The sequence below is a fragment of the Amycolatopsis sp. lyj-346 genome, assembly GCF_046548975.1.
Classification (GTDB): domain Bacteria; phylum Actinomycetota; class Actinomycetes; order Mycobacteriales; family Pseudonocardiaceae; genus Amycolatopsis.
Genome location: NZ_JAJPWT010000002.1, coordinates 683,333 through 741,003 on the forward strand (window position 1 = coordinate 683,333; position 57,671 = coordinate 741,003).

At 71.5% G+C, this 57,671-nt stretch carries 44 protein-coding genes and 1 pseudogene (2 of these 45 running past the window's edge); 7 read left to right on the forward strand and 38 right to left on the reverse strand.

The window, feature by feature from the left end; translation table 11 throughout:
- From ACLJQE_RS09495 to ACLJQE_RS09555, 13 genes are all read right to left on the reverse strand, one after another.
- Positions 1-1,904, reverse strand: partial view of a beta-galactosidase gene (locus ACLJQE_RS09495; protein ID WP_410638767.1) — the 5' portion only. The gene continues 988 nt to the left of window position 1, outside the view; only the first 1,904 of its 2,892 coding nucleotides appear in the window; its start codon is at positions 1,902-1,904; its stop codon lies beyond the left edge, outside the window.
- Between the two features lie 45 nt (positions 1,905-1,949).
- On the reverse strand, positions 1,950-2,936 hold the full coding sequence (locus tag ACLJQE_RS09500; RefSeq protein WP_410638768.1) for an arabinan endo-1,5-alpha-L-arabinosidase: 987 nt from the start codon (positions 2,934-2,936) through the stop codon (positions 1,950-1,952).
- Between the two features lie 134 nt (positions 2,937-3,070).
- Positions 3,071-4,093 carry a pectinesterase family protein gene (locus ACLJQE_RS09505; protein WP_410638769.1) on the reverse strand — a complete coding sequence of 341 codons (1,023 nt, stop codon included), beginning with the start codon at positions 4,091-4,093 and terminating at the stop codon, positions 3,071-3,073.
- Between the two features lie 65 nt (positions 4,094-4,158).
- Positions 4,159-4,929: a pectate lyase gene (locus tag ACLJQE_RS09510; RefSeq protein WP_410639168.1), complete on the reverse strand. Its 771-nt coding sequence runs from the start codon at positions 4,927-4,929 to the stop codon at positions 4,159-4,161.
- 236 nt (positions 4,930-5,165) lie between these two features.
- Positions 5,166-6,413 (reverse strand): polysaccharide lyase family 1 protein, encoded by a 1,248-nt coding sequence (locus tag ACLJQE_RS09515; RefSeq protein WP_410638770.1) that lies wholly within the window; start codon positions 6,411-6,413, stop codon positions 5,166-5,168.
- A 160-nt stretch (positions 6,414-6,573) separates the two neighbouring features.
- Entirely contained in the window at positions 6,574-7,506 is a 933-nt protein-coding gene (locus tag ACLJQE_RS09520; RefSeq protein ID WP_410638771.1) for a PmoA family protein, read from the reverse strand.
- Positions 7,503-8,735 carry a Gfo/Idh/MocA family protein gene (locus ACLJQE_RS09525; RefSeq protein ID WP_410638772.1) on the reverse strand — a complete coding sequence of 411 codons (1,233 nt, stop codon included), beginning with the start codon at positions 8,733-8,735 and terminating at the stop codon, positions 7,503-7,505. The genes ACLJQE_RS09520 and ACLJQE_RS09525 overlap by 4 nt, the downstream gene beginning before the upstream one ends.
- A 12-nt stretch (positions 8,736-8,747) precedes the next feature.
- Positions 8,748-9,872 carry a Gfo/Idh/MocA family protein gene (locus ACLJQE_RS09530; protein ID WP_410638773.1) on the reverse strand — a complete coding sequence of 375 codons (1,125 nt, stop codon included), beginning with the start codon at positions 9,870-9,872 and terminating at the stop codon, positions 8,748-8,750.
- Complete coding sequence (locus ACLJQE_RS09535; protein WP_410638774.1) at positions 9,869-10,441, reverse strand: hypothetical protein; 573 nt, start codon at positions 10,439-10,441, stop codon at positions 9,869-9,871. The genes ACLJQE_RS09530 and ACLJQE_RS09535 overlap by 4 nt, the downstream gene beginning before the upstream one ends.
- A gap of 4 nt (positions 10,442-10,445) precedes the next feature.
- Positions 10,446-11,291: a carbohydrate ABC transporter permease gene (locus ACLJQE_RS09540; protein WP_364575323.1), complete on the reverse strand. Its 846-nt coding sequence runs from the start codon at positions 11,289-11,291 to the stop codon at positions 10,446-10,448.
- Entirely contained in the window at positions 11,288-12,274 is a 987-nt protein-coding gene (locus tag ACLJQE_RS09545; RefSeq protein ID WP_410638775.1) for a carbohydrate ABC transporter permease, read from the reverse strand. The genes ACLJQE_RS09540 and ACLJQE_RS09545 overlap by 4 nt, the downstream gene beginning before the upstream one ends.
- Positions 12,275-12,277: 3 nt before the next feature.
- A complete protein-coding gene (locus ACLJQE_RS09550) occupies positions 12,278-13,558 on the reverse strand; it encodes an extracellular solute-binding protein (RefSeq protein WP_410638776.1) in 1,281 nt (426 codons plus the stop codon).
- A 226-nt stretch (positions 13,559-13,784) separates the two neighbouring features.
- Positions 13,785-14,990 carry a Gfo/Idh/MocA family protein gene (locus tag ACLJQE_RS09555; protein WP_410638777.1) on the reverse strand — a complete coding sequence of 402 codons (1,206 nt, stop codon included), beginning with the start codon at positions 14,988-14,990 and terminating at the stop codon, positions 13,785-13,787.
- A gap of 298 nt (positions 14,991-15,288) precedes the next feature.
- On the opposite strand from ACLJQE_RS09555, the gene ACLJQE_RS09560 reads away from it, so the two are divergent.
- Complete coding sequence (locus ACLJQE_RS09560; RefSeq protein WP_410638778.1) at positions 15,289-16,272, forward strand: LacI family DNA-binding transcriptional regulator; 984 nt, start codon at positions 15,289-15,291, stop codon at positions 16,270-16,272.
- Here ACLJQE_RS09560 and ACLJQE_RS09565 read toward each other — a convergent pair.
- Entirely contained in the window at positions 16,269-17,513 is a 1,245-nt protein-coding gene (locus ACLJQE_RS09565; protein WP_410638779.1) for an FAD-binding protein, read from the reverse strand. The genes ACLJQE_RS09560 and ACLJQE_RS09565 overlap by 4 nt on opposite strands.
- 247 nt (positions 17,514-17,760) lie before the next feature.
- On the opposite strand from ACLJQE_RS09565, the gene ACLJQE_RS09570 reads away from it, so the two are divergent.
- Positions 17,761-18,270, forward strand: a complete 510-nt coding sequence (locus tag ACLJQE_RS09570) for a hypothetical protein (protein ID WP_410638780.1) — start codon at positions 17,761-17,763, stop codon at positions 18,268-18,270.
- A gap of 47 nt (positions 18,271-18,317) precedes the next feature.
- Here ACLJQE_RS09570 and ACLJQE_RS09575 read toward each other — a convergent pair whose 3' ends face one another.
- The gene (locus tag ACLJQE_RS09575; protein WP_410638781.1) at positions 18,318-21,098 is read right to left on the reverse strand and encodes a BTAD domain-containing putative transcriptional regulator; all 2,781 of its coding nucleotides are present in this window, start codon (positions 21,096-21,098) and stop codon (positions 18,318-18,320) included.
- Positions 21,099-21,301: 203 nt separating this feature from the next.
- The gene (gene argG / locus ACLJQE_RS09580) at positions 21,302-22,747 is read right to left on the reverse strand and encodes an argininosuccinate synthase (protein WP_410638782.1); all 1,446 of its coding nucleotides are present in this window, start codon (positions 22,745-22,747) and stop codon (positions 21,302-21,304) included.
- 91 nt (positions 22,748-22,838) lie between these two features.
- On the opposite strand from argG, the gene ACLJQE_RS09585 reads away from it, so the two are divergent.
- Positions 22,839-23,717, forward strand: a complete 879-nt coding sequence (locus ACLJQE_RS09585; RefSeq protein ID WP_410638783.1) for an aminoglycoside phosphotransferase family protein — start codon at positions 22,839-22,841, stop codon at positions 23,715-23,717.
- A gap of 10 nt (positions 23,718-23,727) precedes the next feature.
- Here ACLJQE_RS09585 and ACLJQE_RS09590 read toward each other — a convergent pair whose 3' ends face one another.
- The 5 genes from ACLJQE_RS09590 to ACLJQE_RS09610 form a co-directional block, all read right to left on the reverse strand.
- Positions 23,728-24,120 (reverse strand): peptidoglycan-binding domain-containing protein, encoded by a 393-nt coding sequence (locus ACLJQE_RS09590; RefSeq protein WP_410638784.1) that lies wholly within the window; start codon positions 24,118-24,120, stop codon positions 23,728-23,730.
- Positions 24,121-24,216: 96 nt separating this feature from the next.
- Complete coding sequence (locus ACLJQE_RS09595; RefSeq protein ID WP_410638785.1) at positions 24,217-25,176, reverse strand: ArsR/SmtB family transcription factor; 960 nt, start codon at positions 25,174-25,176, stop codon at positions 24,217-24,219.
- A gap of 142 nt (positions 25,177-25,318) precedes the next feature.
- A complete protein-coding gene (gene glpD, locus ACLJQE_RS09600; RefSeq protein ID WP_410638786.1) occupies positions 25,319-27,007 on the reverse strand; it encodes a glycerol-3-phosphate dehydrogenase in 1,689 nt (562 codons plus the stop codon).
- Between the two features lie 20 nt (positions 27,008-27,027).
- The gene (glpK, locus tag ACLJQE_RS09605; RefSeq protein ID WP_410638787.1) at positions 27,028-28,542 is read right to left on the reverse strand and encodes a glycerol kinase GlpK; all 1,515 of its coding nucleotides are present in this window, start codon (positions 28,540-28,542) and stop codon (positions 27,028-27,030) included.
- Between the two features lie 15 nt (positions 28,543-28,557).
- Positions 28,558-29,379, reverse strand: coding sequence for an MIP/aquaporin family protein (locus tag ACLJQE_RS09610; protein ID WP_410638788.1), 822 nt, complete (start codon positions 29,377-29,379; stop codon positions 28,558-28,560).
- A gap of 153 nt (positions 29,380-29,532) precedes the next feature.
- Between ACLJQE_RS09610 and ACLJQE_RS09615 the strand changes: the two genes are divergently transcribed.
- The 3 genes from ACLJQE_RS09615 (at position 29,533) to ACLJQE_RS09625 (ending at position 33,819) form a co-directional block, all read left to right on the forward strand.
- The gene (locus tag ACLJQE_RS09615) at positions 29,533-30,285 is read left to right on the forward strand and encodes an IclR family transcriptional regulator (RefSeq protein ID WP_410638789.1); all 753 of its coding nucleotides are present in this window, start codon (positions 29,533-29,535) and stop codon (positions 30,283-30,285) included.
- A gap of 10 nt (positions 30,286-30,295) precedes the next feature.
- Positions 30,296-32,248: a glycerol kinase GlpK gene (gene glpK / locus ACLJQE_RS09620; protein ID WP_410638790.1), complete on the forward strand. Its 1,953-nt coding sequence runs from the start codon at positions 30,296-30,298 to the stop codon at positions 32,246-32,248.
- Positions 32,249-32,409: 161 nt separating this feature from the next.
- Entirely contained in the window at positions 32,410-33,819 is a 1,410-nt protein-coding gene (locus tag ACLJQE_RS09625) for a flavin monoamine oxidase family protein (RefSeq protein ID WP_410638791.1), read from the forward strand.
- A 60-nt stretch (positions 33,820-33,879) separates the two neighbouring features.
- Here the strand turns inward: ACLJQE_RS09625 and ACLJQE_RS09630 are convergent, their stop codons facing one another.
- A complete protein-coding gene (locus ACLJQE_RS09630; protein ID WP_410638792.1) occupies positions 33,880-34,713 on the reverse strand; it encodes a substrate-binding domain-containing protein in 834 nt (277 codons plus the stop codon).
- A 123-nt stretch (positions 34,714-34,836) separates the two neighbouring features.
- On the opposite strand from ACLJQE_RS09630, the pseudogene ACLJQE_RS09635 reads away from it, so the two are divergent.
- Positions 34,837-35,608 (forward strand): annotated as a pseudogene (locus ACLJQE_RS09635) (DUF1996 domain-containing protein); the annotation flags it as partial.
- A gap of 4 nt (positions 35,609-35,612) precedes the next feature.
- Here ACLJQE_RS09635 and ACLJQE_RS09640 read toward each other — a convergent pair.
- The 16 genes from ACLJQE_RS09640 to ACLJQE_RS09715 all read right to left on the reverse strand — a co-directional run.
- Entirely contained in the window at positions 35,613-37,658 is a 2,046-nt protein-coding gene (locus tag ACLJQE_RS09640; protein ID WP_410638793.1) for a glycoside hydrolase family 2 protein, read from the reverse strand.
- A 142-nt stretch (positions 37,659-37,800) separates the two neighbouring features.
- Entirely contained in the window at positions 37,801-39,021 is a 1,221-nt protein-coding gene (gene mmsB, locus ACLJQE_RS09645; protein WP_410638794.1) for a multiple monosaccharide ABC transporter permease, read from the reverse strand.
- Positions 39,018-40,538, reverse strand: a complete 1,521-nt coding sequence (gene mmsA, locus ACLJQE_RS09650) for a multiple monosaccharide ABC transporter ATP-binding protein (RefSeq protein ID WP_410638795.1) — start codon at positions 40,536-40,538, stop codon at positions 39,018-39,020. Before mmsA ends, mmsB begins: the two co-directional genes overlap by 4 nt.
- A complete protein-coding gene (chvE, locus tag ACLJQE_RS09655; RefSeq protein ID WP_410638796.1) occupies positions 40,535-41,638 on the reverse strand; it encodes a multiple monosaccharide ABC transporter substrate-binding protein in 1,104 nt (367 codons plus the stop codon). The genes mmsA and chvE overlap by 4 nt, the downstream gene beginning before the upstream one ends.
- A 52-nt stretch (positions 41,639-41,690) precedes the next feature.
- Positions 41,691-43,199: an L-arabinose isomerase gene (gene araA / locus ACLJQE_RS09660; RefSeq protein ID WP_410638797.1), complete on the reverse strand. Its 1,509-nt coding sequence runs from the start codon at positions 43,197-43,199 to the stop codon at positions 41,691-41,693.
- Between the two features lie 17 nt (positions 43,200-43,216).
- Positions 43,217-43,894 (reverse strand): L-ribulose-5-phosphate 4-epimerase, encoded by a 678-nt coding sequence (locus ACLJQE_RS09665; protein ID WP_086850157.1) that lies wholly within the window; start codon positions 43,892-43,894, stop codon positions 43,217-43,219.
- Positions 43,894-45,543 carry a ribulokinase gene (araB, locus tag ACLJQE_RS09670; RefSeq protein ID WP_410638798.1) on the reverse strand — a complete coding sequence of 550 codons (1,650 nt, stop codon included), beginning with the start codon at positions 45,541-45,543 and terminating at the stop codon, positions 43,894-43,896. The genes ACLJQE_RS09665 and araB overlap by 1 nt, the downstream gene beginning before the upstream one ends.
- A gap of 70 nt (positions 45,544-45,613) precedes the next feature.
- Positions 45,614-49,432, reverse strand: coding sequence for a LamG-like jellyroll fold domain-containing protein (locus ACLJQE_RS09675; RefSeq protein WP_410638799.1), 3,819 nt, complete (start codon positions 49,430-49,432; stop codon positions 45,614-45,616).
- A gap of 57 nt (positions 49,433-49,489) precedes the next feature.
- A complete protein-coding gene (gene yjfF, locus ACLJQE_RS09680; RefSeq protein ID WP_410638800.1) occupies positions 49,490-50,473 on the reverse strand; it encodes a galactofuranose ABC transporter, permease protein YjfF in 984 nt (327 codons plus the stop codon).
- Positions 50,470-51,516, reverse strand: a complete 1,047-nt coding sequence (locus ACLJQE_RS09685; protein WP_410638801.1) for an ABC transporter permease — start codon at positions 51,514-51,516, stop codon at positions 50,470-50,472. The genes yjfF and ACLJQE_RS09685 overlap by 4 nt, the downstream gene beginning before the upstream one ends.
- Positions 51,513-53,015, reverse strand: a complete 1,503-nt coding sequence (locus ACLJQE_RS09690; RefSeq protein WP_410639169.1) for a sugar ABC transporter ATP-binding protein — start codon at positions 53,013-53,015, stop codon at positions 51,513-51,515. The genes ACLJQE_RS09685 and ACLJQE_RS09690 overlap by 4 nt, the downstream gene beginning before the upstream one ends.
- Positions 53,016-53,119: 104 nt before the next feature.
- Positions 53,120-54,100: an ABC transporter substrate-binding protein gene (locus ACLJQE_RS09695; RefSeq protein WP_410638802.1), complete on the reverse strand. Its 981-nt coding sequence runs from the start codon at positions 54,098-54,100 to the stop codon at positions 53,120-53,122.
- 130 nt (positions 54,101-54,230) lie between these two features.
- On the reverse strand, positions 54,231-55,274 hold the full coding sequence (locus ACLJQE_RS09700; protein WP_410638803.1) for a LacI family DNA-binding transcriptional regulator: 1,044 nt from the start codon (positions 55,272-55,274) through the stop codon (positions 54,231-54,233).
- A 293-nt stretch (positions 55,275-55,567) separates the two neighbouring features.
- The gene (locus ACLJQE_RS09705) at positions 55,568-56,521 is read right to left on the reverse strand and encodes an endonuclease/exonuclease/phosphatase family protein (protein WP_410638804.1); all 954 of its coding nucleotides are present in this window, start codon (positions 56,519-56,521) and stop codon (positions 55,568-55,570) included.
- Positions 56,518-57,441: a D-alanyl-D-alanine carboxypeptidase family protein gene (locus tag ACLJQE_RS09710; RefSeq protein WP_410638805.1), complete on the reverse strand. Its 924-nt coding sequence runs from the start codon at positions 57,439-57,441 to the stop codon at positions 56,518-56,520. Before ACLJQE_RS09710 ends, ACLJQE_RS09705 begins: the two co-directional genes overlap by 4 nt.
- Positions 57,442-57,602: 161 nt before the next feature.
- Positions 57,603-57,671: the final stretch of a hypothetical protein gene (locus ACLJQE_RS09715; RefSeq protein WP_410638806.1), read on the reverse strand. The gene runs 186 nt beyond the window's last position; the window shows 69 of its 255 coding nt (coding positions 187-255); the start codon falls outside the window, past its right edge — the gene reads right to left on this strand; its stop codon occupies positions 57,603-57,605.

The window sequence follows — 57,671 nt, forward strand, 5'->3', positions numbered from 1 at the left end:
GGGTCGGCGGGTCCGGGCAGCGGCCGGAGGGCGAGCAGGCTGCCCGACGCCGTGGGCCGCACCGGCACCGGAGTCCCGTTCCACCACAGCAGCGGACCGCGGGCGCCCCACACCTCGAGGTCCCTCGGCGCCTTCGTGTCGCCGGTCAGCGCGAGCCCGGCCTTGGCCGTGCGCACCAGATCCGGCCCGCGCACGAGCAGGCCACCGACCGGCCAGAACGTGTCCGCGGTGGGGTCGTCGGCGAGCAGCAGCGTGACGGGCGGGCGGCCACCGCCGCTGATCCGGACCCGCGCGAGCCCGTCGTGGCGGTAGGCCAGGCGCAGGTCGTTGCCGGACCAGGTGGTCGTGACGGTCCCTTCGAGGACGTCCACGCGCGGCTGCGTCGCGTACCGCAGCACCGTCTCGCCGTCCTCGCCCGGCCGCCCGTGCAGCAGCACGGTCCCGGCGGCCTCGGCCATCAGCTCCGACGTCGAGTAGACGAGGTGCTGGCCCGCGACGTCGAAGTTCGCGACCAGGTACTTGGCGTCCTGGCCGTTCAGCCGGAGCGGCACGGTGTACTCACCGTCCGGTGTGGACAGCGGGAAGGTGAAGGTGTCGTCCGTCGTCGCGTTCGACGGCGAGTGCACCGGGAGGTAGAAGTGCACGCCGGTGTCCGGGTTGACGTTGTGGTAGACCTTCACCGCCGCCGAAGACGGCGTCACGGGGGCCCCGCGATCCATTTTGGCCAGGTCGGGGACGGTGGCCAGGAAGGACCCGAGCTGCTTCATCGTCAGCGCCTTCGGCCGCAGCTGACGTCCTTCGTCGATCGCGGCGCCGTAGTCGTAGGAGCTGTAGACCACCGGCGCCGGGAGCCCGCCCCACGACGTGCCGCCGAAGGTCATGTAGAAGTTCTGGATGGTCAGGCCGTTCGCCAGGTTGGTGCCGTAGAAGACGCGCTCGTAGCCCGGGCCCTGGCGCACCGCGGTGCACGGGTAGGTGCCGTTGCTGCCCCAGTAGTCGAACCAGCCGCCGCCGAACTCGGCGACGAACCCCGGCGTGTTCGGCGACGCGCTGGCGCCGCCCTTCGCCCCGCCCGGTCCGTAGGTCCCCCAGTCCGGCGCCACGTTCGGGTTGCCCGGTGTCGCGTCGGTCCGGCAGGTGCCGCCGGGGTAGCCGTCGAAGGCGTAGAGGTCGACCTTGCCCGGGACGGTGCCGGGCACGCCGGAGTCCGGTGGCACCCAGATGCCGTTGCGGCCCTTGTCGTTGTGGAAGATCGGAACGGTGATCCCGTCGGCCCGCGCCTTGTCGTAGAGGTGCGCGATGTAGTTGCGCTGCGCGGTGCCGGTGGCGGCCAGCTCGTTTTCGATCTGGTAGAGGATCACCGGGCCGCGGCCGTCGGTGTACTGGTGGCGGGCGATGATCCGGTCGATCTGCGTCAGCCACTCGTCGGCCGCGGCGAGGTAGTCCGGCGCGTCGCTGCGCGCCCGGCCGGCCTGGGTGGTCAGCCACGCCGGGAACCCGCCGCCGGTGACCTCGGCGTTGATGTACGGGCCGGGCCGGGCGATGACGTGGAGCCCGGCTTCGGCGGCGAGGTCGAGCACGCGGTCCATGTCCCGCACGCCGGTGAAGTCGTACACCCCGGGCGCGGGCGAATGGTAGTTCCAGTCGAAGTAGATCGAGACCGCCGTGTAGCCGGTGGCCTTCATCTTCTGCAGCACGTCCCGCCACAGGTCCGGGCTCGGCAGCCGGAACGGGTGGAACTCGCCGGACCAGACGACCTCGCGGCGGCCGTCCAGCATGAGCGAGTACTTGTCGAACGTGACCTGGTGTTTCACCGGCGCCGGACCGGCGGCGGCGAAGGCGGGCGCGGCACACAGCCCCGCCGTGACGAGCAGGGCGGCGAACAGAGAAAGGAACCGGCGCATGGATCGTCTTTCCGATCGGCGGGGTATGGGTTGTCTTGTCCGGCGTCAGTACACGTACGGCCAGCCTGCGCTGTCGTAGCCGACGAGGTTGATGCCGAGCTTGCCCGTCAGCGGGGTCGCGTCCGAGTAGTAGTAGTGGTAGACGAGCACGTCGGCGTCCGAGTCGTGGAGCACGGCCACGTGGCCGGGGCCGTGGACCGCGCCGTGGCTCGCCAGGATCTGCGTGCCGCCGCCGGCGGTCATCCGGACACCGTTGCGGTCGGTGTACGGGCCGGTGATCGACGTCGAACGGCCGACCATCACGCGGTAGTTGCTCTTGGTGCCCTGGCAGCAGAGGTCCCACGAGACGAAGAGGTAGTAGTAGCCGCCGCGCTGGATGATGAAGGGCGCTTCCGCGGCCGACGTGCTGCCCGTGCGCTGGGCGATGCTCCGCAGCGCGGTGTCGGTCGTGCTGCGCTTGCCGGTGGCCGGGTCGAGCCGGATCATCTTGATCCCGGTCCACCACGAGCCGAAGCTCAGCCACCAGCGGCCGGCGGAGTCGACGAACAGGTTCGGGTCGATCGCGTTGTAGTCGTTGCTCGTGCTCGTCTGCACGACGATGCCGTGGTTCGTCCAGCTGCCCGGCAGGCCGGTCGTGCTGGTGGCGAGGAAGATCGCCGAGTTGCGGGAGCCCAGCGACGAAGCGGAGTAGTACAGGTAGTACTTGCCGTTGTGGAACGAGATGTCCGGCGCCCACAGGTATTCCGGCTTGGCGGGGTCGGTGAAGGGCGCCGTCCACGGCGCGCCGTTCGGCCAGACCGAGCCGATCTTCGTGAAGTGGACGCGGTCGGTCGACCGGCGGATCTGCAGGTACTGGTCGGTCGAGTAGAGCAGGTAGCTGCCGTCCGCCGCGCGGATCATCGCCGGGTCGTGCACCGCCCCGATGTCGCCGGTCACGTAACCGGGCTCGGGGTAGGTCGCGGCTTGGGCGGCGGGCGCGCTCAGCAGGGCGGCGGCGACGGCGATGAGGGCCGGGAGACGGCGCAGGCGCATGGGGGTCCTCGGTTCGGCGCTGATCCTGGACGTTGTTAACGCTAACAACGTATGCCGGGCAAATGGTCGACGGTCGCGCGCGGGGCGTCAAGGGGCCGGACGGAGGTTCTTCCCCGGCCGGCCCCTTGACGTGGTCAGCGGACGGGGTTCCACCCGTCGCCGCCCGCGAGGTACTTCTGCGCGGTGTAGTTCGCGGCCTGCGCGGCAGGCAGCTGTGGCCGGTTGGTGCCGGTCCCCGCGCCCGGGCCGGTGTTGCGGTACTCGAAGAACCGCGCGTCCTTCCACGAGAAGCCCGACATGTCGGTCCACGGCGCCGGCTTGATCGCCGCCGGCAGGGACGTCTCGCGGATCAGGACCTGGGCGATGGCGTCGACGTCCCCGCCCGGGTGCCACGGACGGCCCAGGTGGAAGCTCGCGTTGGCGGCCGAGCTGAGCACGCGGCTGCCGACGATGAGGAAGCCGTACGGGTTCGACCGCCGGGTGCTGGCCGCGGTCAGGTAGCCGTTGTTGCTGCTCGAGCCGCGGTCGAGCAGCGTGATCGTCGCCCGGTCGAACACGGCCGTCGCGCGGCCGAAGAGGAAGTCGACGTCGCCGCTGATCGCGCAGTTGCGGTAGTACTGGCGCCCGGTCGCGCCGACGGCCGCGGTGTCGGCGTACAGGGTGTCCTGGTGCCCGAGGAAGGTGACGTTGTCGAACACCATCCGGTCACCGGTGGTCTTGACCGCGACCGCCTGGGTGGCGGTGATCTCCGGGTGCGCCTTGCGGTCGAAGGAGTTGCGGAAGGTCAGCGCGGTGGCGGTGAAGCCGTTCGCGGCGATCGTCGCGGTGGCGCTGCCCGTGGTGCCGTACGTCGAGCCGTCGGGTTTCTTCGTCCCGCTGGCGTTGTCGTAGTCGACGACGACATCGGCGGCCTTCCCGGTGGTCCCGCGCATGGTGAGCCCGGTCTTGCTCGCCGGCACCGAAATGACTTCCCGGTAGGTCCCGGGTTTGATCGAGATCGTGCCACCCGCCGAGACCGCGTTGATCCCGGCCTGCACGGTGGTGTAGTTGCCGGATCCGTCCTTGGCCACGACGACGTTCGCCGCCACCGCACCGGCGGGCGGGGCGGCGAACGACGCCCCGGCGAGCACCGACGCGACGAGCAGGGTCTTGAGCATGACGCCTCCACGGTGGAACGCGCCGGGGGCATCGGACGGCGGCCGCCGCCCCCGGCGCGGGTCGGTTACTTGTAGGTGATGTTGGCCGCGGTGTAGAGGCAGTTCGTCGAGTCCGGGCCACTGCCGATCAGCGTCGGCTCGCCGCTGGTCACGCCCTTGTACTTCTGGCAGGGCACGAGCTTGCGGCTGGAGTCGCCGACGATGGTGATCCGCGTCAGCTTGGCCGTGTCGCCGTAGTTGGTGTTGATGCCGACCAGCGACTTGCCGGGCACGGTGGCCGTGACGTTGTCCACGACGACGTTGCGCTTGTGCTGCGTCTTGCAGTTGCCGCAGGAGCGGTACAGCTTGCCGAAGTCGTTGACCTGGAAGTTGCGGATGTACATCGTGCCGGGGCCGTTGTGCTGGAACACCTTGTCCGAGGCCTTGCGCGCGCCGCCACCGTCGATGGTCATCGTCTGGGAGGCGGAGGTGCCCTTGAAGGTCGCGGCGTCCTCGCCGACGTCCTCCCACCAGACGTTGAGCAGCGTGCAGGTGCCGAGGCAGTGCACGCCGTCGGCGGCGGGGCTGCCCAGGACGACGTTCTTCAGCGTGGTGCCGTTGGCCAGCTGGAAGAGCGGGCCCTGGCCCTCGTCCTGGCCGCCGCTGCCGAGGTCGCCGGTGCCGTAGAACCGCTTGAGCCCGCCGTCGTAGGTGCCGCTGGTGACCTTGATCGTCGTCGGCACCGGCACGCTGGTGCCCGGGTTCGGCCACGCGGCGGCCGACGCGGTGGCACCGGTGCCGACCGCCGCCGAGACGACGAGCGCGGCGACCGCCGCCACCCGGATGATCCGGGCCATGGTTGGGGGAATCATTCGTCACTCCCTGGTCTTGTGCTTCAATCGGCGCTGATGGAAAACGTCCGACCGGGTTGTGAAAGCGCTTTCTCGCCACCGAGTTTCGGGTTACGGGCCGCAGTGTGTCAATGTCGTTCGCCGCACCGCCACGCATGTCGCCCGGATGGTCGCCGACGGCGGTGTGTTTTCAGAAAACACTGCCAGAAAACACCGCCAGAAACGCGAAACTGTCGAAGGTCTCAGCGGCCGGGCCCGGCACCGGCCAGTACCAGCGCCGGAACGGCCCACGTGGGGTCGAGGCGCTCGACGAGGCCCGGCGTCCAGCCGACGTCCGCCCCGAGGTCCGGGTCGTTGGCCGCGTTGTACTCGGCCAGCAGGTCGACCGCGCGCGGCCACTGGTTGCCCACGGCCACCAGCGTCCCGGTCGCGTGCAGCACGGTTCCCTTCCAGTAGTGCACCAGCCGGCCCAACGGCAGTGCGGCCGGGATCCGGAAGAAGTTGTTCTCCGCGTAGATCCGGGACTCCACACCGACGCCGAGGGAATACGTGTAGGCGGCCGGGTCCTTGACCAGGTAGAGGTTGTCGTACAGGTGCACTTGGCCGTACCGCACCCGCGGCGCCCGCTGGCCGATTTCGGAGAACAGGTTGTGGTGCAGGGTGACCCGCAGCTTGCCGACGTCGTGGGTGGGCTTGTCGGTGTTGCCGATCAGCATGGTCTTGTCGTGGTCGTGCAGCCGGTTGTACGACACCGTGACCAGGTCCGAACCGTTCACGATGTCGAACAGCCCGTCGTGGACCTCGTACTTCCTGCCGAAGTACGAAGGCTGCTGGTCGTTCCCGCCGTCGCTGAACTCGTTGTGGTCCACCCAGACGTGCGTCGCGCCGACCAGGTCGAGGTTGTCGTACTCGGAGTTCCAGTTCCCGTCGGCGGTGTCGAGGGGATCCCACTGCGGGAAGCAGTCGTGGGCGTCGGAGAAGTGCAGGTTCCGCAGGATCACGTTGTCCCCGGTGACCCGCAGGGTCAGCCCGTGCAGTGTGGCGCGGCCACCGAGCCCGACGATCGTCGTGTTCGGGCCGACGTCGAGCACGACCTGCTTCGCCTGGTTGGCCTGCGACCGCTCACGGGCTTCCTCCAGCGGCCCCGACGGCCGCACTCTCCCCCACGTCGCCGGATCGTACGCCGCCAGGTAGGCCGGCAGGCTGTACGCGGGGTCGGCGAAACTTTCGCAGCTCACCGGCCGGTCCGCGGCATCCACGTTGCCCTCGACGGTGCCGCGGACGTAGACGATCTTCGGCGCACCCGGGTTCGCCGCGAGCGCGGCCGCCAGCTCGGACCGCTTGGTCACCGTGCGGATGTCGCCGGGGGCGGCCGCCGCGCCGCCGGTGGTCCCGGTGGTCGCCGCGGCCCAGCCGTCGTGCGCGCCGAGCACGACGCGGCCGGGATCGCGGCCGTGCGCCTGGGCCGGTGCCGCGGTGAGTGTTACCAATCCGGCCAAAAGCAGGCCGACCCCCGCGCGGCAGGTAACCGTTGCGACGAAAGCTTTCGGCCGTGACTGTGGCCGGGTTGGTAACGATCGGCACAGTAGTCCGAGCAGGGCGAAACATCCCGCGAAAGCCTTCCAGCGCATGTCGGCTCCTCTAGTCGGTTTACGGTCTCCTGAGCACCCGCTCCGCGTGCCGGGCGAGCCCGGCGGCGTCCGGGGCGCCGTCGATGACGACGACGTAGTGGGTCAGGGTCAGCTCCTCGCCCGGTTCCAGCAGCCACGGCCGGTGGTAGGTCGCGGCGAAGCTGACGACGGGGAACGGCTCGGCGCGGACGTACCAGGCCGTCGGGTGGGCCGCGTTCTCCGGGCTGTCGGCGAACAGCAGCGTCGAGGTCCGCAGGCTTTCGTCGTGCCGACCGGTGAAGGCGAGCCAGGGCGCCCGGTGCCCCATCGCGTCGGCCGCGGCCTTCCCGTCCGAGGTCCGGACCGTGCCGCCGACGAAGGACCGCGGCCCGCGCCAGAACAGCCCGCCGTAGCCCGCGGTGTCCCGCCCTTCGGTGACCGGGCTCCCCCAGCGCAGCTCGTGGCCGCTGGTGTTGCGCAGCCGGCTGGACCAGGTGAGCGTCCAGTGCCCGCCCTCGGGTGAGACGTCGCCGAAGTGCAGCGTGCGGTGTTCGGTGAGCCAGCGGCGGCCGGCCGCGGTGCGCCAGGCCAGCTCGTGCCGCAGTTCGCAGTGCCCGCCGGCGTCGTCGATGCGCTCCCAGCGGACGTGGCCGATGGTGCCGTTGTTGTCGAGCGGGGTGTAGCCGCGGCCGCGCACGTAGGTGCGGCCGCCCCAGAAGTTCTCGCCCGAGAGGTGGGCCATGGTGAACTGCAGGCCGTTGTGCCAGGTGTGGTCGTGCGGCCGGACCGCGGTCACGATCTCCCCCGCGGTGGTGCGCAGCGGGTGCAGGTACGGCTTCGGCGAGTCCCCGGCCGGTGTCGGCGGCTCGACGACGTACTCGGCCAGCACGACGTCGCCGAGGCGCACGCACACCCGGCCGTCGGCCTCTTCGGTCGCCACCGGCGTGCTGTCCCCCACCGCGGCCCGGCTCACGCCGGTTCCCCGATCTCTTCCAGCAGCTCTTCGACCGGCACGGGCCTGCCGGTTTCCAGCGACCGGTTCGCGGCCAGCCCGGTGAGCAGCGCCTGCAGGCCGGCGTCGTGGTCGGCCGCGCAGCCGAGCGCGTCCGGTTCGGCGTCGCCGAGCAGTTCGGCGAGCATCCGCTCGTCCCCGCCGCCGTGCCCGTCGCCGAGGAGCCCGTCGAACACGGCTTCCGGCGGTTCCCAGTGCCGTTGCACGGTCAGCCGGGCCCGCGCCCGCTTCGGCACCGGCTCGGCGCCGGACGCGTACTCGTTCTCCCGGACGTCCAGCTCCAGCCGGCCTTCGCTGCCGGAGAACGCGACGCGGTAGCCCTCCCGCGGCGAATACGCGTGCAGGTGGTAGTTCAGCACCGCCCCGCCGTGGTGGCGCACGAGCACCGACAGGTCGTCTTCGATGGTGACGCCGGGCGCGAACACGTCCTGGTTCCGGACGTACCCGTCTTCCCGCTCGGCGTCGCGGTAGAGCGCGCGCAGCTGGGGTGAGGCTTCGAGGTCCAGCGCGAACCGGTCGACGGCGCTGCGGTGCCGGTGACCGTTCTCGTCGCCGTAGAAGAACAGCCGCCCCAGCGCGAACACCGTCTCGGGGCCGCTGCCGAGCCACCAGTTGACCAGGTCGAAGTGGTGGCCGGACTTGTGCACGAGCAACCCGCCGGAGTTCGCCTTGTCCCGGTGCCAGCGGCGGAAGTAGTCGGCGCCGTGCGCGGTGTCGAGCAGCCAGCTGAACTCGACCGAGCCGATCTCCCCGATCGCGCCGCCGGCCAGCAGTTCCCGCACCCGGCGGTGCACCGGGTTGTACCGGTAGTTGAAGGCGACCCGCACCGAGCGGCCCGTCTCGCGCCGGGCCGCCAGGATCCGCCGCGCGCCCTCGACGTCGGTGGTCATCGGCTTTTCCGTGACGACGTCGCAGCCGGCCTCCAGCGCGGCGACGACGTAGCCGGCGTGCGTGTGGTCCGGGGTGCACACGACGACGACGTCGATGCGTTCCTTCGCCAGCATGGCGGTGAAGTCCGCCGGCCGGTAGCACGGGATTTCCGTGCCGAGCCAGTCGTTGTGGACCCGCATGCGGGTTTCGTTGTGGTCGCAGAAGGCCGCGAGCTCCGACCGCGGCGACGCGGCCAGTGCCCGGGCGAACAGCTGGGCCCGGGAGCCCAGGCCGACGATCGCGTGGCGACGCACCGCCATCACCTCTCTCGTTCAGGCGCGTGACGCGGCGCCGGTCCAGGGCAGGGCGAGTTCGGAGAAGAGCGCGAGCCGCTCGGCCGCGGTGTCGACGTCGCGATCGACACCCGGCACGACGAAGTGCCGGTCGGGCCCGGTGCCCACGGCCTGGACCCATTCGGCGGGCAGGGGCAGCGGTTCCGGCGCGTCGCGGACCGCCTCCACCAGCGCGGTGAACGCGCGGGTGGCGGCCAGCGGAGCCAGCAGCGGCTCGCCGTCGCGCAGGTGCGCGACGAGGTTGGCCAGCAGGTCCCGGGGCGGCCCGACCGGCGTTTTCGCGTCGCCCACGAGCACGACGTCGGTCTTGTAGTGCCAGCGGATCCGGCCTTCCGTGCCGTGGACCAGCACGTACGGGTCGTGGTCGGCCTCGGCGTCGAGCGTGGCCGCGACGACGACGTCCGGTGCCCCGGCGAAGCTGAGCCGCGCGCAGGCGGTGTCGTCGGACTCGATGTCCCGGGCCCGGTACAGCTCGACGGCCGTCCGCTCCGGCAGGACGTCGGCGGTGCCGTTGACCAGCAGGGCGGTCGCGACGGCGTGGGCGAACGGGTTGGTCAGCGCCCCGTCCACCACCGGCTGCCCGCCGACGCGGCGGCGGCCCGCCCACTCGGCGCGCGCGAAGTACCGGTCCCGCCGGATCCACGCCCCGGCGGCGGCGATCCCGGTGACCGCGCCGATCCGGCCGGCCTCGATCGCGGCCCGCACCACCGGGACCGCGGCGGACCCGAAGCTCTGGAAGCCGGTCTGGCAGGCGCGGCCGCGGGCCAGCTCCGCCAGTTCGCCGAAGGCCGCGAGGTCGAGCACCGGCGGCTTCTCGACGAGCAGGTGGCAGCCGGCGGTGAGCGCGAGTTTCGCCAGCGGCAGGTGCGTGTGCGGCGGGGTTGCCACCACGGCGATGTCCGGGGTCGTGCGGGCGAGCAGTTCGGCCGCGTCCCGGGTGATCACCGCGCCTTCGGGGAGCAGGGCACGGGCTTCTTCGGAGGGTTCACGGATGTCGCAGGCGCCGACCAGAACCAGCTCGCCCCGGTCGTGCAGCGCGCGGGCCCGGCGCAGGTGCTGGCCCGCGTAGCCGGCCGTGCCGAAGACGACCACCTTCGGCGTCATCGGCGGCCACCGGTCGCGACCGCGGCCAGTGCGAGGGGCCCGGCCACCACGAGCGCCAGGATCGGCAGCATCCACACGAGCAGCACGGCCAGCCCGAGCGCGGCGGCCAGCAGCAGGCCCTTCGTGGGTGCGGCGGCGGTTTCCCGCGCCGCGGTCACGATCGCCCGGCCCCAGGCCAGGCCGCCCGTGGCCACCACCTCGCAGGTCCGCACGGCGACCACCGCACCCGCCACCGCCAGTCCCCACAACACCGCCCGCAGCGCGCCGGACCCCGGCATCGAGGCCACCACCTCCAGGTCCACCGCGACCAGCACCACCGCCGCGAGACACCCCAGCCCGAACGGCACGCCGCCGCGGGCCGCCTCGCGGAAGTCGGCCCAGAAAGTGGTCCACAGTGGACGTCCGAGGTCGTTCCGGGCCCGGTCGAGGACCCGGCAGCCCGCCACGAGCGCCGGTGCCGCGGTCACCACCGGCACCGACGCGAGCGCGACGAGCAGCCCGGCCAGCAGGCAGTCCGAGAACTCCTCCAGCCCGGCGCGCCAGGTCGTCCGCACGGTTGCGCTGCGCATCAATTCACCCCTTCAGACCGCTGGTGCTGACGCCCTCGACCAGCAGGCGCTGGAAGGCGAGGAAGAACAGCACGATCGGGACCAGCGCGAGCGCGGACATCGCGAACATCGCGCCGAAGTTCGATTCACTGCTGGTGTCGACGAACAGCCTCAGCCCGAGCGGCACGGTGAACTTCTCCGTGTCGTTCAGGTACACCATCTGCGTGAAGAAGTCGTTCCACGTCCAGATGAACGTGAAGATCGACGTCGTGACCAGTGCCGGTTTCGACAGCGGGAGCACGACGTGCCAGAACGTGCGGTAGACCGAACAGCCGTCGATGATCGCCGCCTCGTCCAGCTCGCGCGGGATGCCCCGCATGAACTGGACGATGAGGAACACGAAGAACGCTTCGGTGGCCAGCAGCTTCGGCAGGATCAGCGGGACGAACGTGTTGACCAGGCCGGCCTGCTGGAAGATCACGTACTGCGGGATGAGCGTGACGTGGTAGGGCAGCATCAGCGTCGTGATCATGAACGCGAACAGCGCGCCGCGGAACCGGAACTTCAGCCGGGCGAAGGCGAACGCGGCCAGCGAGCACGACAGCACGTTCGCCGCCACCGACAGGCCGGCCACCAGGAAGGAGTTGAGGAAGAAGCGGCCGAACCCGACGCCCGCCGCGCCCTCCCAGCCCTTCGTGTAGCCGTCGAAGACGAACCGGGTGGGCAGCAGCGCCAGCCGCGAAAGGATCTCGTCCGGCGGCTTGACCGACGCGAACGCCAGCCACACCAGCGGGTACAGCACCACGGCGACGATGACCAGGCACAGCACGTGCCAGCCGAACGACCGCGCCGTGCGCGGCAGCACGGTCATTTCTTGCCCCCTGCGTTTTCCGCGTCGTCGTAGAACACCCACAGCTTCGCCGTCCGGAAGACGATGGCCGTCACGATCGCGATGACCACCAGCAGCACCCACGCCATCGCGGACGCGTAGCCCATCCGGAAGTCCTGGAAGCCGACCTCGAACAGGTAGAGCGTGTAGAACAGGTCCGCGTCGGCCGGGCCGCCGCGGCCGCCGCCGATGACGAACGCCGGCGTGAACGCCTGGAAGGCGTGGATCGCCTCCATCACCAGGTTGAAGAAGATCACCGGCGACAGCATGGGCAGCGTGATGTGCCGGAACCGGCGGAACGCACCCGCGCCGTCGATCGCCGCCGCCTCGTGCAGCTCCGCCGGGATCTGCTTGAGCCCGGCCAGGAAGATCACCATCGGCGCGCCGAACTGCCAGACGCCCAGCAGCACGATCGAGGCGAGGCTGAACTGCGGGTCGTCGACCCAGCTCGGCGTGTGCCAGCCGAAGAACGCCAGGATCTCGTTCACCGGGCCGCCGCCCATGAACAGCGCCCGCCACACCAGCGCCGCCGCGACGCTCGCGCCGAGCAGCGAAGGCGCGTAGAACGCCGCCCGGTAGAAGCCGTTGGCCCCGCGGCGGGTGTTGAGCAGCATCGCCACCAGCAGCGACACCCCCAGCTTCAGGGGCACCGAGACCAGCACGTAGATCAGCGTGACCTTCACCGACTGCAGGTAGCGGTCGTCGCCGGTGAACATGTGCTCGAAGTTGCCGAAGCCGACCCACTTCGGCGAGGTGAACATGTCGTAGTCGGTGAACGACAGGTACAGCGAGACCACCATCGGGCCGACGGTCAGCGCCACCGCACCGAGCAGCCACGGGGTGAGGAAGGCGAACGCCTCCGGCTGGCTCTTGCGGCGGCGCCCGGCCGGGGAGTCCCGGCGTCGGACACGCGTGTCCGACGCCGGGGGCGCGACCGGCGGGTCCGGCGTGCGCAGAGTCGTCATCGGCTACGACAGTCCCTTCTGGGCTTCGGTCATGAACCGGTTGACCGCGTCGTCGATGCTCATCCGGCCGAACGCGATTTCTTCGTACGTGCGCTGGAGGAGCTTCTGGATCGCGCCGGCACCCTTCGGCGGCACCGGTGGCGCGGCCCCGAGCTTCGGTTCGAGCGCGGCCTCGTAGTCGTAGAGGGTCTTGTCGTTGCCCTTCGCGCCGGCCGCCAGCTGCTCGCGGACCTTGAGGTTCGGGGCCAGGCCGCGGTCCGTGCCGACGATCTTGCCGACCTCGGGGTCGTTGACCAGGAAGTCGACGAGCTTCGCCGCCGCCTCCTGCTGCTGGCTGCGCGCGGACACGGCCAGGAACATCGACGGCCGCCGGTACTGCCCGGTGTCGCCGTTCGGGCCGCTCGGGTACGGCGCCACGTTCAGCGGCTTGCCGTTCGCCTTCTGGTACGCGGGCAGCAGGTTGTCGTAGGCGAACTCCGAGCTGGTCAGCTTCTTGCCCAGCGGGGACTGCTCGGGCGAGGTGTTGTAGGAGGCCGTGACGTCGGCGGGTGAAGCAGCCTTGGTGTCACGGAACTTGCTCGCCAGCTGCCAGTAGCGGCGCAGGTCGTCGGCGGCGAAGCCCAGCTTGCCCTCGGGCGTGTAGAACTGCTTGCCCTGCTGGCGCAGCCAGATCTCCAGCGACGTGTCGAGGATGCCGAAGTCGGTCACGCCGCGCGTCGAGCCGCCTGCCGCGCTGACCTTCTGGGCCGCCTCGGCGTACTGGTCCCAGGTCAGGCCCTTCGCCGGGTCGGCGCCGGCCGCCGTGAACACCGCGGGGTCGTAGATCATCGCCGGCGTGTTCTGCGCCCACGGCACGGCGAAGCGCTTGCCCTGGTAGACGCCGGTGGCCGCCAGCTCCGGGTTGATGTCGGCGAGCGAGATCGCCTTGCCCGGGCCGGAGTTCAGGTCGGCCAGGACGTTGCGGCCGCCGTATTCGGCCAGGTAGCGGCTGTCGACGTTGAGCACGTCCGGCGGCTTGCCCCCGGCCGTCTGCGTCGCCAGCTTCTCCCAGTAGGCCGCGTACGCCGAGAACGACGTCTGCACCTTGATGGCCGGGTTCTTCTGCTGGAAGAGCTCGACGGCCTTCTTCGTCAGGTTCGCCCGCCCTTCGCTACCCCACCAGACGAAATTGATGGTCACGTCGCCGTCGTTCCCGGAGTCCGAGCCGCAGGCGGCCACCCCGGTCAGCAGCAACGGGACCACCACGGCCAGCGCGGCCAGCCCGCGTCCCTTGGTTCTACGCACAGTTGTCCGCCCCATTGAACTCTCCGTCCTCAGCCGGTCAGCACTTTTCTGAAAACGCTGTCAGCGCGCTCACGGTAGGCAGTGGGACACACCGGTGTCAACGGCCAGTTCGGAACAATAGCCCTTGTGCAGCAACGCTTTCAGCATTCAGAGGGCAGCGCGAGAAAGCGCTTACCGGAACCGGGTCGATGACCGGGCCGTCAGCGCGGTGAGCACCGGCGAGTCGCTAGCCGGTGCGTTCGGCGGCCGCCGCGCCCGGGCTGCCGCCCGGCCGCCGGGCGGCACTCGCCCAGGGAACGCCGATCTCGGAGAACAGCGCCAGCCGGTCCGCGGCGACGGCGACCTCTTCGCCGATCCCGCGCACGACCGGGTGCCGGCTCGCCCCTTCGCCGACCGTGCGGATCCAGCCCGCCGGGATGCGCGACGGCGACGGCGCGTCCCGCACCGCTTCGACCACCGAGGCGAACGCCCGGGTCCCGGACAACGGCGCGAGCAGCGGCACGCCGTCCGGGTCGAGGTGGTGGGCGATCAGGTTGCGCAGCAGGTCGGCCGGTTCGCCGAGGTGGAACCGCTCGTCGTCGATCTCGAGGCGGTGGCTCTTGTACCAGAACTTCGCGCGCCCGCGCTCGCCGTGCACCACGACGTAAGGCTCGTGATCTTGCTCGGCGCACAGCGAAGCGGCGACGACGATCTCGGGCCCGGCACCGAACCGGATCCGCAGGCACGCGGTGTCGTCGGCCTCGATGTCGCGGGTGCCGTAGAGCTCGAGGGCGATCTCCGCCGGGTCGCGCCCGGCGACCCCGCCGACCAGCAGCGCGGTGGCCACCGCGTGGGAGAACGGGTTGGTCAGCGCGCCGTCGACGACGGCCTCGCCGTCGAGCCAGCGGCGGCCGGCCCACGGGTTGCGGCGGTAGTAGGCGTCGGTGCGGATCCACGCTCCGGCCGCACCGACACCGACCACGGTGCCGAGCTTGCCGGCCGCGATCGCCGCCCGGAGCACGGGCAGGACCGGGGAGCCGAAGCTCTGGAACCCGGTCTGGCAGGCCGCGCCGGTCTCCGCGGCCAGCCGCGACAGCGTGGTGAAGCCGTCGAGGTCGAGCACCGGCGGGGTTTCCAGCAGCAGGTCGCTGCCCGCGCGCAGCACCGCGGCGCCGGTTTGGACGTGCGCGTGCGGCGGGGTCGCGACCACGGTGATGTCGGGGCGGCAGCGGCGGAGCAGGTCTTCGACGCCGGCGTGCGCGGTGCCGCCGGGCGGCAGCAGCGCACTGGCCGCGGCCGACGGGGGCCGGATGTCGGCCATGCCTGCGAACCGGACCAGGCCTTCGTCGTGGAGGATCCGCGCGCGGTGCAGGTAGCTGAACGCGTAGCCGGACGTGCCGACGACCGCCAGCCTCGGCGGGTCCGCCACGGTGCGGCTCCGGCTCCCCGACATGGATCTCCGATCGGCGGGACCCGGTGGGCGGCCCGCGCGGAACTGACGAATGGGTCAGGCGTTGGGAGAAACTTCCGGTCGCCACCGTAGGGCGTGCGCGACAAACGTGTCAACGATCAGGACACGCCCGTCGAAATCTTCGAACCACGGATACTCCGAATGGCCGCGTGGGTTTCGAGAGAGCGCTTACTGGAATGACCGCCTCCGACTGCAAGCGGCGATCACTCGTTTGCAGGATTTGTTGACAACGCTCTCAGGCGTTTCCATGATGTTGCTCGGAGCCTGCCGAGGAGTTGCCGTGACCGTGACGATTCACGACGTCGCCCGCCGGGCCAACGTGTCGATTTCGACCGTGTCGCGGGCCTTCACGTCCCCGGACCTGGTCCGGCAGCAGACCCGCACCCGGGTGCTGGCCGCGGCGCACGAGCTGGGTTACCACGCGGCCGGCGCACCGCAGCCGGGGCCCGCGGTCCGCACCGGGCACATCGGGATCGTCGTCTCCGACCTGGGCAACCCGTTCTTCACCGGCGTGCTCAACGGGGTACAGGCCCGCGCGCGGCAGGACGACATCGCGGTGCTGTTCGCCAACAGCGACGAGGACCCGGCGACCGAGCAGAACCTCGTCCGCCGGATGGCCAAGCAGGTCGACGGCGTCGTGCTGTGCAGCCCGAGCATGACCGACGACCAGCTGCGCGCGCTCGCCGGGCAGACGACCCTGGTGCTGCTCAACCGGGAGGTGCCCGGCATCCCGTCGATCGTGATGGACGCCGCGGACGGAATGCGCCAGGCGATCGAGCACCTGGCCGCGCTGGGACACCGCCGGTGCGCCTACCTGGGCGGGCCACGGGCGTCGTGGGCGAACCGGGCCCGCCGGCTGGGCCTGGCGGAGACGGCGCAGAAGCACGGCACGGACGTCGTCGAGTTCGGCCCGTTCCCGCCGGTGTTCGAAGGCGGCCTGCAGGGCGCGGACCTGGCGCTGGCGGCCGACGTGACGGCGATCGTCGCCTACAACGACCTGGTCGCCTTCGGCGCGCTGGCGCGGCTGAACGCCCGCGGGGTCCCGGTGCCGGACGAGATCAGCCTCGTGGGCTTCGACGACCTGGTCTTCGCGGCGATCTCCGCACCCCCGCTGACGACGATCGCGATGCCGACGGAGGCGGCGGGCCGCGCGGCGGTGACGATCCTGCTGGGCCTGCTCGACGGCGAGGCCGACGAGCACACGACGCAGGTGCTGGACACCCACCTCATCGTCCGCGCCACCACGGCCCCGCCGTCGGGCTAGCCGCCGAAGACGTTGCGGTTCAGGAAGGGGTTGCGGAACTTGCCCTGCGGGTCGAGGGTTTCGGCCAGCGCCCGGAATTCGGCCAGCCGCGGGTAGCCGTCCGGGACGCCGTGGAAGAGCTTGCCCCAGTGCGGGCGCGCGCCGAACGGTGCCAGGCGCTCCTCGAGCACCGGGAGAACCGCCTCGACCTCGGGCTGCCGCGGCTGCCACGTGAAGTGCAGGGCCACCCGGTCGCCGCCGTGGCCGGGGCTCAGCCACAGGTCGTCGCCCGCGATCGCGCGGATTTCCGAGACCAGCAGCAGCGGGGCGACGAGGTCGCCGAGCTCGCGGACCGCCCGCACCGCGGCGGTGGCGGCGCGGTAGGGCACGAAGTACTCCGACTGCAGCTCGTCCCCGACGCTCGGGGTGAACGCCAGCGCGAAGTGCGGGAGCCGCTCGTGCCACGGGCCCGGCGCCCCCTGCTGCGGCGTGCAGTTGTCCGCGGGGATCCCGGCGGCGTGCGCCGGGTGGCGCGGCCCGTCCGCGGGAACCGCGCCGAAGAGACCGGCGCGCTCGGTGAAGTCGTCGACGCGGCTCTTGACCCACACCAGGTCGATCGCGTCGTTCGCCCAGTTCGTGAACATGCTGACGCTGTAGCCGGCGTCTTCGATTTCGTCGAAGTGCCGGTACGCGGCTTCCCAGGGCAGGGTGTCGAAGACGTCCTGGCGGACGTCGAACGCGGGGACCACGTCGAGGGTCAGCCGGGTGACGACACCGAACGCGCCGAGCCCGACGACCAGGCCGGGGAACTCGGCGTCGGCGCGGGTGAAGGTCCGCAGGCTTCCGTCGGCGGTGACCAGCTCGATCCCGGAGACGGCCGCGGCGAGCCCCGGCTGCCGCCGCCCGGAGCCGTGGGTGCCGGTCGCCACGCTGCCGGCCACCGTGATGTGCGGCAGCGACGCGAGGTTCGGCAGCGCGAAGCCGGCGTCGTGCAGCTGCCGCGCGAAGTCGCCGTAGCGGGCCGACCCGCCGACGGTCACCGTGCCGTCGCCGATCTCGACCCCGGCGTCGAGGGCACGCAGGTCGAGCAGGAGCCCGCCCGGGGAGTCGGCGATGTCGTTGAAGCAGTGCCGGCTCCCGAGGGCTTTGACGTGCGTCGCGGCCGCGACGGCCGCCCGCACCTCGTCGACCGTCCGCGGGGTCGTCACCGCGTCCGCGCCGTAGGTGTGGTTCCCGGCCCAGTTCGACTCGCCCACCCGCATGTCCTTCCGCCGTACAAAATCCCGCTCCCGACCCTACGTCAGCCGGGGCGGCGCTCGGCGGGCCGTGCCGGGCAGCAGGTGCCCAGCCGCCGCGTCGACGGCGCTGGTCACGCGCGTCCGGCACGACCGTCCCGGTTTTGTCATTCGCCCGCGCGAGAGCGGCGGTGTAGTGGCGGTGTAGCGGCGGCGCGCAGGGTTCTCCCGTCGACGCCGGGACGCCTGCCCCGGCCTACTGAGGGAGACACCCATGCGAATGATCTGCCAGGCGGCCGCGCTCTCGGCGGCCCTGCTCTTCGGCGGCGCGAGCGTCGCTTCGGCCGCCACCGCCGCGCCGTCGGAGGTGTACTCGGAGGTCACGGCCGCCGACATCGCCCAACCGGGCGCGGTGATCACCGACTCGGCCGCCGACCTGGCCGCGGCGCGGACGGCGAACCAGGCGATCGCCTGGTTCGCCAACCGCAACGGCAGCACCGCCTACCAGGGCTACTGCGAGCGGGCGGTGCGCCTGGCGTGGGACCGCGTGACGCACCACGCGAGCGCGATCGAGCACTGGCGCTCTTCGGACGGCGCCCGCCACACGACGGGCACCCCGCCGCGCGGCGCGTTCGTGTTCTGGAACATCTCGGCGTACGGCCACGTCGGCCTCGCCGACGGCAGCGGCGGAGTCTGGGCGACCAGCGTGAACGGCGCGATCGGCCACGCCCGGCAGGGCTACTTCGCCAACTACCTGGGCTGGAAGCCGGGCAACAGCAACTGAGCCGTGCGGGGTGCGGGGGCGGCGGCACTCCGGCCGCCGCCCCGGGCTCAGGGGTGGGTCGCGGCCGACGGGGTCCTGCGGCGCTGGACCTGCTCCAGCAACGCCAGCCCCGTCGTCTCCCCCTGGTGGTTGCCCGTCTCGCGGAACACCCGCAGCGCCCGGTCGCACACCCCGCGCGCCTGGACCGGCTCGCCCGCCGCCAGCAACGTCTGCCCGATGCCCAGCAACGCGTACGCGCTGCACCTTTCGTCGTCGAGTTCCTCCAGGATGCTCAACGCCAGCCTCAAGCACGTCAACGACTCCGGGAGCCGTCCGGTGTCGCGGTGCACCGTGCCCAGCTCCGTCAGGACCTTCGCCTCCCGGTGCGGGTCGCCGATCTCGCGCGCCAGCTCGCGGGCCCGGCGCAGCCACGTTTCCGCCTCGGCGAACGAGCCCAGCACTGCGGCCGTCGAGCCGATCGAGTTGCGCATCTGGGCGACGCCGCTGCGGTCGTCCGCCCGTTCCAGGCCCGAGAGCGCACGGCGGTAGAAGCCCAGCGCTTCCCGGGGGCGGTCGCGGACGCGGGCCACCGTGCCCAGGCCCGCCACCGCCAGTGCCTCGCCTCGGACGTCGCCCAGTTCGGCGAACAGCTCCGCCGACCGCCGCATGTCGCGCTCGGCCGCCGCGTATTCGTCGTGGTAGAGGCGGACCTGGCCGAGGCCGCGGCTCAGCACCGCCGCGCCCCGGAGGTTGCCCGCCGCCTCGACCGCCGCCAGGGCCGTCAGGTGACTGCGTCGCCAGTCGTCGTACGCGCCGCGCAGGTCGTAGAACGGGACCGCGGCCGCGGTCAGCTGCCAGGCCAGTTCGGCCAGGCCCGCCTCCGCCGCCAGCTGGACCGCCGCCGCCAGCAGCTTGCGTTCCGCCGTGAACCAGCCCAGCGGGTCGGCGACCAGCCGGTCCGGGACGGGACCCGCGGCCACCGGCGGCCCGGTCATCGCGCCGAACGCCGGCGGCAGGCCCGCCGCCGCGGTCTTCGCCAGTGCCAAGAGCGTCGCCAGCACCCGGGCGAGCGTCTCGCGCCGGGCCGGAAGGGGTTCCGCCGCAACGAGTTCCGTCGCATAGCACCGCAGCAGGTCGTGCAGGCGGTAGCGCGGGTGCCCGCCGGAATCCCGTCCTGCGAGGGAAACCAGGTTGGCGTCGACGAGCACGTCGAGGACGTCGTGCGTGCCCGCGCGGTCCAGCAGCGCGTCGACCACCCAGCTCGGGAAGTCCTGCGCGCCCAGCACCGCCGCCCGGCCGAACGCCGTCCGCGCGGCCGTCGGCAGCTGACGCAGGCTCAGCTCGAAGCTCGGCCGGACACCCAGATCGCCGACGCGCAGCTCGCTCAGCCGGCTCGACTCGTCGGCCAGCCGGTCGTGCAGCGTGCGCAGGCTCCACGCCTGCCGCCCGGCCAGCCGCGCGCCGGCGATGCGGATCGCCAGCGGCAGGTACCCGCAGCACCGCACGATCGCCGCCGCTTCGGCCGGTTCGCCGACCACCCGGTCCGGTCCCGCCAGCTCGGACAGCAGCTGCGCGGCTTCCCGCTCGCCGAACACGGGCAGCTCGACGTGCTTGGCGCCCGCCAGCTCGGGCAGCCGGCCACGGGTCGTCACCAGCACGGCGCACCCGGCGTCCGCGGGCAGCAGCGGGCGGACCTGCGCGGCGGTCGCCGCGTCGTCGAGCACCAGCAGCACCCGGCGCCCGGCCAGGCGCGAGCGGAACAGCGCGGCCCGCTGGCCCGGCCCGGCGGGGACGGTGTTGCCGGTGACGCCCAGCGCGTGCAGGAAGTCGGCGAGCACCTGGGCCGGGTCCCGCGGTGCGCCCGTGCCGGCGAGGTCGACGTAGAGCTGGCCGTCCGGGAACCGGCTCGCGAGGCCGTGCGCGACGTGCATGGCCAGCGCCGTCTTGCCGGTGCCGGGCGCGCCGGTCAGCACCACCGGCGCCGGTCCCGCGCCGAGGGCCGCGGAGAGTTCGCGGACGTACTCCTCGCGGCCGGTGAAGTCGGGCAGGTCGGCCGGGAGCTGCCGCAGCGGTGACGGCACGGCCACCGCGGCCGGCCCGGGCAGCGGTTCGCCGGTCAGGATCGCCGCCTGCAGGGCCCGCAGCTCCGGCCCCGGTTCGACGCCGAGTTCGGTGACGAGCCGTTCGCGAGCGGTCCCGTACGCCTGCAGCGCCTCGGCCCGGCGGCCCGCGCCGGCGAGCGCGAGCAGGTACTGCTGCCAGAGCCGTTCCCGGTACGGGTGTTCGGCCAGCAGCACGGTGAGCTCGGCGATCGCGGGGTCGTGCCGGCCCCGCCGGACCTGCAGCGCCAGCCGCTCCTCGACCGCGGCCAGCCGGTTCTCGACGAGCCGGCCGAGCTCGGCGTCCCAGGCCGGTGCGGTCGGCAGGTCCTCCAGCGGATCACCGCGCCAGAGCGCTTCAGCCTCGGCCAGCAGCGTCAGCGCCGTTTCGGGCGAGCCGTCCTTGGCCGCGCGGGCCGCGTCGCCGACGAGCCGGGCGAACCGGTGGGCGTCGACGTCGCCGGGGTCGACGACCAGCGAATACCCCGGGTCGTGGGTGCGCAGAGCGGCGCCGTCCGGCAGCAGCCGGCGCAGCCGCCACACGTAGGTCTGCAGGTTGGCGGTGGCCGACGTCGGCGGTTCGTGCGGCCACAGGGTGTCGATCAGCTGGCCGGGCGAGACCGTGCGGTTCGCGTTGAGCAGCAGGTGCGCGAGCAGGGCCCGCTGTTTCGCCCCGCCGAGCGGCAGCGCCCGCCCGCCGACCGTCACGGTCAGCGGTCCGAGCAGGTGAAACCGCACTTCAGGCCCCATCGCGCGCTCCCGTTCCCGCGGCCGCCCCCAGACGGCACCCCGCAGCCGGACTGTAACCGGACGCCCGTGCGGTCCGTGGGGAATTCGCGCACATTCGAGACACCATGACGGCGAACGTCACTCGTTTGCCGGGACGCCGTGCTCGCGCCCCGAACGCACCGAAGGCCACCACGGCGAGCGTGGTGGCCTTCGGGTACCGCCGATCAGTCCGTGCCGAACTCCATCGCGGCGTTGTCGAGCAGCTCGACGTCGTCGGTCTTGCCGCGCGAGGCGATCACCTCGGCGCCGCCCTCGGGCATCGCGCCGATCAGGCCGGTCGACGCGGCCTGGGCGGCGCCGATCAGCTTCGGGTTCGAGCCGCCGACCATGCCGAGGCTCGCGTACTGCTCCAGCTTCGCCCGCGAGTCGGCGATGTCGAGGTTGCGCATGGTCAGCTGGCCGATCCGGTCGACCGGGCCGAACGCCGAGTCCTCGGTCCGCTCCATCGACAGCTTGTCCGGGTGGTAGCTGAACGCCGGGCCGGTCGTGTCGAGGATCGAGTAGTCCTCGCCGCGCCGCAGCCGCAGCGTCACCTCGCCGGTGACCGCGGTGCCGACCCAGCGCTGCAGCGACTCGCGCAGCATCATCGCCTGCGGGTCCAGCCAGCGGCCCTCGTACATCAGGCGGCCGAGCTGCCGCCCGTGGTTGTGGTAGCTGGCGAGGGTGTCCTCGTTGTGGATGGCGTTGACCAGCCGCTCGTAGGCGGCGTGCAGCAGCGCCATGCCGGGCGCCTCGTAGATGCCGCGGCTCTTGGCCTCGATGATCCGGTTCTCGATCTGGTCGGACATGCCGAGGCCGTGCCGGCCGCCGACGGCGTTGGCCTCGAGGACCAGGTCGACGGCGGTGGCGAACTCCTTGCCGTTGATCGTCACCGGCCGGCCGTGCTCGAAGCCGATCGTGACGTCTTCGGCCGGGATCTCGACCTCGGGGTCCCAGAACGCCACGCCCATGATCGGCTTGACGATCTCGATGCCGGTGTCCAGGTGCTCCAGCGACTTGGCCTCGTGCGTGGCGCCCCAGATGTTGGCGTCGGTCGAGTAGGCCTTCTCGGTGCTGTCGCGGTAGGGCAGGTCGTGCGCGAGCAGCCACTCGGACATCTCCTTGCGGCCACCGAGCTCGGTGACGAAGTCCGCGTCGAGCCACGGCTTGTAGACGCGCAAGGAGGGGTTGGCCAGCAGGCCGTAGCGGTAGAACCGCTCGATGTCGTTGCCCTTGTAGGTGGAGCCGTCGCCCCAGATCTGGACGTCGTCCTCGAGCATGGCGCGCACCAGCAGCGTGCCGGTGACCGCGCGGCCGAGCGGGGTGGTGTTGAAGTAGCTGCGGCCGCCGGAGCGGATGTGGAACGCACCGCACGTCAGGGCCGCGAGCCCCTCTTCGACCAGCGCTTCCTTGCAGTCGACGAGCCGGGCGATCTCGGCGCCGTACTGGCCGGCCCGCCCGGGCACCGAGTCGATGTCGGGCTCGTCGTACTGGCCGATGTCGGCGGTGTAGGTGCAGGGGACCGCGCCTTTGTCGCGCATCCACGCGACCGCTACGGAAGTGTCGAGGCCACCGGAGAAGGCGATACCGACACGCTCGCCGACGGGCAGGGAAGTGAGCACCTTGGACATGCGAATGATTATGCACGGCGATGCATCGTCGTGCAATCCGGGGTGCTCCGGCTCACGGAAACCCCGTTGACGTGCGTGGTTCGGTGATCCCATGGGCCGGATGCACGCCGACGAGCACGCCATCGACACCGCGCTCGTGGAGCGGCTGGTGCGCGGGCAGTTCCCCGAGTGGGCGGACCTGCCGGTCACTCCCCTGGCTTCGGGCGGGACGGTCAACGCCGTGTACCGCCTCGGGGACGACCGGACCGTCCGGCTGCCCCTCACCGGGGGCGGCGCCTCCGACATCGCGAAGGAACACCGGATCCTGGGCGCCCTCGGCGACCTGCCGGCGGCGGTCCCGGCCGTCGTCGCGATCGGGGAACCCGCCGCGGGGTACCCGTGGCCGTGGGCGGTGCACAGCTGGCTCGACGGCGAACCGGCGCTCGAAGGCCGGGACGCACCGGCCCGCGAGCTGGCGGAGTTCGTCCTCGCGCTCCGGGCGAACACCGCCGACGGTCCCCCGGCCTACCGCGGGAAGCCGCTGTCCCCCGTCGACGGAGCGGCCCGCCGCGCGATCGAGGAGCTGAGCCGCACCGGCGAGCCGTTCGACGCGGCGGCCGCCCTCGCGGTCTGGACCGAAGCACTCGACGCTCCACAATGGACCGGGCCACCGTGCTGGGTGCATTCCGACCTGATGCCGAGCAACCTCCTGCTTCGGCACGGCCGCCTGAACGGCGTCCTCGACTGGGCGACGGCGGGCCTCGGCGACCCGGCGTGCGACCTGATCCCCGCGTGGAACCTGCTGACCGCGCGGACCCGGCCCGCCTTCCGCGACGCCGTCGGCGCCGACGACGCGACCTGGGCCCGCGGCCGCGGCTGGGCGCTGGCGATGGCGGTGATCCAGCTGCCGTACTACCGGCACACGAACCCGGTCATCTCGGCCAACGCCCGGTACGTGCTCACGGAGCTGGGCTGCCGCCCGGCCCCGTGAGCGCACCGGGTCAGCAGATGTACGCCGAGTGGGCGGCCCACCACTCGAGGTGCGGCGCGGTCCTCGGGCCCACCCTGCCGTCGACCGCCAGCCCCGCTCCCAGTGCGTTGGCACACTGCTGGAACTTGATGACCTTCCGTTCGGTGATCGAGCCGAACTGGCCGTCCTCGGCGATCGGCCCGAAGGTCGAAGGGGCGATCGCCCAGTTGAGCAGGCACTGCACCTCACGCACGTACTCCCCGGTCGAACCACGCCCGACGTCCCGGTTGGGGACGTCGACGCAGTCACGGATCAGGACTCCCGTGCCCGAGTCGGGCTTGGGGGCCGCCGTCGCCGGACCGCTGCCGAGCGCCGCGCCGAGGAGAATTGCTACCGAAACCACGATCGTGGGAATGATCCGCATTGTTTTCCACTCCGTTTCGCCGGCCGATTGCCGAAATCACGGAATCAGCTTGACCCGGCGGCAGGCGGCCGGGCCAGCCTTTGCGGCTGGGTGAAATCAGTGTCCCGGCCGCGCACGGTTCCCCGAAAGCAGTGCCGAGCCGAGCGGGGTCAGCGTGTGCCAGACCGCGGTCCCCCGCCGGTTCGTCGTGATCAGCCCCGCCTCACGGAGGACCTGGGTGTGCCGGCTGGCCGAACCGGGCGAGGTCATCACCCGATGGGCCAGCATCGTCGTGGTCGCGCCGTCGTCGATCGAGGTCAGCACGGTGGCCCTGGTGACGCCGAGCAGGCCCGCGAGCGACGGGTCGGCGAGCGTCTGATCGACGGGGTAGGCCACCGTCGGCGGCAGGCCGGGATCGGCCAGCGCGACCGGACGCCGACGGCAGAAGTACGAAGGCACCAAGAGCAGCCCCCGGCCGTCGAGGTGCAGGTCGCGGTCGACCGGGTACGGCATTTCGAGCACGGGTGGCCGCCACGCCATCATCGGGGCCAGTCCGCGCAGCAGGCCCGCCACTCCGCCGCGGGCCAGATCCCGCTGCCGCCGGGTGCGCTCGGCGGTCATCCTCGCCTCGATCAGGTCGGCGTGCGGCTCGATGGCCGCGGCGTGGTAGGCCCGCAGGGCGGCCACGACGCGAGCCCTGGCCTCGCCCTCGGTCAGGCGCCGCGTCCAGGACGGCACCGGAGACCAGCCGGCCAGCCGGGCCAGTTCGTGTTCGACGCGCCGCCGAGGGGTGCTCAGGATCGCTTCGGCACCGGCATCCAGTCCCCGGAGTCCCTCGTGCGGGGTCAGGAAGTCCGGAAAGTAGGGCCCCTGCGGGCAAAGCGCCGCGAGCACCTCCATGCCCGCCCGCATCCCGCGCGAGGTGGCCCGCACCCGGTGCAGCCAGGGCGTCAGGCCTGGCGACCGGTCGTGCCCGGCCAGCCGGTAGCGGCTGAACACCATTTCCCAGAACGGGTTGGCGGCCGCGGCGATCCGCGTCCGCGAAAGATCCTCCGAAGTGAAATGAATTCTCAGCATTTGTCCCCTCCCCCGCTCATCTGACCACGGAGTGGCCGGACACCGGCAGGGCCGGGCGAGGGAAGAAACCCACCCTACGCCGAAAAAGGCACCCTTACGGCCTTCCCGGCCATGGGGGTGCCTTTCCGGCACCGGGGCGGATTCAGCTCGGCAGCAGCGCCGGGGCCGCGAGGCGGGTGGCGTTCGCCGCCGCGTCGTCCGGGGCTTCCTGAGCCGAGCGCTCCGCCTCCACGCGGGCCAGGTAGTTCGCCACCTCGCGGTCCGTGCGGTGCGCGTCCCAGCCGAGCAGCGGGGCCATCAGGCCGGCGACCACCGGGGCCGCCGCCACGCCGCGGTCGCGCTCCTCGATCGAGATGCGCGTCCGCCGCGTGAGGACGTCCTCCAGGTGCAGCGCACCCTCGTGGGAGACCGCGTAGACGGCCTCCACGCGGAGGTACTCCGAGGTCTCCGTGATCGGTTCCCCCAGCGAAGGCTGCTCCTCGATCAGGTCGAGGAGGTTCCAGATCCGCGTGCCGTACCGCTGCAGCAGGTGCTCGACGCGGGTCAGCGGCAGCCCGGACTTCGCGGCCACGCCGGCGCGGTCCTCCCACAGCTCGTGGTAGCCCTCGGCGCCGGCGATCGGGAGCCGGTCGGTCCACGACGGCGGGGCCGGGCGGCCGAGCTCCTCGACCGCGACGTCGACCGCGTCCGCGGCCATCACCCGGTACGTCGTGTACTTGCCGCCGGCCACGATGACCAGGCCCGGCACCGGGTGCGCCACGGCGTGCTCCCGCGACAGCTTCGTCGTCGCGGCCGCCTTCGCCGCCAGCAGCGGGCGGAGACCGGCGTACACGCCCTCGATGTCGTCGTGCGTCACGGGGGTGCGCAGGACGGCGTTGAGGTGCTCCAGCACGTAGTCGACGTCGGCGCGGCTCGCTGCCGGGTGCTCGCGGTCGAGGTCCCACTCGGTGTCGGTGGTGCCGACGATCCAGTGCCGTCCCCACGGGATGACGAACAGCACGCTCTTCTCGGTGCGCAGGATCAGCCCGGTGTCGAGGTCGATCTTCTCCCGCGGCACCACGAGGTGGATGCCCTTCGACGCGCGGACGGTGAACGGCGCGGGGATGCCGGCCGCCGCCGCCATGTCGTCGCTCCACACGCCGGTGGCCGCGACGACCGTGCGGGCGCGGACCTCGAACTCGACCCCGCTCTCGCGGTCCACGACCTTCGCCCCGACGACGCGTTCGCCGTCCCGAAGCAGCGAAGTGACGCGAGTCCGCGTCAGGACCGAAGCGCCCTGCTCGGCGGCGGTCCGCGCGATCGTCATCGTGTGGCGGGCGTCGTCGACCTGGGCGTCGTAGTACTGGATCGCCCCGATCAGCGCGTCGTCCGCGAGCGCCGGGGCCACCTTGAAGGCGCCCCGCTTGGACAGGTGCCGGTGCCGCGGCAGCGCGCGGGCGCCGCCGAGGGTGTCGTACAGCGTGACGCCGGCGCCGATGTAGCCGCGCTCCCACACGCGGTGCTGCAGCGGGACCAGGAACTTGACCGGCCGCACCAGGTGCGGGGCCAGCTTCTGCAGCAGCAGCCCGCGCTCCTTGAGCGCTTCGCGCACCAGCTTGAAGTCCAGCTGCTCCAGGTAGCGCAGGCCGCCGTGGATCAGCTTGGACGACCGGCTGGACGTGCCGGCGGCGAAGTCGCGGGCTTCGACCAGCGCGGTCGACAGCCCGCGGGACGCGGCGTCGAGCGCTATCCCGGCGCCGGTCACGCCCCCGCCGACGACGAGCACGTCGACCTCTTCGTCGACCAGCTTCCGCAGCGTCTCCGCCCGGTACTGCGGGGAAAGCGGGGTCACGGTGTTCCTCCTCCTGCTGCTCACTGCACGTCCACCCAGTCGAGCGTGCGGCCGACGGCCTTCTGCCAGCCCGCGTAGCCTTCCGCGCGCTGCTCGTCGCTCCACGACGGCGTCCAGCGCTTGTCCTCGTTCCAGTTCTGCTCGAGCTCGTCGGTCGACTTCCAGAACCCGACCGCCAGCCCGGCCGCGTAGGCGGCGCCGAGCGCGGTGGTCTCGGCGACGACCGGCTTCGAGACCGGCACGCCGAGGATGTCCGCCTGCAGCTGCATGCACAGCTCGTTGGCGGTGACGCCACCGTCCACACGCAACACGTCGAGCGGCACGCCGGAGTCGTTCTGCATGGCCTCGACGACATCGCGGGTCTGGTAGCAGATCGCCTCCAGGGTGGCCCTGGCGATGTGGGCGTTGGTCGTGGCGCGGGTGAGCCCGACGATCGCGCCGCGCGCGTCCGAACGCCAGTACGGCGCGAACAGCCCGGAGAACGCCGGGACGAAGTAGACGCCGCCGTTGTCCTCGACCTGGCGAGCCAGGCTCTCGCTCTGGGCCGCGCCGCTGATGATGCCCAGCTGGTCGCGCAGCCACTGCACGGCCGAACCCGTGACGGCGATCGAGCCTTCCAGCGCGTAGACCGGCTTTTCGTCGCCGAACTGGTAGCACAGGGTCGTCAGCAGGCCGTGCTTCGACCGGACGAGCTCCTGGCCGGTGTTGAGCAGCAGGAAGTTGCCGGTGCCGTAGGTGTTCTTGGCCTCGCCGGGCCGGAAGCAGACCTGCCCGACGGTGGCGGCCTGCTGGTCGCCGAGGACGCCGGTGATGACGACCTCGCCGCCGAGCGGGCCGTCCGCGCGGGTGGTGCCGAAGCCCGGGTTGGACGACGGCCGGATCGCCGGGAGCATCTGCCGCGGGACGTCGAAGAACGACAGCAGCTCGTCGTCCCAGTCGAGCGTTTCAAGGTCCATCAGCATGGTGCGCGAAGCGTTGGTCGGGTCGGTGACGTGCACGCCGCCGTCCGGGCCGCCGGTGAGGTTCCAGATGAGCCACGAGTCGGTGGTGCCGAAGAGGGCGTCGCCCTTCTCGGCGTCCTCGCGCACGCCCGGGACGTTCTCCAGGATCCACTGCAGCTTGCCGCCGGAGAAGTAGGTGGCGGGCGGCAGGCCGGCCTTGCGGCGGATGACCTCGCCCTTGCCCTCGCGCTCGAGCGCGGAGGCGATCCGGTCGGTGCGGGTGTCCTGCCAGACGATCGCGTGGCCGTACGGGCGGCCGGTGCGGCGGTTCCACACGACGGTGGTCTCGCGCTGGTTGGTGATGCCGAGCGCGGCCAGGTCGGCCACGGTCAGGTTCGCCTTGTTGAGCGCGGTGGCGATGACCGAGCGGGTGCGCTCCCAGATTTCGGTGGCGTCGTGCTCGACCCAGCCCGGCCTGGGCAGGATCTGCTCGTGCTCGAGCTGGTGGCGGGCGATCTCGTTGCCGCCGTGGTCGAAGATCATGAAGCGGGTGCTGGTCGTGCCCTGGTCCACGGCACCGACGAAGTCCGGCATGGTCGTGCTCCTCAATCAGTTGGCGGGCTCGAGGTCCTTGGCGGGCATGGCGTCCAGCGGGTCCCCGGTGGGGAGGAAGCGCTCGATCAGGAACTTGTAGATCGCGCCGCCGACAAGGGCACCGATGACCGGCGCCACGATCGGGATCCACCAGTAGGGGAAGCCGTACTGGTCGGACCACGCCGTGTCGTAGCCGGTCAGCCAGGAGGCCAGGCGCGGGCCGAAGTCGCGGGCGGGGTTGATCGCGTAGCCGGCGTTCGTGCCCCAGGCCATGCCGATGGCGACGACGAGGAAGCCGACCACGACCGGGGCCAGGTTCGCGCCCGGCGAGGTGTTGCGGAGGTCGGTGATGGCGAAGAGAACGATCAGCAGGATCGCGGTGCCGATGATCTGGTCGCGGAAGGCACCCCAGTCACCCACCGGAAGCGTGCCGTTACCCGGAAGGGTGGAGAACACGCCCTGGGTCTTGATGGTGAGGCCGGGGTCCTTGGCGTTGAGCACCTCGGTGTAGTTCCAGCGCACGAGCAGCGCGGCGACGAAGGCGCCGGCGGTCTGCGCCAGTGCGTAGGGGGCGACCTTGCGCCACTCGAAGCCCTTGAACACCGCGAGGGCGATGGTCACGGCCGGGTTCAGGTGCGCGCCGCTGATCCGCGAAGCGACGTAAACACCCAGCGTGACGCCGAGGCCCCAGGCCCAGGCGATGCTGTCGTGGTCCCCGATGCCCGCGGCGACGACCTGCGCCACCACCCCGCACCCGAACAGGATGAGGATCATCGTTCCCACGAACTCGGCGGCCATTTCGCCGCCGAGCCCGCGGGCCTTGAGGTTTCGCACCATTGCTTTCCTCCACAAAGGACCTTGTCCCCCCACTGATGGAGTGAAGTTAAGTTCGCGTGTCAGGCGGGTCAACGGACGGCGGTCGGCATTGTCGAACGCCCGATGTGGATGTTCGACATTGTCGAATCGGGGCCGGTCGGTTAGGGTCGCGCCGTGCCCGGTCCGATCCAGTCCATCGAGCGCGCCGCCGCGATCCTGCGGTTGCTGGCGCGTGGTTCGGGGCGCCTCGGAGTCGGCGAGATCGCCGAATCACTGGAGCTGGCGAAGGGCACCGCGCACGGGATCCTGCGCACGCTGCAGGGCGTCGGGTTCGTCGAGCAGGACCGCGACACGGGCAAGTACCAGCTCGGCGCGGCGCTGCTGCACCTGGGCACGAGCTACCTCGACGTCAACGAGCTGCGGTCCCGGGCGATCAACTGGGCCGACGCACTGGCCGCGCGCAGCGGCGAGGCGGTCCGGATCGGCGCGCCCCTGGAGGGCCGGGTGCTGGTCGTGCACCACGTGTTCCGGCCGGACGACAGCCTGCAGACCCTCGACGTCGGGACGCTGCTGCCGCTGCACGCGACCGCGCTGGGCAAGGTCCTGCTGGCCTACGACACGACGTTGAAGGCCACGCCGGAGCCGTACACGCGCCGCACGCTGGTCACCCAGACGGCGATCAAGCGTGCGTGTGCGAAGGTGCGCGAGGCGGGCTGGGCGGAGGAGAACGGCGAGATGGTCTCCGGCGAGGCGGGCATCGCGGCCCCGATCCGCGGCCACGGCGGCATCGTGGTCGGCGCGATCGGCGTGTCGGGGGCGGTCGAGCGCCTCTGCGAGCACGACGGCAGCCCCAACCCCCGGCTGCTCGGTCACGTCCGCGACGCGGCCCGCGCGGTGTCCCGCGACCTCGGCGCGTCCCGATGGTGAAGGGAGGACCATGGTCCAGCGGTACGTGATGTCCATCGACCAGGGCACCACCTCCACCCGGTGCATCCTGTTCGACGCCCGCGGCCGGCTCGTCTCCGTCGTGCAGCGGGAGCACCAGCAGCACTTCCCGCGGCCCGGCTGGGTCGAACACGACGCGACCGAGATCTGGCGGAACGTCGCCCGGATCGTGCCGCAGGCACTGGCCGACGCCGGGGCGGGCGCCGAACAGGTCGTCGGGCTCGGGATCGCCAACCAGCGGGAGACCACCGTCCTCTGGGACCGGCGCACCGGCAACCCGGTCGGGCGGGCGATCGTCTGGCAGGACACCCGCACCGACGCCATGCTCGAACAGCTCGCCCGCGAACCCGGCGCCGACCGCGTGCGGCAGCTGTGCGGGCTGCCGCTGGCGACCTACTTCTCCGCGCCCCGCATCCGCTGGCTGCTCGAACGCACGCCCGGGCTGCGCGAGCGGGCCGAGCGCGGCGACGTCCTCTTCGGGACCATCGAGAGCTGGCTGATCTGGAACCTCACCGGCGGCGCCGAGGGCGGCGTGCACGTCACCGACGTCACCAACGCCTCCCGCACCATGCTGATGAACCTGCGCACCCTGAACTGGGACGACGAGCTCCTGGAGTTCTTCGACGTCCCGCGGGCGATGCTGCCGCAGATCCGGTCCTCGACGGAGGTCTACGGCACCACCAGCCGCGTCGTGCCCGGCATCCGGATCGCGGCGGCGCTGGGCGATCAGCAGGCCGCCCTGTTCGGCCAGACCTGCTTCGCGCCCGGCGAGGCCAAGTGCACCTACGGCACGGGCAGCTTCCTGCTGCTCAACACCGGCCCGACGCCGGTGCTGTCCACCCACGGGATGCTCACCACGGTCGGCTTCAAGATCGGCGACGAGCCCGCGGTGTACGCGCTCGAAGGGTCGATCGCCGTCACCGGGTCGCTGGTGCAGTGGTTCCGCGACGGCCTGGAGCTGATCGGCAGCGCACCCGAGATCGAGACCCTCGCCCGGACGGTCGACGACAACGGCGGCTGCTACATCGTGCCCGCCTTCTCCGGCCTGTTCGCGCCGCACTGGCACAGCGAGGCCCGCGGCGTGATCGCCGGGCTGACGTCGTACATCACGAAGGGCCACCTGGCGCGGGCGGTGCTGGAGGCGACCGGCTGGCAGACCCGCGAGGTCGTCGACGCCATGAACGCCGACTCCGGGCTGGCGCTGTCGACGTTGAAGGTCGACGGCGGGATGACCGCGGACAACCTGCTGATGCAGTTCGTCGCCGACGTCCTCGACGTGCCGGTGGTGCGCCCGATGGTGGCGGAGACGGTGTCGCTCGGCGCGGCCTACGCGGCGGGGCTGTCGGTGGGGTACTGGCCGGACCTGGAGGGACTGCGGCGCAACTGGCACCGCGCCGGCCAGTGGCTGCCGGCGATGGACCCGGCCCGCCGCGACTCCGAATACGCGCACTGGCGCCAGGCGGTGGAGCTGACGTTCGGCTGGATGCGCCCGGCCCCGGCCGCCGCGGCGCCGGGGTCGGACCTGGTCGAGGTGCTGCTGGCCGACCACCGCCGGTTCGAGCAGCTGCTGCGCGACCTGCGCAACAGCGAAGGCGACCGGCCCGCGCTGGTGGCGGAGCTGTCGGCGCTGCTGGTCGCCCACGCGACGGCGACCGAGCGGATCGTCCACCCGGCCGCGCCGGGTCAACCGTTCGCCGAAGACCTGCTCGCGGTCCTGGAGGGCGGCGAATTCGAACCGGCCTTGCTGCGCTTGGAGAACGCCGTGGACACGCACGTCCGCGGCGAGGAACGCGGGCTGCTCAACGAACTGCGCCGCACGATGTCCACTTCGGACCGCACGGGGCTCGGCCGGGCGTTCGTCGCGGAGCGCCGCCGCCAGCTCGACCTCGGCTGCGGCGGGGTGGACCACATCCGCGGGCTCGGCGATCGCTTGAAGCTGCCGTAGCGCAGTCGCCTGGCCGGTCGCCGGCGGTTGACAGCGTGACGGTGGACCGGAAATGATCCGCGGACAAGTGAATCCGCAGTCAGTCGGCGCCGTGGTGGTAGGTGGGTGCGCCGGCGTGTTCGCGCACGTCGCGAACGCGCCCGACCCACCCAGGAGGTTTCGTGTCCCCCCACCACCCCGAAGTCGATGTCGTCGTGGTCGGCGCCGGTATGGCCGGTCTCGTGTGCGCACATCGGCTGCGCAGCCGGGGCGTCGGCGTCCTCGTCCTCGAAGCCGGTCCTCGACCCGGCGGCCGGACAGCCGGTGCCGAGGTCGACGGCGAGCCCGTCGACCTCGGCGGCCAGTTCATCGGGCCGGGCCAGGACCGGGTGTACGCGCTCGCCGCGGAACTCGGCATCGCCACCTTTCCGACGTACACGGCGGGCTCGAACGTGCTCGAGACCGGGACCGGCCGGTTGCGGCGGTTCCGCGGCATGGCGCCGAGGCTCGGCCCGGTGACGCTGCTCGACGTCGCGCAGGCGCGGTTTCGCCTGGACCGGCTGGCCGGCACCATCGACACCGGAACACCGTGGCGCAGCCCGGATGCGGCCGCGCTCGACGGGCAGACCCTGCAGTCGTGGATCGACCGCACGGTGCGCACCCGGGGCGGGCGCCGGTTCCTCGCTCTCGCCGTCCGGGCCATCTGGGCCTGTGAACCGGGTGAGCTGTCGCTGCTGCACGCCCTGTTCTACGTCAAATCAGCGGGCAGCCTGTCGGCGCTCACCGATTTCGAAGGCGGCGCGCAACAGGACCGGCTGGTGTGCGGTGCCCATGGCCTCGCCCGCCGGCTCGCCGCCGGCCTGGGCGCCGGCCTGCTCCTGGACACCCCGGTCCGGCGGATCGAGCAGGACGACCGCGGCGCCACCGTGATCACCGAAGCCGGAACCGCCTGGCGGACCGGACAGGTGGTGGTCGCGGTTCCTCCGCCGCTCGCGAGCCGGATCGCCTACCACCCGCCGATGCCCGCCGTCCGCGACAACCTCCTGCAGCGCCTCCCCATGGGCAGCGTGCTGAAGTACATCGCCACGTACCCGGAACCGTTCTGGCGGACGGCCGGTCTCAGCGGCGCGGCCCTCAGTTTGCGCGGCCCCATCACGATGACCGTCGACAGCAGCCCGCAGTCCGGACGGCGCGGCGTCCTGATCGCCTTCGTCGGCGGCCGAGCCGCCCGAGACCTCGCCACCTGCTCCGAGGCCGGCCGCCGGGCCCTCCTGCTCGATGCGCTGAGCCGCCTGTTCGGTCCACCGGCCGCCCGGCCCACGGCCTTCGTCGAGCAGAACTGGAACGACGAGCCGTTCACCCGTGGCGCCTACGCGGCCGTGTTCCCGCCGGGCACCTGGACCGGGCCGGGCTCCGCACTCCGCGCCGCCGTCGGCCGGATCCATTGGGCGGGAACGGAAACTTCACCCCGCTGGTACGGCTACATCGAAGGCGCCGTGCGCTCGGGCGAACTCGCGGCGGACACGGTCATCCGGGCGCTGCGGCCCCGTCCCCCGGCGCCGGCCGGCGAGGCGGCTCGACCGCCTTCGTGACCCTGGCGGTTCCCCTTCGGAGCGGGTTGCCCGTGGCTTCCGGAGCGTTCGGCCTTCGGGTCAAACGCCCCGGAGGCAGCGGCTGCTCTCCCGCACCACCAGCTCCGCCTCGACCGTTCCCCACGGCGGCACCGCCACGCCGTCGATGCGGGCCGCCAGAGTGGCCAGCGTCCGGTGGCCCGCCGCCACGTGGTCCTGGCGGACCGTGGTCAGCGGTGGGGCGAAGTACGCCGCCTCGGGCACGTCGTCGAAGCCGACCACGTGGGCGTCGCGCGGGACGCGCATGCCCGCCTCCGCGAACGCCGCCAGCAGCCCCAGCGCCATGTGGTCGTTCGCCGAAAACACCGCGCCCACGCCGGATTCGACCGCCAGGGACTGGCCGGCGCGGAAGCCCGACCGGGCGGACCAGTCGCCGCGGACCACCGGGGGCACTTCCGCTCCGTGGCGTTCGAGGGTCTCGCGCCAGCCGCGCTCGCGGGCGCGGGCCACCGGTCCGTCCTCCGGGCCGCCGAGGTGCCAGACCGTCGGGTGCCCGAGTGCGAGGAGGTGTTCCGTGGCCTGGCGCGCGCCCGCGTACTGGTCGGTCGACGCCGCGGGGACCAGCGGGATGCCGGCGACCGGGGCCAGTTCGGCCAGCAGGTGCCCGTCGAGCACCACGATCCCGGCGACGCCCTGCAGCTGCAGGCCGGCCACCGCGGCCGGCACCGCCGCGCCGCCGGTGCCCGGCACGCTGAAGACGCTCAGCGCGTATTCCTGTTCGCGGGCGGCCGTGCGGAGGCCGTGCAACACCGGCCCGGACGCCGACGACCCGGTCGCGATCACCCCGAGCGTGCCCCGCCGCCGGAGGGGCCGCGCGCGGAGCGGGCCGTCGGGACCTGCGTCGTCCACGGGCATGGGTCGATGTTAGCGATCACACCGATAGACGTGAGCTTTGTTCACTTTCCATAAATAACGAAACGGCAACGGCCTGAACCGGTTCCCGCCGGCGGCCGTTCCCCCCAACCGCCGGCCGCTCCGCACTTCAACCCGGACAACTTCATCGCCCAGCCCGGCATCAAGAACGGTGCCCAGCACCTGCACGGCTACGTCGGCAACCTCTCCACCAACGCCGACTCGAACAACAAGAGCCTCGCGAAGGCCGGTACCACCTGCAAGAACGGCGACAAGTCCGCCTACTTCTGGCCCGTCGTCCGCATCGACACCGGCGAGGCGGAAAACAACCCGCCCGCCACGCAGCCCGACCGGGCAGGCAGCGCCAAGGACAAGGCGAGCACCCAGATCGAGTGCCCCGACGTCGCGAGCAAGCTGCCCGACGTCCCCGACCAGGCGATGGCCGAGGTCGACCGCAACCTCGACCTGCTGGACAAGCAGATCGACGAAGCCGGCAAGCGGATCGCCAACGGCGACCTCAAGACCCCGCAGGACATCCAGAACGCCGTGGTCGGCCCGCTCAAGGACAAGCGCGCGGCCACCATCGACCGGATCGCCATCACGATCGGCCAACGGCCCGGCCAACGCCCGGCCGAGCTGGACCTGCACCGGCTTCGAGGACCGGCTCACCGACCACTACCCGATCTACCCGCCGAACAGCAAGGTCGAGCGCATCCACGCCTTCCCGAACTGCTGGGACGGCAAGAACATCGACAGCGCCAACCACCGCACGCACATCGTGTTCGCCGACCAGCGGGGCAAGTGCCCGCAGGGCTTCAAGAACGTGCCGCAGCTGGGCCAGCGCCTGATGAACCAGGTCGTCAACTGCATCAACACCGGCAAGCGCTGCAACCAGTGACCCGTTACGGCTGCCGGACCCAGGTCACCGTGTCGGTGTGCAGCCGACCGCCCTGGACCGACGTCGCCCGCACGACGTTGGGTCCCGGTTGCAGGGCGACGCCGGGCCAGACGGCGAGGTGACCGCCCGGGACCCGGGTGCCGAGCGGGACGCCGTTGACCGACAGGCTGACCGGCGCGGTGCCGGCGTAGACCTTGACGTCGGTCGTGGCGGTCGTCCGGACCGAGTCGCGGGCGGACGTGATGTGCAGGACCGGCCGCGCCGACCAGTTCGCCTGGTACCAGTAGAAGGCGTCCTTCCGGGTCACCCGGTCGTCGGTGACGAGCCCCTTGTCGTTGATCCCCGGCCGGTCGCCCTCGTTGCGGCCGTCCGACGCGAAGTCGAACATCACCCAGACGAAGCTGCCCCACAGGTACGGCCGGGACTCGATCGCCCGCCACGACGCCTCGGCGACCTCCGCCTGGTACTCCTCGGGGTGCCAGTGCCCGCCCGGCACCGGCGGCACGGGGTGCTGCTCGTGCTGCCGGACGCTCGCGCCCGCACCGTACTCCGAGACCGAGAACCGGCGGCCCGGATCGGCCCGGTGCAGCTCGTCGGCCCACTTCCCCAGGCTCCCGGCGTCGGGGAGGTACCAGCCGTAGTAGCGGTTGTAGCCGGTGAGGTCCGCGTGCCCGGCCAGTGCGTCGGTGTCGGACAGGCAGCAGTGCGCGTAGCTCGTGAGCCGGTCCGGGTCGTCGGCGCGGAAGACGGCCTGGACCGCGGCGAGCACGGCGTTGGCGGCCGGGCTGGAGACGTACTCCTCGTTGCCGAGGCCCCACAGCGCCACCGACGGGTGGTGCTGGTTCTGCCGGACCAGCTCGTGTGCCTGTGCTTCGGCGTTCGCCGTGAAGGCCGGGGAATCGGTGACGAAGCCGACCAGCGGCACTTCCGTCCACACCACCAGGCCCAGCCGGTCGGCGAGTTCGTATTCGCGGGGCGAATGCTGGTAGTGGGCCATCCGGACGGCGTTCGCACCCAGCTCGGCGATCAGCGCGTAGTCGGCGTCGATGTCGGCGCCGGAGACCGCCGCACCCCGGTCCGGACGGCTGGGCAGCTGGGTGTTCACCCCGTGCAGCGGGTACGGGACGCCGTTGAGGAAGAACCCGCGGTCCGGATCGACGGCGAAGGTCCGCAGTCCCAGCGGGACGGTCACCGCGTCGCCGCCCACCTCCGCGGTGACCGAATACCGGTAGGGATCCCGTACGCCGTTCCACCGGTGCGGGGCACGGATGCGCACCGCGGTCGGTACCGGCACGGTGCGGCCGGCCCCCACGGTGACCGTGGTCCCCGACATCGCCACGACCCGGCCCGCAGCGTCCCGGACCACGGTCCGGACGGGGATCCGCCGCGTCACCGCCGCGTCGTTGGTGACCCGGGTGGTCACCGCCAGGTCCGCCGCCGCCGCGGTGAGCTCCTTCTGGCGCACGGTGACACCGGGGCCGCCGTAGTCGAGCGCGTCGACGTGCACCGGGTCGGTGACGACCAGCCGGACGTCGCGGTAGAGGCCACCGAACAGGGTGAAGTCGCCGTCGAGCGGCGCGACGTCCGCGTTCTTCCGGTTGTCGACCGCCACGGCGACGGGCACCGTCCGCCCGGCGGGCGCGAGACCGGTGATGTCGAACCGGAAGCCGGAGTAGCCGCCTTCGTGCCGGCCGGCGCGGTGGCCGCCGACGTAGACGTCGGTGACCAGGTTCGCGCCGTCGAACTGCAGGAACACCCGCCGGTCCCCGGCCGGGACGGCCAGCCGGGTCCGGTACCAGCCGACGTCGCGCCGGTAGTTGCCACCGCCGTCGGCTCCGTCGGCCGCGTTCCACGTGTGGGGCAGCGAAACCGGCGTCCAGGCCGAATCGTCGAAATCGGGGGCCGCGGCGCCGGGAACGTCACCGAGGTGGAACCGCCAGCCGGTGGCCAGCACGGTTTCGGTGCGGGCGCGACCGGGTGCCGCCACCGCGGCCGGGACGCAGATGCCGCACAGCAGCAGGGTGACCAGAGCGAAGACGAGCCGGCGCATGCCCTGGACTGTCACAGCCCGCGCGGGCACGGTCAATGCGGTTCGAGGACTTCGAAAACGCCATCCGACGAAGGTCGTCACCCACACGAAGAGGGGGCCTCCCCCGCGTCCGGGAAAGGCCCCCTCGGAAAACTCCCGGCGCTCAGGAAGCCGCGCGGCGCTTCGTCCAGATGTCGTAGGCCACCGCGGCCAGCAGCACGACGCCCTTGACCAGCATCACCCGCTCGCTCGGGGCGCCGATCAGGGACATGCCGTTGTTGATCACCGCCATGATCAGGCCGCCGGTGATCGCGCCGACCACCTTGCCGACGCCGCCCTGGACGGCCGCGCCGCCGATGAACGCCGCCGCGATCGCGTCGAGCTCGAAGTTGATGCCGGCCGTCGGGCCCGCCTGGTTGAGCCGGCCGGCGAAGATGATGCCCGCCAGCGCGGCCAGCACGCCCATGTTGACGAAGATCCAGAACGTCACCTGCTTGACCTTGACCCCGGACAGGGTCGCGGCCTGCAGGTTGCCGCCCACGGCGTAGATGTGCCGTCCGAACACCGACTTCCCGGCCACCAGCGAGTAGCCGAGCACCAGCGCCGCGAGCAGGATGAGCACCCACGGCAGGTTCTTGAACCGGGCCAGCTGCACGACCAGTGCCAGCACCAGCACCGCGATCCCCGCCAGCTTCAGCACGAACATCGGGAAGGGGTCCACGTCCTGGCCGTAGCCCAGCCGTCCCACGCGCTTGCGCCACTGCGTGAACACGATCCCGGCCACCGCGGCGACCCCGGCGAGCAGCGACACCACGTCGGCGCCGCCGAGCGGGCCGAGGCCGATGTTGCCCAGGTAGCCGTCGGTGAAGCCGTTCGACAGCGTGCGGATGGTGTCCGGGAACGGGCCGATGCCCTGGTTGCCCAGCACCGTCAGGGTCAGCGCCCGGAACGCCAGCATGCCGGCGAGCGTCACGATGAACGCCGGGATGCCGAAGTAGGCGACCCAGTAGCCCTGCCACGCGCCGATCGCCGCGCCCACGACGAGGGTGATCAGCACCGCCCAGAACCACGGAACGTGCGAGTCCACCATCAGCACCGCCGACACGGCGCCGGTCATCGCGACGACCGACCCGGCGGACAGGTCGATGTGCCCGGAGATGATCACCAGGATCATCCCGATCGCGAGGATCAGCACGTACGAGTTCTGCACGATGATGTTGGAGATGTTCTGCGGTTCCAGCAGCGCACCGCCGGTGAGCACCTCGAACAGCACCACGATCAGCGCGAACGCGACGTAGATGCCGCTCTGGCGCGGGTTGATCGAGATCCTCCGCTTGGAGCGCTCAACCGGGGGCCCGGCGGGCCGCGCTTCGGTCGTGGTCATTCCCGTTCCTTAGTCATGTACTGCATCAGCAGTTCTTGAGTGGCTTCTTCCCGCCGGGCCTCGCCGGTGATCCGGCCCGCCGACAGCGCGTAGATCCGGTCGCAGAGCCCGAGCAGCTCCGGCAGCTCGGAGGAGATGACCAGGACGGCCTTCCCCTGAGCGGCCAGCTCGTTGATGATCGTGTAGATCTCGAACTTCGCGCCCACGTCGATACCGCGGGTCGGCTCGTCCAGGATCAGCACGTCCGGATCGGTGAAGATCCACTTGGCCAGCACGACCTTCTGCTGGTTGCCGCCGGAGAGCTTCCCGGTCACGCTCTGCACGCTCGGCGCCTTGATCCGCAGGTCGCGGCGGTAGCGGTTGGCGGTGTCGTGCTCGGCGTGCTCGTTGACCCAGCCACGCTTGGCCAGCTTGCCCAGCCCGGCCGCGGACACGTTGCGCTGGATGTCCTCGATCAGGTTGAGCCCGTAGCGCTTCCGGTCCTCGGTGGCGTAGGCGAGGCCGTGGCGGACCGCCTCCTGCACCGACCGGATCTCGATCTCCTTGCCGTGCTTGAAGATCCGCCCGGAGATGTCCTTGCCGTACGACCGGCCGAACACGCTCATCGCGAGCTCGGTGCGGCCCGCGCCCATCAGCCCGGCGAGCCCGACGATCTCCCCGCGCCGCAGCGAAAGCGACGCGCGGTCGACGACGACCCGGCCGGCCTGGGACGGGCTGTGCACCGTCCAGTCCTCGATCCGCAGCACCTCTTCGCCGATGTCCGGCTCCCGCGGCGGGAACCGGTGCTCGAGGTCGCGGCCGACCATTCCGGTGATGATGCGCTCCTCGGTCAGCCCCGCCGCGTCGAGCGTTTCGATCGTCCGGCCGTCACGCAGGATCGTGACGGTGTCGGCGATCGCCGTCACCTCGCCGAGCTTGTGCGAGATGATCACGCACGTGACGCCCTCGTCCCGCAGCCCGCGCAGCAGCTCGAGCAGGTGGGCCGAGTCGTCGTCGTTGAGCGCCGCGGTCGGCTCGTCGAGGATCAGCAGCTTGACCTCTTTGGACAGTGCCTTGGCGATCTCGACGAGCTGCTGCTTGCCGACACCGAGCTCCTGCACCGCCCGCGTGGCGTTTTCGGCGAGGCCGACGCGCTTGAGCAGCGCGCCGGCCTCGTGGTTGGTGCGGTTCCAGTCGATCCAGCCGCGCTTGGCCTGTTCGTTGCCGAGGAAGATGTTCTCCGCGATCGACAACTGGCCGCACAGCGCGAGTTCCTGGTGGATGATCACGATCCCGCGCCGTTCGCTGTCGCGCACCGACCCGAACTCGCACCGCTGCCCGTCGAAGGTGATCTCGCCGTCGTACGTCCCGTGGGGGTAGACGCCCGAGAGCACCTTCATCAGGGTGGACTTCCCGGCGCCGTTCTCCCCGCAGATCGCGTGGATTTCCCCGCGGCGCACGGAAAGAGTGACGTCCGACAGCGCCTTGACCCCGGGGAAGGTCTTGGTGATCCCGCGCATGCCGAGCAGTTCGGTCATTTCAGCTGACCTGCCGTGTAGTAGCCCGAGTCGACCAGTTCCTTCTGGTAGTTGGCCTTGTCCACGGTGACCGGCTGCAGCAGGTAGGACGGGACGACCTTCTTGCCGTTGTCGTAGTCCTTCGTGTTGTTGACCTCGGGCTTGCCGCCCTTGAGCACCGCGTCGGCCATCTTGACGGTGGTGTCGGCGAGCTTGCGGGTGTCCTTGAAGACCGTCGAGTACTGCTCACCGGCGATGATGGACTTGACCGAGGCGACCTCGGCGTCCTGTCCGGTGACGATCGCGTACGGCTGGCCGGCGGTGCCGTAGCCGTTGCTCTTCAGCGCCGACAGGATGCCGATCGACAGGCCGTCGTACGGCGAGAGCACGCCCTGGACCTTCGCGCCACCGGTGTAGGTCTTGGTGAGCAGGTCTTCCATGCGCCGCTGCGCGGTGGCCGGGTCCCAGCGGAGGATGGCCGCGCGGGCGAAGTCGGTCTGGCCGCTCTTGACGACCAGCTTGCCGCTGTCCATCAGGGGCTTGAGGACGGACATCGCGCCGTTGAAGAAGAAGGTCGCGTTGTTGTCGTCCGGGGAACCGGCGAACAGCTCGATGTTGAACGGACCGGGACCGTCACCGAGGCCCTTGACCAGCGAGTTCGCCTGCTCGACGCCGACCTTGAAGTTGTCGAAGGTGGCGTAGTAGTCGACGTTCGGCGAATTGCGGATCAGCCGGTCGTAGGCGATGACCGGGATCTTCTTGTCCGCGGCTTCCTGCAGCTGGGTGGTGATGGCGGTGCCGTCGATCGAGGCGATGATCAGGACCTTGGCGCCCTTGGTGATCTGGTTCTCGATCTGGTTCACCTGGGTGGGGATGTCGTTCTCGGCGTACTGGAGGTCGACCTTGTAGCCGAGCTTCTCCAGGGCGGCCTTGATGTTGTCGCCGTCGTGGATCCAGCGTTCCGACGACTTCGTCGGCATGGTGACGCCGACCAGGCTGCCCTCGGCGCTGGCGCCGGGCGCGGCCGTCTGGTCCGCGGTCTTCTGGCTCGAGCCGCACGCCGAGAGCGTGAGCACGAGTCCCGCGGCGGCGACCGCCGCGATTCCTCTGGTGAACTTCATCGTTCCTTCTTCCTTTCTCAACGACCGGGCACTTTCACGTGAAAGTGCCCGGTCAGAAACCCTGGGCGAGCCGGTGGTAGGCCTGGTTCCACCGGATCCGGTCGGCGAAGTCGTGCGGGGTCGTGTCCTTGTCGATGACCAGCAGTTCTACTCCGAGCAGGTTCGCGAAGTCGCGGAGGGTCTCCGTACCCACGGCCTGGGTGAGCACGGTGTGGTGCGGACCGCCCGCGGTGATCCAGGACTCCGCGGACGTCGCCAGCGACGGCGCCGGCTCCCAGACCGCCCGCGCGACCGGCAGGTTCGGCAGCGGCTCGTCCGGCGCGACGACGTCGATCTCGTTCGCCACCAGCCGGAACCGGTCGCCGAGGTCGACCAGGCCGAGCACGACGCCGGGGCCGGGCGCGGCGTCGAACACCAGCCGGACCGGGTCCTCGCGGCCGCCGATGCCCAGCGCGTGGATCTCGCACGACGGCTTGGCGGCGGCGATGCTCGGGCAGACCTCGAGCATGTGCGCCCCGAGGATCTTCGGCTTGCCGGGCCCGAAGTGGTAGGTGTAGTCCTCCATGAACGACGTGCCGCGATCGAGGCCCACGGTCATCGCCTTGACCGCGGCGAGCAGCGCCGAGGTCTTCCAGTCGCCTTCGCCGCCGAAGCCGTAGCCGTCGGCCATCAGGCGCTGCACCGCGAGGCCGGGCAGCTGGCGCAGCCCGCCGAGGTCCTCGAAGTTCGTGGTGAACGCGCCGAACCCGCCGTCGGTGAGGAACTTCCGCAGGCCCGCTTCGATCCGGGCCGCGTAGCGCAGCGACTCGTGCCGCGCTCCCCCGGCCGCCAGCTCCGGAACCACGTCGTAGTCCGCGGCGTAGGCGGCCACCAGCTCGTCCACGGTGTCCTTTTCGGAAACCCGGTCCACCAGTTCGACCAGGTCGTTGACGCCGTAGGTGTTGACCGAGACGCCGAACCGCAGCTCGGCCTCGACCTTGTCGCCTTCGGTGACGGCGACGTCGCGCATGTTGTCGCCGAACCGGGCGAGCCGCAGGTTGCGCAGGTGGTCGGCCCCGATCGCCGCCCGCGCCCACGCGTCGATCCGCGCGACCACGGCCGGGTCGGACACGTGCCCGGCCACGGTCTTGCGCGGCATGCCGAGGCGGGTCTGGATGAACCCGAACTCCCGGTCGCCGTGCGCGGCCTGGTTGAGGTTCATGAAGTCCATGTCGATGGTGGACCACGGGAGTGCCTCGTTGAGCTGCGTGTGCAGGTGCAGCAGCGGCTTGCGCAGCGCGTCGAGCCCGGTGATCCACATCTTCGCGGGCGAGAAGGTGTGCATCCACGCGATCACGCCGACGCAGGCGGCGTCGGCGTTGGCCTCCTGCAGCACGCGGCGGATCGAGGAGGCCTCGGTCAGCACCGGCTTGCCAACGATCTCGGCCGGGAGCGCGCCCGAGGCGGTCAGCAGCTGCTGGATGCGCAGCGACTGGCCGGCGACCTGCTCGAGGGTCTCCTCGCCGTAGAGGGCCTGGCTTCCGGTCAGGAACCAGAGCTGGGGTTTCGATGCCGAAGTCATCGTTCTCCTTGGAAAGTTCAGTGCTGGCCGTAGACGTTCTGGTACCGGGCGTAGAGCCGGTCGACGTCCTCGGGCGGGAGGGGTTCGGGGGTGCCGAGCTCGAAGGCCTTGTGGACGGTGCGGGCCACGTCCTCGACCATCACCGCGGCCTTGACCGCGTCGCGGGCGGTGCGGCCGACGGTGAACGGGCCGTGGTTGCGCATCAGGACCGCGGGCGAGCGGCTCGAGCGAAGCGTTTCGACGATGCCCCGGCCGATGGAGTCGTCGCCGATCAGGGCGAACGGCCCGATCGGGATCTCGCCGCCGAACTCGTCGGCGATCATCGTGAGCACGCACGGGATCGGTTCGCCGCGGGCCGCCCACGCCGTGGCGTAGGTCGAGTGGGTGTGCACGACGCCGCCGATTTCCGGCATGTGCCGGTAGACGTAGGCGTGCGCGGCGGTGTCGGACGACGGCGCGAGGTCGCCTTCGACGAGTTCGCCGTGCAGGTCGGTGACGACCATGGTGTCCGCGGACAGGTTGTCGTAGGACACGCCCGAGGGCTTGATGACCAGCAGGTCCCGGCCCGGGACCCGGGCCGAGACGTTGCCCGCGGTCCAGATGACCAGCTCGTTGCGGGTCAGTTCGCCGTGCAGCTTCGCGACCGTCTCCCGGAGTTCGGCGACGGTGTCGAGCACTTCACCGGTCAGCGACATCAGGACTGTCCTTTCGAGACGGCCTTCGAGACGGCACGGCGGCGCGCGGCGAGGCGGTGCATGACATCGTTGCCGCCGCGGCCGAAGTAGTCGTGGAGCTCGGTGTATTCGGCGTACAGCTCGTCGTAGGCGGCGACGTGGGCGGCCACCGGCCGGTACACCGCGCGCTCGACCGAGCCCATCGCGGCGGCGGCCGCGCGGATGTCCGCGTGGGCGCCGGCGGCGACGGCCGCGTGGATGGCCGACCCGAGCGCGGGTCCCTGCCCGGAGCCGATCACCGACAGCGGGAGGTTGGTGACGTCGGCGTAGATCTGCATGAGCAGCGCGTTCTTCGTCAGCCCGCCCGCGATGATCAGCTCGGTGACCGGGACGCCGGCGGCGTTGAACGTCTCGATGATCTTCCGGGTGCCGAAGGCGGTGGCCTCCAGCAGCGCGCGGTAGACGTCCTGGGCGCGGGTGGCCAGCGTCTGCCCGACGATGACGCCGGACAGCTCGTGGTCGACCAGCACCGACCGGTTGCCGCTGTGCCAGTCCAGCGCGATCAGGCCGTGCTCGCCGATCTCCTGCTGGGCGGCGAGGCGGGTGAGGTGCTCGTGCCCTTCGTAGCCCGCCGGGACGCCGTGCTCGACGAACCAGCCGAAGATGTCGCCGACCCCGCTCTGGCCGGCCTCGTAGCCCCAGAGCCCGGCCACGATGCCGCCTTCGACGACGCCGCACATGCCGGGGACCTCGCGCAGCTCGGCGCCGTTCATCACGTGGCAGGTCGAGGTGCCCATGATCGCCACCATCTGGCCGGGCTCGACGGCCTGGGCGGCGGGCGCGGTGACGTGCGCGTCGACGTTGCCGACGGCGACCGCGATGCCTTCCGGCAGCCCGGTCCAGGCCGCGGCCTCGGCGGTGAGCGAGCCTGCCCGGGAACCCAGCTGCCCCAGCGGGTGTTCCAGCTTGTCGGCCACGAAGGACTCGAAGCCGGGGGCGAGCTCGCGGAGGAAGTCGCGGCTCGGGTACTGGCCGTCCTGCAGGATGCCCTTGTAGCCGGCGGTGCAGGCGTTGCGGACGTAGGTGCCGGTCAGCTGCCAGACGATCCAGTCGGCCGCCTCCACCCAGTGCCGCATCGCGGCGTAGACCGCGGGCGCCTCTTCGAAGACCTCGAGCGCCTTGGCGAACTCCCACTCCGAGGAGATCAGCCCGCCGTAGCGCGGGAGCCACTTCTCGCCGCGGGTGCGGGCCAGCTCGTTGATCCGCACGGCCTGCGGCTGCGCCGAGTGGTGCTTCCAGAGCTTCACGTACGCGTGCGGCTCGGCCTCGAACTCGGGCAGTTCGCACAGTGGCGTCCCGTCCGCGGTCGTCGGCACCATCGTGCACGCGGTGAAGTCGGTGGCGATGCCGACGACGTCGGCCGCGTCGACGCCGGCGGCCCGCAGCGCCGCCGGGACGGCGTTGCGCAGCACCCCGACGTAGTCCGCCGGTACCTGCAGCGCCCATTCCGGCGGCAGCGCGCGGCCCGTGGCGGGCAGCGTCTCGTCGAGCACCCCGTGCGGGTACTCGAAGACGGCGGAGCCGAGTTCGGCCCCGTCAGCCACGCGCACGACCACCGCGCGGCCCGACAGCGTGCCGAAGTCGACGCCGACGGTGAGTGGTTCTCCCACGGTGTCTTCCCTCCTGGTTGGTGACCGGGACGCGGCGCGGGCGGCGGTGAACGCGCCGCGCCCCGGCGTTCTAGCGGCCGGTGAGGACCAGCGTCGTCACCGAGTTGGCGGGCAACGTCAGCTTCGACGTCGCCGCCAGACCGGTGATCTCCCTGGTCTGCGGCACGATGGCGGTCGGCGCGGCGAGGCTGTTGCGCCCCGCCGGGTCGCCGGTGAGCGTGGTGAGCGTGCCGGTGCCGTCGACGGCGGTGACGCCGGTGAGCGACAGCCGTGCGGTCTGCACCTGCCCGGTCGGGTTGACGAGTTTGACCGTGAAGGTCTTCCTTCCGCTCTTCGTGGTCACGTTGACCACCTGCCGCAGGGGGCTGCCCTGGTTGAGGCGGCTGGTCACGATCTGCTTGCCGAGGGTGCTGGAGAACATCTGCTGCACCCAGTACGACGGCGAACCGTAGCTGCTCCCGGCGTCGAGGCCGATCAGGTTGACCGGCCAGTTGGACTGGTTCTCGTGCACCAGCACCGGCGCGTACATCGAGCCGATGACGATATCGCTGTTGCGTTCGAGGCCGGTGAGGAAGGCGGCCTCGCCGATCGCCGCGGCCAGGGTGCCGGTGGGACGGCCGTCCTGGGCGCCGTACTCGCCGACGAGGATCTCCGGTCCGCTGCGGTCGGCGGTGTCGTAGCGGGTCGAGTTGTCGGTGAACCACTGCGGCGACTGGTAGTAGTGGTCGTCCGCGGCGTCCGGGCGCACCCCGGTCGGCGTGCTCGACGCGGCGCCGCCCTGCAGCCCGCCGGTGCTGGCGATGACGGTCAGCTGCGGGTACTTCGCCTTGATGGCGTTGAACATGTCGGTGAAGCGCCAGGCGTAGCTGCCCGAGGTGTCGAACCAGTCCTCGTTGCCGACCTCGACGTAGCGCAGGTCGAACGGCGCCGGGTGCCCGTCGGCGGCGCGCTTGGCGCCCCACGTCGTCGAGGCGTCGCCGATGGCGTACTCGATCTCGTCGAGGGCTTCCTGGACGTACTGCGGGTAGTCGGCCTGGTCGACGTGCTGGCCGTTGAGGGTGTAGCCGGCGAACAGCCCGAGCAGCGGCTGGGCGCCGATGTCCTCGGCGAGCTTGAGGTAGTCGAGGATGCCGAAGCCGTCGGTGGACCAGTAGCCCCACGCGGTGTTCTGGTGGCCGGGCCGCTGTTCCAGTGGCCCGATGGTGTTCTTCCACGCGAACCGGGTGTCGAGGGTGCTGCCCTCGAGGTAGTTGCCGCCCGGGACGCGGAACAGGCCGAGCTTCATCGCCGCGAGCTTCTGCCCGAGGTCGGCGCGGACGCCGTTGGCCCGGTTCTTGAACGTCGGCGGGAACAGCGACACCTGCTGGAACCAGGCGTCCCCGCTCAGCGCGGTCCGGCCCTTGTTGACCAGGGACACGATGATCCGGTTGTCGGTGGACGCCGTGATCGTCGACGGCGTGGTGAAGCTGAACGTCTGCTGCGCCCAGCTCGCCCCGGCCGGCTGGAGGTCCTTGCTCGCCAGCACCGTGCCGTCCGGCTTCTCCAGGCTGACCCGGACACCGCCGGTCCAGCTGCCCTTGGCGAAGAAGCTGCCGGTGTACTTGGTGGACGGCTTCGCGGCGACGCCGTAGAAGCCGACGTTGGCGGCGGCCACCCGGCCGGCGGCCGGCACCGTGTCCGCGTGCAGCTTCAGCGAGCGGTCGAGCGCCGTGTTCAGCGGGTTCGCCGTGTCGACCGAGTAGGTGCCGGTCGCCCCGGCCGAGGTGAGCAGCGACCAGTACGGCACCGGCGTGTTGCCCGCGCCGCTGCCGGGCTGGTAGCCCTCCTTGAAGGTGCGGTTGCGGACGAGCTCGGCGTAGAGCCCGCCCTCGACCGAGTGGCTGATGTCTTCGAGGATCGAGCCGTACGTCGTCGGCCGGGTGTTGGCGCGGACGACGTTGGCGTCCACCGCGAGCTGGTTGGCCCCGGCGAGGGTGCCGATCTGCGCGGCGGTGAGCGGGAAGCGGCGCAGCTCGACCTCGTCGACGGCGCCGGTGAACCCGGAGCCGACGGTGAACGGGGCCGCCGCGGTGCCCGAAGCCGGGCAGGCGGAGACGTCGAGGGTCGTGCCGGCCGGCGTACCGCAGGTGCTGGTGACCGCGGACGCGTCGCCGTCGGCGTAGACGGTGAGCCGCTGCGAAGCGCGGTCGAGGACGAGGGCGGCGTGGTGCCAGTTGCCGTCGGCGAGGCCGCCGCCGTTCGTGGTCACCTGGATCGTGCCGACGCGGGCGGTCAGCTTGCCGCCGGTCACCCCGAGCGCGTAGCCGTCACCGTGGCCGGCGATGGTGCCCGACGCGGTGGTGCGGAACCACGCGGCCAGTGACAGCGAGCCGGTGCCGGTGTCGAACGCGGGCGAGCCGCCCATGTCCACAGTGGACTTTCCGTCCAGCTGGACGGCCTTGCCCGCCGCGCCGGCGGTCCAGGTCGCGCCCTTGAGGGTGCCGTCGGCGGCGTTCGCCGAGGCGTCCCGCGCCACCGTGCCGGCACCTTCGTCGAAGTGCCACGACCCGCTCGCGGCCAGCGCCGAGACGGCGGAGGCGGTCAGCGGCGTCGCATACGCGCGGACGTCGTCGATGCCACCGGCGAACCAGTCGGCGGGGCTGCCCGCCCACTTGCCGCGCCCGATCTCCAGGTGCCCGCCCGCGGTCCACGGCGTGGTGAACGGGACGCTCTGCTGCAGGGTCCCGTTGACGTACAGGGAAAGCGTGCCGGCCGCGCGGTTGTAGACGCCGGTCACGTGCTGCCACTGGTCGGCCTGTGCGGGCAACGTCGACACCGCCGAGGAGGAAGCGGTGTCGCCGTCGCCCGCGCGGCGCGTGAAGGCGAAGCGGCCGTCGGCCGTGCGCTGGAGGTAGAAGCCGCTGATCGTCGAGCCGTCGACGCTGACCGCCGTCCGGAAGCCGGCGGCCGTGGTGGGCTTGAGCCACGCCGACACCGAGAAGCTCTGCGCGGTGTCCACCACCGGGGCCGGGGCGTCGACCGCGGCGTCGGTGCCGTTGAACACGCCCCCGTGCGGGCCGACGACACCGTCACCCCAGGCGGCGCCGCCGGTCAGGGTGGCGGTGCGCGCGTCGAGGGAGCCGTCGGCCGCGGTGGTGCCGGTGCCCTCGTCGAGGCCCCAGTGGCCGGCGATGGCCAGGCGGGCGGCGTCGGCCGCGGTCAGGGCGCCCGAGTAGGCACGGACGTCGTCGATCGAGCCGTCGACGAAGTCCACCGGGTTGCCGCCGTACTTGCCGCGGCCGATCACCAGGTGCCCGGTGCCCGCCCACGCCGTGGGCGCGGCGACGGTGGCCTGGCGGGTGCCGTCGACGTACAGCGACAGCGTCGACGTGCTCGCGTCGAACACGCCGGTCAGCTGGTACCACTGGCCGGCGACCGGGTCGAAGTTCGCCGAGGCGACCACCCCGTCGGTCGGGGCGTCCCCGGCCAGCCGGGTGAAGGCGAACCGGCGGGAGTCGTCGCGGAACTGCAGGAAGAAGTTGCTCACCTGGGTGCCGTCGACGCTGACGAACGTCTGGAACCCGGACGTCTTGCCGAGCTTCACCCAGCTGCTCACCGAGAAGCTCTTGGTCGTGTCGAGCACGGGCGCCCCGGCATCGGCGAAACCGGTGGCCCCGTCCGTCGCCAGTGCCCCGCCGCGGATCCCCGGGCCCCAGGTCGCGCCCCCGGTCAACGTCGCGGGATGGCTGCCCGCGGTGTCGGCGGCGGTCGTGCCGCTGCCGTCGTCGAACGTCCAGTGCCCGGCCGGCGCCGCCTCGGCCGACGCGGCCGGAGCCACGGCGACCGGCACCCCGGAGCCCAACGCCAGTGCCGCCAGCACGGCCAGGGGCCGCCGCAATCTGCGGAGCATGACTCTCCCTCGAGTGTCGAGCGGAAGGGCACTTTCACGGGAAAGTGCCCTTCCGTACTAGCGGGTCCGTCGGGTGACGAGGCGTTGCAGGACGATGAAGACGAACAGGAGGGCCCCGGTGATGATCGAGGTCCACCAGGAGTTGAGGGTGCCGTCGAAGGTGATCAGGGTCTGGATGATGCCCAGCACCATGATCCCGAGCACGGTCCCGAGCACGTACCCGGACCCGCCGGTGAGGATGGTGCCGCCGATGACGACCGCGGCGATCGCCGTCAGCTCGAGGCCGACGCCGTTGAGCGGGTCGCCCGAGGACTTGTAGAGGACCAGCAGCAGCCCGCCGAGTGCCGAGCAGACCCCGCTGATCGTGTACACCGCGATCTTGGTGCGGCCGGTCTTGAGCCCCATCAGCATCGCGGACTGCGCGTTGCCGCCGATCGAGTACACCGTGCGCCCGAACCGGGTGAAGGCGAGGACGTAGGCCGCGGCGGCGACGACCAGCAGGGCGACCACCACGCTGATCGAGATGTGCAGCTCGGGCCCGAGCGGGATCTGGGCCTGGGCCAGCGTCGCGATCGTCGCGTTGTCGATCGAGTACGCCTCGGTGGTGATCGTGTAGCAGAGGCCGCGGGCGAAGAACATCCCGATCAGCGTCGCGATGAACGGCTGGATGTCGAAGAAGTGGATGAGCGCGCCCATCCCGGCCCCGAGCAGCGCCCCGATCAGCAGCACCACCGCGATCGCCGCCCACGACGGCCAGCCCTGCTTCTGCAGCAGGTCGCCGGAGACCACCGTGGACAGCGCGACCACCGAGCCGACGGACAGGTCGATGCCGCCGGTGAGGATCACGAACGTCATCCCGACCGCGACCACGAGCAGGAAGGCGTTGTTGATGAACAGGTCGAGGATGACCTGGCCGGAGCCGAACGCGTCGTAGCTGGACGCGCCGAAGATGTACGCCCCGACCAGCAGCGCCATCGTGGCCAGGATCGGCAAGTGCCGCTGCTGGGGCCGGTAGCCCTTGACACGGGCGAGGGTGGTCATGCCGTGACCTCCACCTTCTCGGGAGCGGGCGTGGCGGCCGGCTGTCCCGGCCGGTGCGTCCGGCGGCGCCGGAGCTTCCGGCGGAAGGCCGGCGACTGCAGGAGGCACACCGCCAGCACGACCAGGGCCTTGAACAACATGATCGCCTCGGGCGGGATGCCGAGGGCGTAGACGGTGGTGGTGAGCGTCTGGATGAGCAGCGCGCCGATCACCGCGCCGCCGAGGGAGAACCGGCCGCCGGTCAGCTGGGTGCCGCCGACGACGACGGCGAGGATCGCGTCGAGTTCGATGAACAGGCCGGCGTGGTTGCCGTCGGCGCTGTGCACGTTGGCGCTGATCATCAGGCCCGCGATGCCCGCGCAGAGGGCGCAGAAGACGTAGACGAGCCAGGTCAGCCGCGCCGAGCGGAGGCCGGCCAGCCGGCTGGCTTCGGGGTTGCCGCCGACGGCCTCGACCAGCAGGCCGAGCGCGGACCGGCGGACGAGCACCGACGCCAGGGCGAACACCGCCAGCGCGATGAGGATGGCGCCGGGCAGGGCGAACAGGAAGCCGCTGCCGATCCACTCGAAGGAGTGGGAGTTGACGGTGATGATCTGCCCGTCGGTGATCAGCTGCGCGATGCCCCGGCCGGCGACCATGAGGATCAGCGTGGCGATGATCGGCTGGATGCCCAGTGCCGCGACGAGCCAGCCGTTCCACACCCCGAGCAGCAGCGAAAGGCCGAGCGCCAGCCCGAACGCGATCAGCGTGGTGCCGATGCCGTCCGGGTTGTCGCTGACCCAGAGACACGCGAGCGCGCCGCTGATCGCCACCACCGAGCCGACCGACAGGTCGATACCGCGGGTGGCGATGACCAGCGTCATGCCGATCGCGATGAGGATCAGCGGGGCGCCGTTCTTGAGGATGTCGATGAGGTTCCCGTAGAGGTGCCCGTCGCGCAGCTCGATCTTGAAGAACGACGGGCTGGCGATCAGGTCGCCCAGCAGCAGCACCAGCAGGGCCACCACGGGCCAGAAGAGCCGGTGTTTCGTCATGCGGGTCATGCCTGCACCCCCTCGGCCATCGTGGCCATGATCTCGTCCGCGGTGAGCGCCTGGTTTTCCCGCTCCGCCACGACTTTGCGGTCCCGCAGCACCACGACGCGGTGGCTCAGCCGCAGGACTTCCTCCAGTTCGGCGGAGATGAACACGACGGCCATGCCGTCGGCCGAGAGCTGGGTGACCAGCCGCTGGATCTCCGTCTTGGCGCCGATGTCGATGCCGCGGGTGGGCTCGTCGAGGATGAGCAGCCGCGGTTCGGTGATGAGCCAGCGGGCCAGCAGCACCTTCTGCTGGTTGCCGCCGGAGAGGTTGCCCACCAGCGCTTCGGGGTTGGCGGGCCGGATGTCGAGCGCCTTGATGTACTTCTCGGCGATTTCGTCCTGGCGGCGGCGGGACAGCGGCCGCGCCCAGCCGCGGGAGGCCTGGAGCGCGAGGACGATGTTCTCCCGGACGGTGAGCTCTTCGACGAGCCCTTCGGCCTTGCGGTTCTCCGAGAGGAACGCGATCTTGTGGTCGAGCCCCGCGCGCGGGGTGCGCAGCGCGGTGGTCTTGCCGTCGACCTGCACCGAGCCGCTGTCGGCGTGGTCGGCGCCGAAGAGCAGCCGGGCCAGTTCGGTGCGCCCGGAGCCGAGCAGACCGGCCAGCCCGACGACCTCGCCGGCGTGGATGGCGAGGTCGAAGGGCGCGACCCCGCCCTTGCGGCCGAGGCCTTCGGCGGCCAGCAGCACCGGCGCGCCGGCGACCTCGGCCCGGCTGGGGCCGGACTCCTCGAGCTTTTCCAGAACGTCGAGTTCCTTGCCGATCATCTTGGTGACCAGCTCGACCGGCGTGATGTCCGCGGTGCGGTACTCGCCGATGAGCTTGCCGTTGCGCAGCACGGTCATCCGGTCGGCGATGGCGAAGACCTGGTCGATGAAGTGGGAGACGAACAGGATCGCCATGCCGCTGTCGCGCAGGGACCGGACGACCTTGAGCAGCTGTTCGACCTCGCCGGCGTCCAAACTGGACGTCGGTTCGTCGAGGACGAGCACCCGTGCGTCGACGTCGAGCGCGCGGGCGATCGCGACCAGCTGCTGCACCGCGATGGAGCAGGTGGACAGCTCGGCCGAGACGTCAACGTGGACGTCCAGCCGGGCCAGCAGCTCCTCGGCCCGCTGCCGCATCGGGCCCCACTGGATGCGGCCGAAGCGGCGGGGTTCCCGGCCGAGGCAGACGTTCTCCGCCACCGACAGGTTCGGGCAGAGGTTGACTTCCTGGTAGACCGTGCTGATGCCGGCCTGCTGGGCCTCGCCGGGCCCGCTGAAGGCGACGTCGTCGCCGTTGAGTTCGATCGTGCCCGCGTCCACCCCGTACACCCCGGTGAGCACCTTGATGAGGGTGGACTTCCCGGCGCCGTTCTCGCCCATGAGGGCGTGCACTTCGCCGGGGAACATCCGGAAGCCGACCCCGTCGAGGGCGAGGACGCCGGGGAACTCCTTGCGGATACCGCTCATCCGCACCATGGGTTGCGGTTCAGGCATTTGCTGTGCTCCGGGGTGGACGCGGGGGTCGTGAGTGGTGATGCGGGCTGGAACCCGCGCTACCACTCACGACCCGCAGGCGGTTGTCAGTACTGGCGCTGCGGAAGCGCGGCCTTGGCCGACGCCTGGTCGAACTCGGTTTCCTGGGTCTCGATGCGGGCGGGCACCTGCTCGCCGGCGGCGACCTTCTTGACCAGGTCCATCAGCTGCGGGCCGAGCAGCGGGTTGCACTCGACGATGTGGTTGATCTTGCCGTCGGCCAGCGCCTGCATCCCGTCCTTCACGGCGTCCACCGAGACGATCTTGATGTCCTTGCCCGGGACCTTGCCGGCGGCTTCGATGGCCTCGATGGCGCCGAGGGCCATGTCGTCGTTGTGGGCGTAGAGCACGTCGATCTTGGGCTGGGACTTCAGGAAGGCCTCCATGACCTCCTTGCCCTTGGCCCGGGTGAACTCACCGGTCTGCGACGCGACGATCTTGTACTTCGGGTCCGCGGCGATGACGTCGCCGAAGCCCTTCTTGCGGTCGTTCGCCGGCGCCGAGCCCGTGGTGCCCTGCAGTTCGACGATGTTGACCTGGCCGGCGGCGCTGCCGAACTCCTTGGTCAGCCACTCCCCCGCCTTCTTGCCCTCGGCGACGAAGTCGGAGCCCAGGAAGGTCTTGTAGAGCGACTTGTCCGGGGAGTCGATCGCCCGGTCGGTGAGGATGACCGGGATGTTGGCGTTCTTGGCTTCCTTGAGGACGGTGTCCCAGCCGGACTCGACCACCGGCGAGAAGGCGATGACCTTGACCTTCTGCTGGATGTACGAGCGGATCGCGGAGATCTGGTTCTCCTGCTTCTGCTGCGCGTCGGAGAACTTCAGCTCGATCCCGGCGGTCTTCGCGGATTCCTGGATGGACTTGGTGTTCGCCGTCCGCCAGCCGCTCTCGGCGCCCACCTGGGCGAAGCCGAGCGTGATCGCCCCGCCCGAGCTGCCGGACGAACCGCCGCTCCCGCAGGCGGTGAGCAGCACCAGTCCGGCCGCCGCGGCCGCGGCGGCGGCCCATCGCTTCTTCAGCACGTTCACTCCTCGATCGACGATGATCTGTGGGAAAACCTTTGTGGGGACTTCGGGTGAAGCAGTGTCAAGCAAAAACTCATTGCGTGTTAGCGCTAACAATCCCTCGGGGACCACCGGGTCCGCGCCGGCCGCCGCGCTACCGCGGTCCGGTGCTCTCGCGCACGATCAACTCGGGGACGACCAGGGCGCGCGCGTGCCGGTCGCCTCCGTCCATCCGCCCGGCCAGCAGGCCGAACGTACGCCGTCCGACTTCGATGAAGTCCTGGCGCACCGTCGTCAGCGGCGGCGTGAAGTACGCCGCCTCGGGGACGTCGTCGAAGCCCGCCACGCGCACGTCCCGCGGCACCGAGATGCCCGCTTCGGCGAACGCGCGCAGCAGACCCAGTGCCATCTGGTCGTTGCCGGCGAAGACGGCGTCCAGATCCTGTTCCTTGGCGAGGGATCGCCCCGCCTCGTAGCCCGACCGCGAACTCCAGTCGCCGCGGATCACCCGCGGGACCCCGACGCCGTGGCGCTCCAAGGTTTCCCGCCAGCCGAGCTCGCGGTCGCGGGCTTCCAGCCAGTCTTCCGGCCCGGCGATGTGCCACACGGTGCGGTGGCCCAGCGCCAGGAGGTGTTCGGTGGCGCGGCGGGCGCCGTCGCGCTGGTCGACGGAGATGACCGGCACCGGCGCCGCCTCCCCGCCGCCGACCGCGACGACCGGGAAGTCCGCCGGCGCGGCTTCCAGGGCCCGGCCCGCGCTGACGTGCGGGGCGATCACGATGACGCCCTCGACCGCCTGGCGGCGCAGGTTTTCCACCGCGTCGGCGATCGACGACCGGCCCGGCCGGCTGACGCTCGAGATGGTGATCGCGTACCCGGCTTCCCGGGCGGCGTTCTCGATGCCGTACAGCGTGCTGGCCGGACCGTACAGATTGGACTCGAGCGCGACGACGCCGAGCGTGCCGGTCCGCCCGGTGACCAGCGCGCGGGCCGCGGAATTGGGCCGGTAGCCCAGTTCCTCGATCGCCGCGAGCACCCGGGCCCGGGTTTCCGGGCGCACCGGTCCGGTCCCGTTGATCACCCGGGACACGGTCATGTGGGACACGCCCGCCACCCCCGCGACGTCGGTCAGGCTCGGCTGCCGCGTCCCGGCCGCGGTCGCCTTGAGGGGTCCGCCGGAGCGGGGTCGTTCGGCCACCGGCGTCCCCTTCCGTCCGCTCCGACATGGGCTGCGTCACTCGTTCCGGTGACGACGAGGAGTTAGTGTTAGCGATAACACCCACGGGGTCAAGAGCGGGTCGCGTAACGGTCTAGTCACATGCCCTTCACACGCCCCCAACGACGAATTCGACGGCGCGACCTGCGCGGAGCGTCGTTCGAAATTCACCGCCCGTCAGCACGGCCCGGTGTTCAACGGCATGTTCGCCGCTCCCGCGGGGCCTCTACCACAGGCCTTCGGCGGGCGCTTCGACAGCTCCGGCTTCGCGGAGATCAGTACGCCACGGTGGCGGCCACGGGCAGGTGGTCGCTGCCGGTCGCGGGCAGCGTCCAGGCCGCCACCGGCCGCACGCCGGAGACGAAGACCTGGTCGATCCGGGCCAGGGGCAGCGCGGCGGGCCAGGTGAAGCCGAAGCCGTCGCCGGCTTCGTCCTGCGCGGCCCGCAGCCGCGCGGTGATCGGCGCCAGCGCGCGGTCGTCGGCGGTGCCGTTGAAATCGCCGACGAGGATCGTCCGCGGCGCGGATTCCGCGGCGACGGCGTCGGCGAGCAGGTCCATCGCCGCGTCGCGGCCGTTCGCGGTGAACCCCGCGTCGAGGCGCACGCGCACCGAAGGCAGGTGCGCCACGAAGACCGCCACCGGCCCCTTCGGAGTGTCCACTGTGGTCTGCAGGGCACGGGTCCACGGCATGATCGCCACCGGCCGCGTGCCGCGCAGCGGGAAGGTGCTCCAGACGCCGACGGTGCCCTGGACGGAGTGGTACGGGTAACCGGCGGCGAGGACGTCTTCGTACTTCGGGACCTCGGACTTCTTCAGCTCCTCGAGCGCGATCACCTGGGCGCCGGCGGCGGCCAGTGCACGCGCGGTGCCCACCGGATCCGGGTTCTCGTCGTTGACGTTGTGCGAGACGACCGTGAGGTCCCCGCCGTGCTCGCGCCGGTCGAAGAGCCGGCCGCCGAAGGAGCCGCCCCAGACCAGTGCCGGCAGCAGGAGGGCCACGAGGGCGAGCGCCGAGCGCCGGACCAGCGCCGCGACCAGCAGCGGCACGACGAGCAGCCCGGTCCAGGGCAGGAACGTCTCCAGCAGGCTGCCGGCGTTGCCCGGCCGGTTGGGCACCAGCGGGTGCGCGAGCGGCAGCAGCGCCGCCAGGACGGCGAAGGCGGCGATGACGCGGCCGCGGCGCCAGGTCCCGCGGGCGGAGGCCGGCCGCTCGGCCGTCACGGTCATCGGGTGGCCCCCGGCAGTTCCCGCTGGATCGCGGCGATGAGCTTCTCGCTGTTCTCGAGCGCGGCCCGCAGCCCGGCCGCCGGCGTCCCGCCCGGGTTCTGGTGGAGGACGACGCCGAGGACCAGGGCCCCGCCGGGCGTCCGCGCGGCCCACATCAGGGCGCCGCCGGCGGCGGTCGACGAGCCGGTCTTCAGCCCGATGACGCCGTTGCGGCCGAGGAGGGTGTTGGTGTTGACGACCGTGCCCGGCACGCCGTCGATCCGCAGGCTCGGGGTGGCGGCGATCGCCCGGATCACCGGGTTCTTCATCGCCTCGCGGGCCAGCCTGAGCTGGTCGGTGGCGGTGCTCGTGGTCGAGTCCTCGACGCCACTGGCACCGGTGTAGGTGGTGCCGGTCATGCCGAGCGCCGCGGCTTCGCGGTTCATCTTCGCGACGAAGGCCTCCTGGCTGCCGGCGTCCCACCGGGCGAGCAGCCGGGCGACGTTGTTCCCGGAGGGGATGAGCATCAGGGCGAGCAGGTCACGCTCGCTGAGCCGCCGTCCCGCGCGGACCGGTGCGCTCGACTCCTCGGCCGAGGTGGACTCGGCCTCGGCCTGCTGGTCGACGGTGATTTCGGGGCCGGCCTCGCCGGGGCCGAGCGGGTGCTCCTTGAGCACCACGTAGGCGGTCATGACCTTGGTGAGGCTGGCGATCGGCACCGGCTGCCGCCCACCGCGGCTGCCGAGCGAGCCGAGGTTCTGCACCTCGGCACCAGCCTGCCCGCCGGACGGCCACGGCAGTGCAAGGCCGGCATCCGGCCGCGCGGCGAGCGCCCGCCCGGCGGTTTCGGGCGGGAAGACGACCCAGCAGCCGGCGGCGAGCACCACGGCCACGGCGGCGGCCACCCCCGCGGCGACGGGTGGGATGCGGGTACGGGCCATCGGTCTCCTCCGGGTGCCGGTGTGCGCTCGGTCAGCGCACACCGGTCACTGTGTCCGGAGAAGATCGCCGGTTCGTCGGGGCTGTTCGACAGGCGTGAACCAGAAATGTCCCGATTTCGTCCCGAAGGCGGCGTCAGGGGTGGCCGGTGGGGCCCGGCGGGTCACTTCGCGGAGCGCTGGATGCAGTCGAGGCCCAGGCCGAGTGCCGTGGCGACGTACTGGCAGATGTG

Coding starts and splice junctions, on each gene's coding strand:
- ACLJQE_RS09500 (WP_410638768.1), bottom strand. CDS start 2,936: ATGCGCCTGCGCCGTCTCCCGGCCCTCATCGCCGTCGCCGCCGCCCTG.
- ACLJQE_RS09505 (WP_410638769.1), bottom strand. CDS start 4,093: ATGCTCAAGACCCTGCTCGTCGCGTCGGTGCTCGCCGGGGCGTCGTTC.
- ACLJQE_RS09510 (WP_410639168.1), bottom strand. CDS start 4,929: ATGGCCCGGATCATCCGGGTGGCGGCGGTCGCCGCGCTCGTCGTCTCG.
- ACLJQE_RS09525 (WP_410638772.1), bottom strand. CDS start 8,735: ATGGCGGTGCGTCGCCACGCGATCGTCGGCCTGGGCTCCCGGGCCCAG.
- ACLJQE_RS09530 (WP_410638773.1), bottom strand. CDS start 9,872: ATGACGCCGAAGGTGGTCGTCTTCGGCACGGCCGGCTACGCGGGCCAG.
- ACLJQE_RS09535 (WP_410638774.1), bottom strand. CDS start 10,441: ATGCGCAGCGCAACCGTGCGGACGACCTGGCGCGCCGGGCTGGAGGAG.
- ACLJQE_RS09540 (WP_364575323.1), bottom strand. CDS start 11,291: ATGACCGTGCTGCCGCGCACGGCGCGGTCGTTCGGCTGGCACGTGCTG.
- ACLJQE_RS09545 (WP_410638775.1), bottom strand. CDS start 12,274: ATGACGACTCTGCGCACGCCGGACCCGCCGGTCGCGCCCCCGGCGTCG.
- ACLJQE_RS09555 (WP_410638777.1), bottom strand. CDS start 14,990: ATGTCGGGGAGCCGGAGCCGCACCGTGGCGGACCCGCCGAGGCTGGCG.
- ACLJQE_RS09565 (WP_410638779.1), bottom strand. CDS start 17,513: ATGCGGGTGGGCGAGTCGAACTGGGCCGGGAACCACACCTACGGCGCG.
- ACLJQE_RS09570 (WP_410638780.1), top strand. CDS start 17,761: ATGCGAATGATCTGCCAGGCGGCCGCGCTCTCGGCGGCCCTGCTCTTC.
- ACLJQE_RS09575 (WP_410638781.1), bottom strand. CDS start 21,098: ATGGGGCCTGAAGTGCGGTTTCACCTGCTCGGACCGCTGACCGTGACG.
- argG (WP_410638782.1), bottom strand. CDS start 22,747: ATGTCCAAGGTGCTCACTTCCCTGCCCGTCGGCGAGCGTGTCGGTATC.
- ACLJQE_RS09585 (WP_410638783.1), top strand. CDS start 22,839: ATGGGCCGGATGCACGCCGACGAGCACGCCATCGACACCGCGCTCGTG.
- ACLJQE_RS09590 (WP_410638784.1), bottom strand. CDS start 24,120: ATGCGGATCATTCCCACGATCGTGGTTTCGGTAGCAATTCTCCTCGGC.
- ACLJQE_RS09595 (WP_410638785.1), bottom strand. CDS start 25,176: ATGCTGAGAATTCATTTCACTTCGGAGGATCTTTCGCGGACGCGGATC.
- glpK (WP_410638787.1), bottom strand. CDS start 28,542: ATGCCGGACTTCGTCGGTGCCGTGGACCAGGGCACGACCAGCACCCGC.
- ACLJQE_RS09610 (WP_410638788.1), bottom strand. CDS start 29,379: ATGGTGCGAAACCTCAAGGCCCGCGGGCTCGGCGGCGAAATGGCCGCC.
- glpK (WP_410638790.1), top strand. CDS start 30,296: ATGGTCCAGCGGTACGTGATGTCCATCGACCAGGGCACCACCTCCACC.
- ACLJQE_RS09630 (WP_410638792.1), bottom strand. CDS start 34,713: ATGCCCGTGGACGACGCAGGTCCCGACGGCCCGCTCCGCGCGCGGCCC.
- ACLJQE_RS09640 (WP_410638793.1), bottom strand. CDS start 37,658: ATGCGCCGGCTCGTCTTCGCTCTGGTCACCCTGCTGCTGTGCGGCATC.
- mmsB (WP_410638794.1), bottom strand. CDS start 39,021: ATGACCACGACCGAAGCGCGGCCCGCCGGGCCCCCGGTTGAGCGCTCC.
- mmsA (WP_410638795.1), bottom strand. CDS start 40,538: ATGACCGAACTGCTCGGCATGCGCGGGATCACCAAGACCTTCCCCGGG.
- chvE (WP_410638796.1), bottom strand. CDS start 41,638: ATGAAGTTCACCAGAGGAATCGCGGCGGTCGCCGCCGCGGGACTCGTG.
- araA (WP_410638797.1), bottom strand. CDS start 43,199: ATGACTTCGGCATCGAAACCCCAGCTCTGGTTCCTGACCGGAAGCCAG.
- ACLJQE_RS09665 (WP_086850157.1), bottom strand. CDS start 43,894: ATGTCGCTGACCGGTGAAGTGCTCGACACCGTCGCCGAACTCCGGGAG.
- ACLJQE_RS09675 (WP_410638799.1), bottom strand. CDS start 49,432: ATGCTCCGCAGATTGCGGCGGCCCCTGGCCGTGCTGGCGGCACTGGCG.
- yjfF (WP_410638800.1), bottom strand. CDS start 50,473: ATGACCACCCTCGCCCGTGTCAAGGGCTACCGGCCCCAGCAGCGGCAC.
- ACLJQE_RS09685 (WP_410638801.1), bottom strand. CDS start 51,516: ATGACCCGCATGACGAAACACCGGCTCTTCTGGCCCGTGGTGGCCCTG.
- ACLJQE_RS09690 (WP_410639169.1), bottom strand. CDS start 53,015: ATGGTGCGGATGAGCGGTATCCGCAAGGAGTTCCCCGGCGTCCTCGCC.
- ACLJQE_RS09705 (WP_410638804.1), bottom strand. CDS start 56,521: ATGACCGTGACGGCCGAGCGGCCGGCCTCCGCCCGCGGGACCTGGCGC.
- ACLJQE_RS09710 (WP_410638805.1), bottom strand. CDS start 57,441: ATGGCCCGTACCCGCATCCCACCCGTCGCCGCGGGGGTGGCCGCCGCC.